This window comes from Mesorhizobium bavaricum, from assembly GCF_056781655.1.
The window spans coordinates 400301-457078 of the sequence record NZ_JBXAYV010000001.1; the positions used below are offsets into that span (position 1 = coordinate 400301).

Annotated in this window: 50 protein-coding genes and 8 pseudogenes (2 of these 58 only partly in view); 24 read left to right on the forward strand and 34 right to left on the reverse strand. The window is 60.3% G+C overall.

Annotated features, from left to right (window positions below):
• The 8 genes from AC1RZR_RS34660 to nifH all read right to left on the reverse strand — a co-directional run.
• Window positions 1-397, reverse strand: partial view of a response regulator transcription factor gene (locus tag AC1RZR_RS34660; RefSeq protein WP_136617667.1) — the 5' portion only. 389 nt of this gene lie to the left of the window's left edge; the window shows 397 of its 786 coding nt (coding positions 1-397); it begins with the start codon at window positions 395-397; its stop codon lies off the left edge, out of view.
• Window positions 398-421: 24 nt separating this feature from the next.
• Window positions 422-901 (reverse strand): NifX-associated nitrogen fixation protein, encoded by a 480-nt coding sequence (locus tag AC1RZR_RS34665; RefSeq protein ID WP_481829212.1) that lies wholly within the window; start codon window positions 899-901, stop codon window positions 422-424.
• Window positions 902-918: 17 nt separating this feature from the next.
• Window positions 919-1416 (reverse strand): nitrogen fixation protein NifX, encoded by a 498-nt coding sequence (gene nifX / locus AC1RZR_RS34670; protein WP_202364582.1) that lies wholly within the window; start codon window positions 1414-1416, stop codon window positions 919-921.
• On the reverse strand, window positions 1382-2764 hold the full coding sequence (gene nifN / locus AC1RZR_RS34675; RefSeq protein ID WP_481829213.1) for a nitrogenase iron-molybdenum cofactor biosynthesis protein NifN: 1383 nt from the start codon (window positions 2762-2764) through the stop codon (window positions 1382-1384). Before nifN ends, nifX begins: the two co-directional genes overlap by 35 nt.
• Before the next feature lie 9 nt (window positions 2765-2773).
• Entirely contained in the window at window positions 2774-4264 is a 1491-nt protein-coding gene (gene nifE, locus AC1RZR_RS34680) for a nitrogenase iron-molybdenum cofactor biosynthesis protein NifE (protein ID WP_481829214.1), read from the reverse strand.
• Between the two features lie 60 nt (window positions 4265-4324).
• Entirely contained in the window at window positions 4325-5866 is a 1542-nt protein-coding gene (gene nifK / locus AC1RZR_RS34685) for a nitrogenase molybdenum-iron protein subunit beta (RefSeq protein ID WP_481829215.1), read from the reverse strand.
• A 131-nt stretch (window positions 5867-5997) separates the two neighbouring features.
• The gene (gene nifD, locus AC1RZR_RS34690) at window positions 5998-7503 is read right to left on the reverse strand and encodes a nitrogenase molybdenum-iron protein alpha chain (RefSeq protein ID WP_481829216.1); all 1506 of its coding nucleotides are present in this window, start codon (window positions 7501-7503) and stop codon (window positions 5998-6000) included.
• Between the two features lie 104 nt (window positions 7504-7607).
• Complete coding sequence (nifH, locus tag AC1RZR_RS34695; protein ID WP_006331760.1) at window positions 7608-8501, reverse strand: nitrogenase iron protein; 894 nt, start codon at window positions 8499-8501, stop codon at window positions 7608-7610.
• A 369-nt stretch (window positions 8502-8870) separates the two neighbouring features.
• Between nifH and AC1RZR_RS34700 the strand changes: the two are divergent.
• Both AC1RZR_RS34700 and AC1RZR_RS34705 read left to right on the forward strand, forming a co-directional pair.
• A pseudogene (locus AC1RZR_RS34700) lies at window positions 8871-9224 on the forward strand (IS110 family transposase); the annotation flags it as partial.
• Between the two features lie 47 nt (window positions 9225-9271).
• Window positions 9272-9415, forward strand: coding sequence for a hypothetical protein (locus AC1RZR_RS34705; protein ID WP_157385576.1), 144 nt, complete (start codon window positions 9272-9274; stop codon window positions 9413-9415).
• 146 nt (window positions 9416-9561) lie between these two features.
• Here the strand turns inward: AC1RZR_RS34705 and AC1RZR_RS34710 are convergent.
• Together AC1RZR_RS34710 and AC1RZR_RS34715 are read right to left on the reverse strand one after the other, a co-directional pair.
• Window positions 9562-9991, reverse strand: a pseudogene (locus tag AC1RZR_RS34710) (PIN domain-containing protein).
• A pseudogene (locus AC1RZR_RS34715) lies at window positions 9988-10286 on the reverse strand (hypothetical protein). Before AC1RZR_RS34715 ends, AC1RZR_RS34710 begins: the two co-directional pseudogenes overlap by 4 nt.
• 463 nt (window positions 10287-10749) lie before the next feature.
• Here AC1RZR_RS34715 and AC1RZR_RS34720 point away from each other — a divergent pair.
• The 3 genes and pseudogenes from AC1RZR_RS34720 to AC1RZR_RS34730 form a co-directional block, all read left to right on the forward strand.
• Window positions 10750-11343: a DUF6088 family protein gene (locus tag AC1RZR_RS34720; RefSeq protein WP_481829217.1), complete on the forward strand. Its 594-nt coding sequence runs from the start codon at window positions 10750-10752 to the stop codon at window positions 11341-11343.
• Window positions 11336-12351, forward strand: a pseudogene (locus tag AC1RZR_RS34725) (nucleotidyl transferase AbiEii/AbiGii toxin family protein). The gene AC1RZR_RS34720 and the pseudogene AC1RZR_RS34725 overlap by 8 nt, the downstream one beginning before the upstream one ends.
• Before the next feature lie 59 nt (window positions 12352-12410).
• Window positions 12411-12785: pseudogene (locus AC1RZR_RS34730) on the forward strand (3'-5' exonuclease); the annotation flags it as partial.
• A 78-nt stretch (window positions 12786-12863) separates the two neighbouring features.
• Here the strand turns inward: AC1RZR_RS34730 and AC1RZR_RS34735 are convergent.
• The 7 genes from AC1RZR_RS34735 to AC1RZR_RS34765 all read right to left on the reverse strand — a co-directional run bounded on the left by AC1RZR_RS34735 (window position 12864) and on the right by AC1RZR_RS34765 (window position 20960).
• Window positions 12864-13724: an ABC transporter permease gene (locus AC1RZR_RS34735; RefSeq protein ID WP_481829218.1), complete on the reverse strand. Its 861-nt coding sequence runs from the start codon at window positions 13722-13724 to the stop codon at window positions 12864-12866.
• Window positions 13721-14662, reverse strand: coding sequence for an ABC transporter permease (locus AC1RZR_RS34740; RefSeq protein ID WP_172352467.1), 942 nt, complete (start codon window positions 14660-14662; stop codon window positions 13721-13723). The genes AC1RZR_RS34735 and AC1RZR_RS34740 overlap by 4 nt, the downstream gene beginning before the upstream one ends.
• Window positions 14662-15621, reverse strand: coding sequence for an ABC transporter ATP-binding protein (locus tag AC1RZR_RS34745; protein WP_481829219.1), 960 nt, complete (start codon window positions 15619-15621; stop codon window positions 14662-14664). Before AC1RZR_RS34745 ends, AC1RZR_RS34740 begins: the two co-directional genes overlap by 1 nt.
• Entirely contained in the window at window positions 15618-16649 is a 1032-nt protein-coding gene (locus AC1RZR_RS34750; protein ID WP_172352468.1) for an ABC transporter ATP-binding protein, read from the reverse strand. Before AC1RZR_RS34750 ends, AC1RZR_RS34745 begins: the two co-directional genes overlap by 4 nt.
• Before the next feature lie 5 nt (window positions 16650-16654).
• Window positions 16655-18217: an ABC transporter substrate-binding protein gene (locus tag AC1RZR_RS34755; protein ID WP_481829220.1), complete on the reverse strand. Its 1563-nt coding sequence runs from the start codon at window positions 18215-18217 to the stop codon at window positions 16655-16657.
• 190 nt (window positions 18218-18407) lie between these two features.
• On the reverse strand, window positions 18408-19199 hold the full coding sequence (locus tag AC1RZR_RS34760; RefSeq protein ID WP_006333816.1) for a DeoR/GlpR family DNA-binding transcription regulator: 792 nt from the start codon (window positions 19197-19199) through the stop codon (window positions 18408-18410).
• A 54-nt stretch (window positions 19200-19253) separates the two neighbouring features.
• A complete protein-coding gene (locus AC1RZR_RS34765; protein WP_481829221.1) occupies window positions 19254-20960 on the reverse strand; it encodes a pyridoxal phosphate-dependent aminotransferase in 1707 nt (568 codons plus the stop codon).
• Window positions 20961-21126: 166 nt separating this feature from the next.
• Between AC1RZR_RS34765 and AC1RZR_RS34770 the strand changes: the two genes are divergently transcribed.
• Entirely contained in the window at window positions 21127-22434 is a 1308-nt protein-coding gene (locus AC1RZR_RS34770) for an alkaline phosphatase family protein (protein ID WP_172374776.1), read from the forward strand.
• Window positions 22435-22472: 38 nt separating this feature from the next.
• Here the strand turns inward: AC1RZR_RS34770 and AC1RZR_RS34775 are convergent, their stop codons facing one another.
• The 12 genes and pseudogenes from AC1RZR_RS34775 to AC1RZR_RS34830 form a co-directional block, all read right to left on the reverse strand.
• The gene (locus AC1RZR_RS34775; protein WP_481829222.1) at window positions 22473-23468 is read right to left on the reverse strand and encodes an asparagine synthase-related protein; all 996 of its coding nucleotides are present in this window, start codon (window positions 23466-23468) and stop codon (window positions 22473-22475) included.
• A 16-nt stretch (window positions 23469-23484) separates the two neighbouring features.
• Window positions 23485-24366, reverse strand: a complete 882-nt coding sequence (gene asnB, locus AC1RZR_RS34780) for an asparagine synthase (glutamine-hydrolyzing) (RefSeq protein ID WP_481829223.1) — start codon at window positions 24364-24366, stop codon at window positions 23485-23487.
• 32 nt (window positions 24367-24398) lie between these two features.
• Window positions 24399-25313, reverse strand: coding sequence for a class I SAM-dependent methyltransferase (locus tag AC1RZR_RS34785; protein WP_481829224.1), 915 nt, complete (start codon window positions 25311-25313; stop codon window positions 24399-24401).
• Window positions 25314-25343: 30 nt separating this feature from the next.
• Complete coding sequence (locus AC1RZR_RS34790; RefSeq protein ID WP_481829225.1) at window positions 25344-25943, reverse strand: CDP-alcohol phosphatidyltransferase family protein; 600 nt, start codon at window positions 25941-25943, stop codon at window positions 25344-25346.
• Window positions 25940-26757 (reverse strand): annotated as a pseudogene (locus tag AC1RZR_RS34795) (phosphocholine cytidylyltransferase family protein). The gene AC1RZR_RS34790 and the pseudogene AC1RZR_RS34795 overlap by 4 nt, the downstream one beginning before the upstream one ends.
• A gap of 30 nt (window positions 26758-26787) precedes the next feature.
• Window positions 26788-27981: an aminotransferase class I/II-fold pyridoxal phosphate-dependent enzyme gene (locus AC1RZR_RS34800; RefSeq protein WP_481829226.1), complete on the reverse strand. Its 1194-nt coding sequence runs from the start codon at window positions 27979-27981 to the stop codon at window positions 26788-26790.
• A gap of 47 nt (window positions 27982-28028) precedes the next feature.
• Complete coding sequence (gene aepX / locus AC1RZR_RS34805) at window positions 28029-28937, reverse strand: phosphoenolpyruvate mutase (RefSeq protein WP_481829227.1); 909 nt, start codon at window positions 28935-28937, stop codon at window positions 28029-28031.
• A gap of 509 nt (window positions 28938-29446) precedes the next feature.
• Window positions 29447-30490: an LLM class flavin-dependent oxidoreductase gene (locus tag AC1RZR_RS34810; RefSeq protein WP_481829228.1), complete on the reverse strand. Its 1044-nt coding sequence runs from the start codon at window positions 30488-30490 to the stop codon at window positions 29447-29449.
• A 250-nt stretch (window positions 30491-30740) separates the two neighbouring features.
• Window positions 30741-32381 (reverse strand): annotated as a pseudogene (locus AC1RZR_RS34815) (SDR family oxidoreductase).
• Between the two features lie 183 nt (window positions 32382-32564).
• Window positions 32565-33104, reverse strand: coding sequence for a nuclear transport factor 2 family protein (locus AC1RZR_RS34820; protein ID WP_481829229.1), 540 nt, complete (start codon window positions 33102-33104; stop codon window positions 32565-32567).
• Between the two features lie 211 nt (window positions 33105-33315).
• Window positions 33316-33561 carry a ferredoxin gene (locus AC1RZR_RS34825; protein ID WP_027056547.1) on the reverse strand — a complete coding sequence of 82 codons (246 nt, stop codon included), beginning with the start codon at window positions 33559-33561 and terminating at the stop codon, window positions 33316-33318.
• A 38-nt stretch (window positions 33562-33599) separates the two neighbouring features.
• A complete protein-coding gene (locus tag AC1RZR_RS34830; RefSeq protein ID WP_027033184.1) occupies window positions 33600-34817 on the reverse strand; it encodes a cytochrome P450 in 1218 nt (405 codons plus the stop codon).
• 1490 nt (window positions 34818-36307) lie between these two features.
• On the opposite strand from AC1RZR_RS34830, the gene AC1RZR_RS34835 reads away from it, so the two are divergent.
• Window positions 36308-36856 carry a peroxiredoxin gene (locus AC1RZR_RS34835; protein WP_481829230.1) on the forward strand — a complete coding sequence of 183 codons (549 nt, stop codon included), beginning with the start codon at window positions 36308-36310 and terminating at the stop codon, window positions 36854-36856.
• Between the two features lie 73 nt (window positions 36857-36929).
• Window positions 36930-38384: an RNA polymerase factor sigma-54 gene (gene rpoN, locus AC1RZR_RS34840; protein ID WP_481829231.1), complete on the forward strand. Its 1455-nt coding sequence runs from the start codon at window positions 36930-36932 to the stop codon at window positions 38382-38384.
• Here rpoN and AC1RZR_RS34845 read toward each other — a convergent pair.
• From AC1RZR_RS34845 to AC1RZR_RS34860, 4 genes are all read right to left on the reverse strand, one after another.
• A complete protein-coding gene (locus AC1RZR_RS34845; protein ID WP_136617691.1) occupies window positions 38381-39028 on the reverse strand; it encodes a nitrogen fixation protein NifQ in 648 nt (215 codons plus the stop codon). The genes rpoN and AC1RZR_RS34845 overlap by 4 nt on opposite strands.
• Window positions 39025-39342: a ferredoxin III, nif-specific gene (gene fdxB / locus AC1RZR_RS34850; RefSeq protein ID WP_136617692.1), complete on the reverse strand. Its 318-nt coding sequence runs from the start codon at window positions 39340-39342 to the stop codon at window positions 39025-39027. Before fdxB ends, AC1RZR_RS34845 begins: the two co-directional genes overlap by 4 nt.
• Window positions 39339-39542 (reverse strand): CCE_0567 family metalloprotein, encoded by a 204-nt coding sequence (locus AC1RZR_RS34855; RefSeq protein WP_481829232.1) that lies wholly within the window; start codon window positions 39540-39542, stop codon window positions 39339-39341. Before AC1RZR_RS34855 ends, fdxB begins: the two co-directional genes overlap by 4 nt.
• Before the next feature lie 449 nt (window positions 39543-39991).
• The gene (locus AC1RZR_RS34860; RefSeq protein WP_481829233.1) at window positions 39992-41887 is read right to left on the reverse strand and encodes an ABC transporter ATP-binding protein; all 1896 of its coding nucleotides are present in this window, start codon (window positions 41885-41887) and stop codon (window positions 39992-39994) included.
• A 14-nt stretch (window positions 41888-41901) separates the two neighbouring features.
• On the opposite strand from AC1RZR_RS34860, the gene AC1RZR_RS34865 reads away from it, so the two are divergent.
• The 16 genes and pseudogenes from AC1RZR_RS34865 to tnpC all read left to right on the forward strand — a co-directional run.
• The gene (locus tag AC1RZR_RS34865; RefSeq protein ID WP_477289787.1) at window positions 41902-42072 is read left to right on the forward strand and encodes a hypothetical protein; all 171 of its coding nucleotides are present in this window, start codon (window positions 41902-41904) and stop codon (window positions 42070-42072) included.
• Window positions 42073-42565: 493 nt separating this feature from the next.
• Window positions 42566-43822 carry a cysteine desulfurase NifS gene (gene nifS / locus AC1RZR_RS34870; protein ID WP_481829234.1) on the forward strand — a complete coding sequence of 419 codons (1257 nt, stop codon included), beginning with the start codon at window positions 42566-42568 and terminating at the stop codon, window positions 43820-43822.
• The gene (gene nifW, locus AC1RZR_RS34875) at window positions 43803-44186 is read left to right on the forward strand and encodes a nitrogenase stabilizing/protective protein NifW (protein ID WP_027056555.1); all 384 of its coding nucleotides are present in this window, start codon (window positions 43803-43805) and stop codon (window positions 44184-44186) included. The genes nifS and nifW overlap by 20 nt, the downstream gene beginning before the upstream one ends.
• A gap of 185 nt (window positions 44187-44371) precedes the next feature.
• Window positions 44372-45223, forward strand: a complete 852-nt coding sequence (locus tag AC1RZR_RS34880) for an electron transfer flavoprotein subunit beta/FixA family protein (protein ID WP_481829235.1) — start codon at window positions 44372-44374, stop codon at window positions 45221-45223.
• Window positions 45224-45243: 20 nt separating this feature from the next.
• Entirely contained in the window at window positions 45244-46347 is a 1104-nt protein-coding gene (locus AC1RZR_RS34885; protein WP_481829236.1) for an electron transfer flavoprotein subunit alpha/FixB family protein, read from the forward strand.
• 11 nt (window positions 46348-46358) lie between these two features.
• On the forward strand, window positions 46359-47666 hold the full coding sequence (locus AC1RZR_RS34890) for an FAD-dependent oxidoreductase (protein WP_481829237.1): 1308 nt from the start codon (window positions 46359-46361) through the stop codon (window positions 47664-47666).
• A 12-nt stretch (window positions 47667-47678) separates the two neighbouring features.
• Complete coding sequence (locus AC1RZR_RS34895) at window positions 47679-47978, forward strand: ferredoxin family protein (protein ID WP_006333856.1); 300 nt, start codon at window positions 47679-47681, stop codon at window positions 47976-47978.
• 158 nt (window positions 47979-48136) lie between these two features.
• Window positions 48137-49897 (forward strand): nif-specific transcriptional activator NifA, encoded by a 1761-nt coding sequence (gene nifA, locus AC1RZR_RS34900; RefSeq protein WP_481829238.1) that lies wholly within the window; start codon window positions 48137-48139, stop codon window positions 49895-49897.
• A gap of 250 nt (window positions 49898-50147) precedes the next feature.
• On the forward strand, window positions 50148-51629 hold the full coding sequence (gene nifB, locus AC1RZR_RS34905; RefSeq protein WP_107652841.1) for a nitrogenase cofactor biosynthesis protein NifB: 1482 nt from the start codon (window positions 50148-50150) through the stop codon (window positions 51627-51629).
• A 32-nt stretch (window positions 51630-51661) separates the two neighbouring features.
• Entirely contained in the window at window positions 51662-51856 is a 195-nt protein-coding gene (locus tag AC1RZR_RS34910) for a 4Fe-4S binding protein (RefSeq protein ID WP_010913566.1), read from the forward strand.
• 90 nt (window positions 51857-51946) lie between these two features.
• Window positions 51947-52273, forward strand: coding sequence for a nitrogen fixation protein NifZ (locus tag AC1RZR_RS34915; RefSeq protein ID WP_006333875.1), 327 nt, complete (start codon window positions 51947-51949; stop codon window positions 52271-52273).
• Entirely contained in the window at window positions 52270-52482 is a 213-nt protein-coding gene (nifT, locus tag AC1RZR_RS34920; protein WP_481829239.1) for a putative nitrogen fixation protein NifT, read from the forward strand. The genes AC1RZR_RS34915 and nifT overlap by 4 nt, the downstream gene beginning before the upstream one ends.
• 41 nt (window positions 52483-52523) lie before the next feature.
• Window positions 52524-53435, forward strand: a complete 912-nt coding sequence (locus tag AC1RZR_RS34925) for an SIR2 family NAD-dependent protein deacylase (protein WP_481829590.1) — start codon at window positions 52524-52526, stop codon at window positions 53433-53435.
• A 248-nt stretch (window positions 53436-53683) separates the two neighbouring features.
• The gene (gene tnpA, locus AC1RZR_RS34930; protein ID WP_023772704.1) at window positions 53684-54130 is read left to right on the forward strand and encodes an IS66-like element accessory protein TnpA; all 447 of its coding nucleotides are present in this window, start codon (window positions 53684-53686) and stop codon (window positions 54128-54130) included.
• 26 nt (window positions 54131-54156) lie between these two features.
• Complete coding sequence (gene tnpB / locus AC1RZR_RS34935) at window positions 54157-54483, forward strand: IS66 family insertion sequence element accessory protein TnpB (protein WP_481829591.1); 327 nt, start codon at window positions 54157-54159, stop codon at window positions 54481-54483.
• Window positions 54484-54592: 109 nt separating this feature from the next.
• Window positions 54593-55966, forward strand: a pseudogene (gene tnpC, locus AC1RZR_RS34940) (IS66 family transposase); the annotation flags it as partial.
• A gap of 110 nt (window positions 55967-56076) precedes the next feature.
• Here the strand turns inward: tnpC and AC1RZR_RS34945 are convergent.
• Window positions 56077-56778 carry the 3' portion of a tyrosine-type recombinase/integrase gene (locus AC1RZR_RS34945; RefSeq protein WP_481829240.1) on the reverse strand. Its footprint extends 300 nt past the window's final position, so 702 of the gene's 1002 nt are visible here — the last part of the coding sequence; its start codon lies beyond the right edge, outside the window — the gene reads right to left on this strand; the stop codon is at window positions 56077-56079.

Here is a 56778-nt window from a genome sequence, read left to right on the forward strand (position 1 = left end):
GCCGCACAAAGCTCTCGTCAATGCCGGCCTTCAACAGATCAAGGTGCTGGTTCTCGGCGCCGGGCGCGATCAGGGCAATGATGGGCAGGCCGCCGGTCCGGGGTTCCCGCTTGAGCCGGGCGCAGATTGCGGACCCGGTAAGGCTCGTTGGACCGCAGTCCAGCACCACGGCCTGGAATTCCCGTTCGTCGGCCTTTGCAAGTGCTTCCTTGGCGCCGCCTGCCGGCTCACTGACGAAGCCGTCCACCTCCAGTATGTGGCTGAGGAACAGATAGAACTCCGCATCTTGCGAACAGATCAGGACGAGTGGCTTCATCAGCGCTACCCCGAGAACCACATTGGCCTCGACCGCGTCGGCCGCGTGGGCTGGCCATCGCGGCTCCTCAAGGCCTGACATGATCCTCTTGCTCGAAAATTGGTTTCATGCCCGTGCCACCTCGGGATAGGCGTCGATGGCTGCGATGGCATCGTCGACCAGTTTCGTACCGGCGGCGGCGAGTTTGCAGAACGTCTCGAAGCCGAACCGATGGACGTCGCGCACGGTCTTGGACAAAACGACCAGCCGCCCGGCGGTGAAAAGCACACGCCCGAACCCCTCATGGCTCATTTCGATCATCGGCGATGCCATCAGGCCGGAGCGCTCCTCGATCGCAAGGGCGACGGCAGTGTAAAACTTGTCGAGCCTCCACAGCACGTCCGGATCGGGATCGCCGATGATTGGGATCGTACGACGCCGTTCCTTGCTGACGATGAAGTCGGCCAGCAACTCGGCGTCCGCTTTGCCGTCCCACGACCCGTGGGAATCTTGAGCAAGGATCAGCCGCACGAGGCACTTGACGAACGGGCTGGCAAGGGCCTCCTCGTCATCGTTGACAGCAGGGCTGATCGCGACTTCAAACATTTTGCTCTTTCCTTGTTTCAGTCCTCATCCTCGAAGGAGGGTTTCTTTTCGGCGACACCAGCTTCGGCCAGCACCTTGCGCAGCCAGGGCGGAGGACACGTTCTCAGCATCATCTGCGTGCGCAACAGCACCTCTTGGATGGTTTGTGGCTGCGGCACCTTGATTGGATGGATTTTTGCCGAAATAACCTTGGCTGCCGAAGGCCCGCCGATGGCCAGACAAAACAGCAGATGGCAGCCCTTCAGCGCCTCCACCTTCGGCGTGACGCGGTCATCGCCCTCGGTCCGACGCTTCCCGCTCTCATCGGAAACGTCATCGAAGGCCACGGCTTCCACGAGATGCCACTCCTCGCGCGTCACGTCGTAGACAGCAAAGCGCTTGGCCGACCCGAAATGGGCATTGAGATTCGTCATGTCTTGCGTGGCGATGGCTACGCGCAATGCGCCCACCCGTCGTTCCGGCATCGGTGCGTGAACCTCGTCAGTGACGAGTGAGAGGCGACGAACGGAGCTCATCTGGCATTTCTCGTTTCCGGAATAGATCAAGCGCCTCAGGCGTCGGCGCGTGCTGGTTGGCCTGAAAGATATTGGCAACATCGAAGATCAGGTCGCGGGTCCCCCGATAGAGGATTGTGAGCTTGTGCTGGCTGCCGAGCCGGTCGAAGATCGGGAAGCCGACGCGCATGAGCGGAATGCCAAGGCGTCGCGACGCCTGGCGACCGTGGGAATGTGTTACGAGAAGATCCGCGCCCGCTGCAAGAGCTTCCAAATCGCCGAGATCGCCGATCTGAACCCACTCCGCCGGTACTTTTTGCAGAATCTTCGACATATCGGTCGTCGTGACCGCCGCCGCGATGTCACAGCCCATGCCGGTGAAGAAGGTTGCGAGTTGATAGAGTTGGTCTGGTTCAGCAGCGATCGCAATTTTCTTGCCTCCGAAATGGAAATGTCCGTCGAGCAATGCATCCTCCAATTGCGCCCGGTGACGGCGAACCCGGGCCGGCACCGCCGCGCCCGAAACCGCCGATAGCAGCGAGACGAACCGGTCGACGGCCTTCAATCCGGTCAGCGACTGGAACACCGCGTAAGGCACGCCGGTCAACCCGTGCAGCGTTTTCGCCGGGTGGCGCATGTGCTCGCCGATGACGATGCATTGCGCGGCCGTGCCAAGCTCGCGGATTTCCTCGACGCTGGTGCCGCCATAGGTAGTGGTTACCCAGCGGTCAGGAACCGTGCCGTCGAGTGAGCCGGAGACGTCCGGCAGGATAACCGGCTTGAGCCCAAAACTTTCAACCATGTCACGCAAATGCTCGACGTCAGCGACAGTGAGGTTGCATCCGGGCAGGATCGCGATCTTCTTCGGCTGCCGCGTCCGTGCGCCCGACCGTGTAATCCCTTCGATCATGGCCGCGACAGCCTTGGCCCAGCCTTCTTCGATAGCGCCGCCGAAATCAGGCGTGTTGGCCAGCACAACCTCCGTACCAGCGAGCTCTTCCGCATGCTTCAGCTTGACGTTGGCGATATCACTCGCGCAGTCTTCGCCACGGGTCTCCACCAGCGCGGTCGTGCACACTCCTATCAGCTTTGGCTTAGTGCGGGTTTTGAGGTTGAGGATCGCCTCTTCCAGATGGTCCGCTCCGCCGAGTATGGTTGCCACCTCATCCATCGCCGTTGTCTGCAAGGGGATCGCTTCCTTGAAATGCCGCACGAAGAGCACGAGCGCGAAGCTGGTGCAGCCCTGGCTGCCATGGAACAGGGGCATCGCACCCTCGACTCCAAGAAAAGCGAAGGCGGCACCCAGCGGCTGCGACGACTTCAGCGGGTTGACCGCCGCTGATTTGGTATTGCGAAGGATGCGGACCATCGGATTTCCTCATCGGTCGCCGAAGCGGTGAGCCGTCGCGCCGGCGAATTCATTGAAAGCGTTCACAGTCGCTGTCCCGTTCTTCGTGCTCGCCAGATCGTCCTCCCCGGCAGGCTGGCGATCCCATGGCGCCGGCTCCCGCACCTGGCCCCAGATCGGGTTATGAATGGCGAGGTCGATCTGCCGTACAAGTTCCACCATGCCGTCATAGCCGGCATAAGGATGTTGGCGCTCCTGGTTGATATCGAGCCACGGTGTCTTGGCCTTCAGGGCGATGAATTGCGTGCGCCCGCCCGACAGCATGATGTCGGCCTTGTGTTTTGAGAGCATGGCGTAAAGATCGCGCGCTGCCATCTGCTCGAACATGTGGTTTTCGTCCTTGAGGATCCGCTTGATCCGCTCCTTGTCTTCGACGGTGGATTTCTTGACCGAGGTGCCGATGATCTCCATGCCGATCTCCATCAGCGCGTGGACGACTGACCAGGACTTCACACCGCCTGTATTGAGCAGCACGCGCTTGCCTTGAAGCCGCTGGCGGTAGGCCTCGAGCTTCTTCCACGCAATCGCCTCCTGCTCAGCAATCAGCGTGTCTGTGCGATCGAGGATCTCCGAATCGGCGCCCTTTCTCACCAGCAGCTCAGCAATGTTGCGAAGTGCTTCGGAGGTATCGGTTATGCCGTAGAAGGAGCCCTCGAAGAACGGGATGTCCCAGCGCTCCTCCATCTTGCGGGCCAGATTGATCAGTGCGCTCGAGCACACCATCATAGCCGCCTGGGCGCGGTGCGCGGATGCAACGTCGATGTAACGCGCATCGCCCGGAATGCAGGCGCGCACCCGGATGCCGAGCCGATCAAGCAGCGGCTTCACCAGCCAGAATTCGCCGGAGAGGTTGAATTCGCCAAGGATGTTGATGTCGTAGGGCCCGGTGTCGTCGGGTTCCATCGTGCCGATGACATGATCGAGCAACGCTTCGGCGGCGAGTTTGTTGCCGAGGTTCTTGGAGCCGGCCAAGCCCGGCGCATTGATCGGCACCACGGCCAGTCCGAATTTTTCGGCCGCGCGTTTGCACACGGCCTCGATGTCGTCGCCGATCAGCGCCGTCACGCAGGTCGAATAGACGAAGACTGCCGGCGGCGCATATGTTTCCTTGATCTCGCGGATCGCCCTGAACAGCTTCCGCTCGCCCTGCCCCATCACGACGTCGAGTTCGGTGAGGTCGGTTGTAAAGCTTGTCCGCCACAGGGTTGGCCCGGACGAAGCTGCGCCTCTGTTGTCCCAGGAATTGCCCTCGCAGGCGAGCGGCGCATGGACCAGGTGCGCAACGTCGGTAATCGGCTGCAGGACGATCTTAGCGCCGTCAAAGGCGCAACCGCCGGCTGCCGCCCCGGGGGTCAGCGGCTTCGAGCAGCCCTGCTTGCGCGCCTTGGCATCCTTGCCGCGGTTGTTATCGCAGGCGGGCTCGTCGAAAACGTCCTGGATCTTGGCACTGAGCGAGGTCATTGCGTCAGTCTCCGAAGTCCATTGGGCAATGGACGGCCTCGACGAAAAGCCGGTACGGGCTTAGCGGGTGAGGTCATAGGAATAGTCCGTCACGCCCGTTTCGCTCGTCTCGCGATCGAGCTTGTCGAATATCTTGTCGAGGATCGTCGTCAGCACGCGTAATCCACCCTGGTAGCCCATGAGGGGAAAGCGATGGTGATGGTGCCGGTCGAAGATTGGAAACATCAGCCGGATCAGCGGCGTGCCGGTGTCGCGCTCCAGATACTTGCCATAGGAATTGCCGATCAGCAGGTCCACCGGCTCTGTAAACAGCAGCGAACGCATCGCCCAGAGATCCTTGCCCGCCCAGATCTGGGCATCCTGGCCAAAGGACGAGGATGCAAGCAATTCCTTCATCTCGGCCTCCCAGGCCGATGTGCCGTTGGTCGCGAGGCAATGTGTCGGCTCGCCGCCGGTCTCCATGACGAAGCGAGCCATGGCGTAGACGAAGTCCGGATCCCCATAGATTGCGTACTTCTTGCCGTGCAGCCATGACTGGCTGTCCGCCATCGCATCAACCAGTCGGCCGCGCTCCATCCGGATTGTCTCGGGGATCTCCTGGCCGGAAATCGCCGAGACCTTCATCAGGAATTCGTCGGTCGCCTGGACACCCAGCGGATAGTGGAAGGATGCCGTCGCCTGCCCGACCTCGTTGCAATATTCCAGCGTCTTGCGGGTGTTGTAATGCTGCAGCGACAGTGTCGCCTCCGCGTTGAGTGCCCCTTTCACGTCTTCGATCTTGGTGCCACCGTCATACATGCGGTATTCGCCGTCCGACGGCGTGTCGAACTGGTCTGAGGCGTCCTGAATGACGGTATAGGTGACACCCATCAGGTCGAGGAGGCGCTTAAGTTCCCGGTTGTTTCCGACGCAGAATCCGTCGAAGCCTGGAATGATGTTGATGGTCCCAGCGGCTTGCGAGCGCTCGCTGCCCTTCCAGAAATGCTCCAGCACGCCCTTCACCATGCCGTCGTAGCCATCGACATGGCTGCCGACAAAGGCAGGCGTATGAGCGAAAGGCACGTCGAAGTCGCACGGGACCGAGCCTTCGTTCTTGGCGTTCTCTATGAAGCTCCGCAAGTCGTCGCCAATGACCTCGGCCATGCAGGTAGTCGAGACGGCGATCATCTTGGGGTCGTAGAGCTTGTAGGTATTGGCGAGCCCGTCGACCATGTTCTTGAGGCCGCCAAACACTGCCGCGTCCTCGGTCATCGAGGAGGAAACCGCTGACGAAGGCTCCTTGAAATGTCGCGACAGATGCGAGCGGTAGTAGGCGACGCAGCCCTGGCTACCGTGGACGAAAGACATGGTGCGCTCGAAGCCCGCGGCCGCGAACACCGCGCCGAGCGGCTGGCAGGCCTTGGCGGGGTTTATGACAAGCGCCTCGCGAGCGAGGTTCTTTTCGCGGTATTCCCAAGTCTTGGTCAATTCGCGTTGGTCGGTGACGATCTGATCAGGGTGCGGACATTCGAAATTCAGTTTCTTCTCGGCAAGCATTTGTCTGTATTCCGGCTCGCGGAACAGGGGAGCATGGTCGAGAATTTCTTCGGCCGATTGCGGCATGGTGGTCACCTTTTCCATCTGGCTGCGGCAAGCGGCAGCACAGGGACATCAAAGCGTTAAAGGGCATCCAGCGTGGATCGAGCACGCCCCAAGCATTTATCGGCCTCCCTGGCAGGGAGGGAGGCCAGTCCTCATTCGGCGGCGACCGCCGTCGGCGGCGCGTCCTTCATCTTCTTCCACGGCGCGCGGTAGAGACCCCAGACCGGGTTGTTGATGGCCAGATCCATGTCGCGGGCGAAGATGGCGAAGCCGTCGTAGCCGTGATACGGGCCGGAATAGTCCCAGGAGTGCATCTGGCGGAACGGGATGCCCATCTTCTGCACCGGGTACTTCTCCTTGATACCGGAGCCAACGAGATCCGGGCGGATGCCTTCGATGAACTTCTCCAGCTCGTAACCGGTGACGTCGTCATAGAGGAGCGTGCCATTCTTCACGTAATGGCCGGTGCGCTGGTAGTCGTCGTTGTGGGCGAACTCGTAGCCGGTGCCGACGATCACCATAGCGAGGTCCTCGTAGGCAGTGATGACGTGACGGGGGCGCAGGCCGCCGACATAGAGCATCACCGTCCTGCCTTCGAGGCGCGGTTGGTACTTGGCGATGACGGCATCGACCAAGGGCCGGTACTTGGCGATGACCTTTTCGGTCTTCTCCTCGATTTTCGGGCCGAAGTGTTTGGCGATGTTGCGCAAGGAGGCCTCGATCTGGGAGGGGCCGAAGAAATTATATTCCATCCAGGCGATGCCGTACTTTTCCTCCATGTGCCGGCAGATGTAGTTCATCGACCGGTAGCAGTGGATCAAATTGAGTTTGGCCTTGGGCGCGCGCTCAATCTCGGCGAGTGTGGCGTCGCCCGACCAGTTGCCGACCACCCGAAGTCCAATCTCCTCAAGCAGGATTCGCGAAGCCCAGGCATCGCCGCCAATGTTGTAGTCGCCAACGACATTGACGTCGTAAGGGCCGGGCTCGAAATCGACATCGTCCTTGTCGAAGACCCAATCGCGGATCGCATCATTGGCAATGTGGTGGCCGAGCGATTGTGAAACGCCGCGGAAACCTTCGCAGCGCACCGGTACAATCGTCTTTTTGTGCTCCTTGGCCTTCTTGCGCGACACTGCCTCGATATCGTCCCCGATCAGGCCGATCGGGCATTCGGACTGCACCGAGATGCCCCCACTGAGCGGAAACAGGTCCTCGACCTCGTCGATGATCTTTTCCAGCTTCTTGTCGCCACCGAAAACGATGTCCTTCTCCTGGAAGTCGGAGGTGAACTGCATTGTCACGAACGTGTCGATACCCGTCGTGCCGACGTAATAGTTGCGGCGTTGCGACCAGGAATATTGCCCACAGCCGACTGGCCCGTGCGAGATGTGAACCATATCCTTGACCGGACCCCACACCACGCCCTTGGAGCCGGCATAGGCACAGCCGCGGATTGTCATCACGCCCGGAATGGATTTGATGTTCGATTTGACGTCGCATTCGGAAAGGCCCTTGTCCTCACCTCCAGCCTCGTCCTTGCTCGTTGCGACACTGAGGTGCTTCTTGCGACGCTTCGCCGCCTTGTCTGGATATTGGGACAGCACGTCTTCGATAAGCTTCGCATGCAAAGCGCCGTCATTCTCATAGTCGAGGCCCATGGGACCTGCCCCTTTCAAGGTTAGGGTAACGCCTCGCCAACGAGGCCCTGTTTCGTACAAAGGGGCGCCAGGTCACGGTCGGCGCCCCCTGTCGGTAGCGGCGGCTACTGAGCGACGGCCAATTTCGCTTCCTTGGCCTGAAGCTCGGCAAGCATTTGCTCGTCCGTCTTCATGATGCCGAAGTCGAGCAGCATGTCCTCGAGCTCCTCCATGGTGATTGGGGTCGGGATGGTGCCCTGGCCCGAATTGACATGGATCTTCTCGGCCAACGCGCGGTACTCCCCTGCCTGTTTGGAGTCCGGCGCATACTGGATTACTGTCATCTTTCTCAGTTCGGCGTGCTGGACGATGTTGTCGCGGGGCACGAAGTGGATGAGCTTGGAATTGAGTCTGGCGGCCAGCGCCTCGGAGAGGTCGAGCTCGCGGTCGGTCTGTCGCTCATTGCAGATCAGCCCGCCGAGCCGCACGCCGCCCGAATGGGCGTATTTCAGGATACCCTTGGCGATGTTGTTGGCGGCATAGAGCGCCATCATCTCGCCGGACATGACGATGTAGATTTCCTGGGCCTTGTTTTCGCGGATCGGCATCGCAAAGCCGCCGCACACCACGTCGCCCAGCACGTCGTAGGAGACATAGTCGACATTATCATAGGCGCCGTTCTCCTCGAGGAAGTTGATCGAGGTGATGACGCCGCGGCCGGCGCAGCCGACACCCGGCTCGGGGCCGCCGGACTCCACGCACTTGATGTCTTTGTAGCCGATCTTGAGCACGTCCTGGAGTTCAAGGTCTTCCACAGAACCTTCTTGGGCGGCGAGATGCAGAACGGTATCCTGCGCCTTTGCGTTCAGGATCAGCCGGGTGGAGTCGGCTTTGGGGTCGCAGCCGACGATAAGGATTTTCTGTCCGAGGTCGACCAGGGCGGCTAGCGTATTTTGAGAGGTGGTGGACTTGCCGATGCCCCCCTTTCCGTAGAATGCGATCTGACGCAGACCTGACATGTTGCTTCCTTCCTTCTTTCCATCCATAGCGGTTACCGCGACTTCAATGCCGGTCGGCAGATCCCGCCGCCTCGCACCGATCGTTTCAAAACTCATGCCAATTCGGCCGGTTGGATCGAAGAAGAAATTTTATGATTGCTTTTCAGCTGTTTAACATTTGGCAAAAATATTAAATTGGCTAAATAAACTTGTGTCGCGGCCCTGACAAAGGCGACAGGAAATGTCGGATGGCGTTGAGTGAGACGTCGGCCGCGGAGCCCGGAAAGAAGCTAGTTGTCAAAATCTGATGGAGTAGATGCCCCCTCCCGACGCCATCGCAATGTGCCAGTTTGGTGATTGCCAGAATCGACCAAGACAGAGACGGCATCCATGGAAGTTACCATCATTGGAATCGATCTCGCAAAGCGGGTCTTCCAGGTTCACGGCGCGGCGGGTGACGGGAAGGTTGTCTTTCGCAAGAAGCTGTCGCGCGCAGTTGATGCCGTTTCTCGCCGGACAGCCCCGGTGCACGGTGGCGATGGAAGCGCGACCGCCCACGACTGGGGGCGTACGATCGGCGGGCTCGGGCATGCCGTCCGGCTCCTGCCGCCGGTCTATGTGAAGTCCTTTGTAAAGCGGCACGCGGAAGCGGCCCTCAGGCCGACAATGCGCTTCGTGGCTGTCAAAACCGAGGAGCAAGAGGCGCGGTCGATGATCTTCCGCACGCGCGACCTCTTGGTGCGGCCACCTCGCCGAAGCACGGGGTCGTCGCCCCACACGGCCCGGCCCACGTGAAGCGCCTTGCGGATGCAATCGAAGACGAGGAAGGCCTCATCCAGCCGATCGTCCGCGACGTTGGTCGTCTCTACCTCCAGCAGATCGCCATCTACAGCGAGAAGATCGCCGAGCTTGAGAAGACCCTCCCTTGGCTGTAGATCATCTGGGAGCTCGTCCCACTGGATTTGGCGCGCTGAAGGAGCGGGGATCAGCCAAATCCGCGAGCGTTCCAAGTGGATTCTGTCCACTCTATCTGAGTTTCAGCCATCTTGCCCTCCCGAGCATTCCTTAACCCGCCGCCGCATCAGACCGCTCCGCGTATCGGATTGACGACCTTGAGCCCGGCAAAGTCTCTTTCGTTATCCGTTACCAGCACGCACTCGTTCGCTCCGGCGACAGCGGCGATGATCATGTCGAGCCCGCTGCGCGGCTTGCCGGCCAGTTTTCCTCCTGCCATCAGCCGCGCCCAGATCAGCCCTGCCTTGTCGTCGAACGAGAGGATGCGGCCCGCAAACAGCGCCTGCGGCCCCTCAGGCCCAGAGAACCAGTTGTCGAGTGCGTCGCGTTTTTTCCCGCGCGGCCTCTCCAACCCTGCGAAGAATTTCCGCAACGGTCAGCGAAGCGATGGACAAATCCTCGTCACGCTGTCTCGACATCCATGCCAGGAGCGATTCCGAAGGCTGCGATTTGACGACATCGCTGATGATGTTGGTATCGAGGAGGTAGCGTGTCACAGGTCGATCTTCCGCCCCTTTCATGGGGGCGGGAAAGATCGAGGTCAACTCCCACGAGCGGCGAACGACGCAATGCGGCGAGAATCCCGCCAAGCTTGGGTGGCTCGCCGGCGATGGTCTGGCTGACAGCAGCGCGCAGGCTAGAGGCATCCGGTCCATCTTCGGCCAGGCGGCGAGCCAAAGATCGAATGAGGTCGCGATCGGCATCGCGGCCAAGCACCTCGAAGCGCGCCAAGCCGCGCTCGCTGAGGCGAGATCGATAGTGTTGAATGGCGCGTTTTTGCGAGCTGCTCATAGTTGCCTCCGACTACAACACACATAAATAATACATTCGACATACATCATAACTACAACAAGAAGGAACATACATATCTAAATAAAAAGACAGTCTTCATTTCTCATTTCCAGTAATATAACCAGAATACTGGGTTTGATCAGGGTGCAGGCAGTCCGGGCAGTGCTCTCTTTCGGTTGAATGGCATCGGTGGGGACGCGCGATATATGTTACGCGACGGTACTTTTTGACCAGCGTCGAGTTCTTGCGCTGACAAGAGAAATATCTCGGCGCCGACCAGAGGGCGTCGGCCCCAGGACGGGCGAGGCTCGTTCGGAGAACGGCGCGAAACAGGGATTGGTCGATTCGCGCGGCGATGATTGACCACAACGCCTGCTGGACGGGTTCCGCGTGCAGGTGCCCGTCGCTGCCTGCCTTGAAAAACTGTCAGAAAATCGCATACATTTCTGACAGGAGCATGGCCATGCAACGGTTGACCGAACAGATTCTTGCGCACGCGAAAGGGCTGCCAGAGGGCACGCCGGTCGCAGCTAAGAGCTTGCTTCACCTCGGGAATCGCGCCGCGGTGGATCAGGCATTGTGGCGTCTAGCCGAGCGGACGCAGTTGATCCGGGCGGGTCGCGGCGTCTATCTCCTTCCGGTCACGAGCAGGTTCGGCACCCGGGCTCCCTCCGTGGAGCAAGCGGTCGAGGCGCTTGCCAGCCAGCGCGGGGAGATCATCGTCACGAGTGGGGCCGTTGCCGCCAACACCCTCGGTCTCACGACACAGGTGCCGGTCCGGTCGGTCTATCTGACTTCCGGCCGCACCCGGAAGATGAGCCTCGGCAAGCAGGTCGTTGAGCTTCGCCACGCGCCTCGTTGGCAGCTCGCCATGGCGCATCGGCCCGCTGGCGAGGCGGTGCGAGCGTTGGCTTGGCTTGGGCCAGAGAAGGCTGAGGCCGCCCTCCAGACACTGAAGCGGAAACTCCCGCCGGGCGCCTTCAGCGAGTTGGTCGCGGTAGCGCCGCAGCTTCCGACCTGGATGGCGCGCAGCGTGGGCAAGGCCGCACATGGCTGATCCCTTTCTCCACCTCCCGATCGAGGATCGGCGGGAGGCGCTCGGCGTCGCGGCCGATCGGTCCGGCAGGCCGGCGCATCTCCTCGAGAAGGACGTGTGGGTGGTCTGGGCGCTCGCCACCTTTACGGCTCGGCGCTCGGCGAACATCTGGTGTTCAAGGGCGGCACGTCGCTGTCCAAAGCCTATCAGGTTATCCAGCGCTTTTCCGAGGACGTCGACCTAACATACGACATCCGGCCGATTGCACCCGACTTGGTGGGCGACGACGGCGAAGCGTTGCCGGAGACCCGTAGCGAGGAAAAACGCTGGTCCGGTGAGGTGCGTAAGCGCCTGCCCAATTGGGTTGAAGGAAGCGTTCAGCCGATCATCGCAGATGCGCTCGCGGCTGAAGCTTTGGCGGCCGCCATCCGCGTCGAGGGCGAGAAGCTGTTCATCGATTACGAAGCCGCGACGCCTGGCTACGGCTATGTGGCGCCGAGCGTGATGCTCGAATTCGGAGCACGATCGACGGGCGAGCCCGCGAGCTTGCGCGACATCGCCTGCGACGCGTCTGGCCTGGTCGAGGGCGTGACCTTTCCCATGGCTCGTCCACGCGTGATGCATGCGGAGCGAGCCTTCTGGGAGAAGGCGACGGCCATCCATGTCTTCTGCCTGCAGGAGCGCCGGCGCGGCGATCGCTTTGCTCGTCACTGGCACGATGTCGCGCGGTTGGACGAAACCGGTTTTACCCCGTCCGCCTTTGCTGATCGCGATCTGGCGAACGCAGCGGCGCGCCACAAGACCATGTTCTTCGCCGAGAAAGCGCCCGATCGAACGCCCATCGATTACGCGGCGGCTGTCAACGGCGGTCTGCGGCTTGTGCCCGCAGGCGATGGTCTGAAGGCGCTTGAAGAGGACTACGCCCGCATGGTCGACGACGGGCTTCTTCTGGAAGACGCGGAGCCTTTCGAAGCGCTGATGGCGCGATGTGCCGATATCGCCGAGCGAGCCAATTACATCCGCGAATAGAAAAAACTGGGGGGACGGCGCCGTGCGAATTTCGCGGATCAAAATTACAAACTTCGCCAATCGGCGCGCTGCGGGCGGGAATGCTCGATGCGCTGATGGCGGCAGAGCCAAGCCTCGCCGATCAGCGCGAACAGGTGGTGCGCATGTCGGCGGCGCTCGCTGTCGGCGGGCCGCTCGCCGACCTGGATCTGGCGAGCCTCGGTGGACGCGACGCGTCGCCTCTCCATGTTAATCTGTTGACGCCGCACTCGGCAAAGGGCTGCGAAGATGATGTCGTGATCATGGTGGGACTCGATCTGGGCGGTTTGCCCTGGCGCAACGAGCAGCCGGCGGCGCGACGCGAAAGCCGACGGCTGTTCTATGTTGGCCTGACGCGGGCCCGCGACGAGATCCATATGCTGTATTCCGGTTACGTCGATACCGGCCGCGGGCGAAGGTTCGGCACCCCCGTCCCGTGCAAGAGCGTAGCCGTCGACAAGTGTGGAGATCAGTTCCTTTGCATTGGGAAACCGTTATTTGAGGGTCGGGTCGAGCTTATCGCGCAACCAGTCGCCGAGGACGCTAACGGCAACGGCCGTCATGACAATGACGAGGCTTGGAGCGAGGAGCATCCAGGAGGCGCGGGTTATATACTCGCGGCCGGCCGCGACCATGACACCCAGACTGGTCATCGGCGGTTGAACGCCGAGGCCGAGGAAGGAGAGTCCGCTTTCCACCAGGACGATTTCCGGAAAGGTCACCGTCGCCGCCACGAGAAGCGTCGCCGCGCTGTTGGGCAGGATATGCCGCAGATAGACACGCAGCGGATGGGCGCCGAGCTGGCGCGTTGCGCTCGCATAGCCCTGCGCGCTGGCGGTGATTGCCAGTCCTCGTGCCAGCCGCGCATTCCGCTCCCAGCCATAAAGTCCCATCAGGGCGACGAACAGCGTCAGCGAATTACCGAAACAGGCGAGCATTGCCAGCGCCACGATTAGAAATGGTAGCGAAGCCTGTACGTCGATCATTAGCAGCAGGGCATGCTCGACGAGCCCGCGGAAATACGCGGCGATGAAGCCGATGCCGGTACCGACCAACACGCTGATCGCAGTGGCGCCGAAGGCGACCAGCAGGCTGGTGCGGATCGAGTAGAAAAGACGCGAGGCCACATCACGGCCCAGATCGTCGGTTCCCAGGGCATGTAGCATCGTTCCGCCAAAGCCGACGGGCGGCGTCAGGCGATGGCGCAGGTCGATAGAAATGATCTCATAAGGAGCGATTAGCGGCGCGGCGAGCGCCGTGAAGAGCATGAGGAGAACCCAGCCCACAGCAAGGAGTGTCGGCAGGTCCACCGTGCGAGGCGACGGACGGTTGGTTTCTACAGTGGCCGTTTTCATTGCGATCCTGAGTTTGTTCCACGCAAGCGCGGATCGAACACGCCATAAAGCAGGTCCATCAGCAGGTTGGCCGACGTCATGGTCAGCGCCACGAGAAGGAGGATGACCTGCACCACGGCGAGATCACGGTTCGCAACCGAAACCACCAGCAATTGGCCGATGCCGGGCCAGCCGAAGACGCTTTCCACCAGTACGGCACCCGCGACCTGCCCGCCGAGCATCAGACCGAACAGCGTCAGCACAGGAATGATCGCATTCGGAAAGGCATGGTGGCGAACCACCTGCCGCCACGTCACGCCCTTGGCGCTGGCCGCCACGATGTAGAGCTGCGACAGAACTTCGATCATGGCGCTACGCGTGAAGCGCGCGATAATGGCCGCCCCGCCCAAACCAAGCGTGAGCACCGGCAGTACGAAGCTTTCCGGCCGATCCGCGCCGCCGGACGGGAACAGGCCGAGCGTCACGGAAAAGATCAGGATCAGCAATAGCCCGAGCACGAAGCTTGGCACGGTGAAGCCGAACACGGTCAGCATCATCACCGATCGGTCGACCCAGGTGTCGCGATGCATGGCGGCGTAGGCGCCGACCGGAATGCCGATTAGCATCGTGAGCGCCAGTGCCGGCAGCATCAGCGCCAATGTCAGGGGCGCGCGCTCGAACACAAGCTGCAGGGCCGGTTTTCCAGCCAGCATGGAATTCCCGAAATCGCAGTGAAGTGCCGCCAGGACATAGCGGACATATTGCACATACAGAGGCTGATCGAGCCCCCAATGCCGGCGAAACGCCTCAAGATCCGGGGCGCGGGCGCTGGGACCGAGTATCTGCAGCGCCGGGTCTCCAGAGGCCCGCAGCACCACGAATGTAAAGGTCACTACGATCAGGATCGACAGGCCCGCACGCAGGAGCTTGGGGCCGGCGAAACGAAACACCGCACTCATCAATGCCTCACCACATGGCAGGCGACCTGCCGTTCCGGTCCTAGCGGCAGGAGTTCGGGCAGGCTCTGGCGGCACACATCGCGCGCAAGTGGACAGCGTGGATGAAACGGGCATCCGCAGGGACGATCGGTGGGGCTCGGCGGCTCGCCTGGCAACGCCACATAATGATCGAAGCCGCCCGGAAGCCTCGGCATGGCCGAGACGAGCGCCTGCGTATAGGGATGGGCGGGTTGATCGATAATGGCGTCGGCGCGCCCCTGCTCGACGACGCGGCCAAGATACATGACGACGATCCGGTCGCTGACATGGCGAACGACCCGCAAGTCATGGCTGATGAACAAGAGGCCGATCCCGAGCTCCTGCTGAAGATCCATGAGCAGATTGACGATTTGCGCCTGGACGGACAGGTCGAGCGCCGAGACCGGCTCATCGCAAACCAGAAGCGAGGGTTTTGGCGCGAGCGCCCGGGCAAGCACGACGCGTTGGCGCTGGCCGCCGGAAAGCTGATGCGGATAGAGCCTGCCATGGTCTTCGCCGAGGCCGACGCCGTGGAGAAGCTCGGCCACACGTTGCTTGCGGCTTGCCGGATCGCCAATCCCGTGAATCGCCAGCGGCTCGGCGATAAGAGCGCTGACAGTCATTCGGCGGTCAAGCGCTGCCAAGGTGTCCTGAAAGACCAGCTGCATCTGGCGCCGCTGCGCGCGCCACTTTTTGCTGTCGATGCGCGGCAGCGGAAAACCCTGAAACAGCACACCTCCGCTGTCCGGCGGCTCCAGACCGAGCGCAATACGGCCGGTGGTGGACTTGCCGCATCCGGATTCGCCGACAATGCCGGTCGTCCGGCCCATCTCGACATCCAGCGACACGCCATCGACTGCTACAAGATATTTCCGCGGTCCGTAGAGTGGCGAGCCGAGCGGAAAGCGACGGGTGATGTTGTTGAGACGCAGCAGGGTCATTGATACGTGCCGGCGTCCAAACGCAGGCAACGCACCGAATGCCGCGCGGCGACCTGCCGCGGTTCCGGTCGGCTCGTGCGACATACCGCGATCGCGTGCCGGCAGCGTGGCGCATAGGCGCATCCCGGCGGCAGATTGCGTTGTGGCGGCGCGCCGGCAATGGCGGTCAACCGCATGCGCGGACCGTGCGAGGGCGGAATGGCACCGATCAGGTCGCGTGTATAGGGGTGCTCCGGCGCGGTCAGAAGCGTGTGTTTCGGCGCCGTTTCGACGATCTGGCCCGCATACATGACGCATGCCCGGTCACAGACGGCCGCCACCGCGGCGAGATCATGGCTGATCATGACCAGCGCCATGCCTGTGTCGCGTTGAATATCTTTGAGCAGCAGCAGGATCTGCGCCTGCACGGTAGCGTCGAGCGCGGTCGTTGGCTCATCGGCGATCAGCAGTTCGGGCCGGCCGGCGAGCGCGATGGCAATCATCACCCGCTGGTTCTGGCCGCCCGACAGTTCGTGGGGGTACGCGTTGAGCCTGCTTGCCGCAGCGGCTATCCCGACCTGGTCGAGCAGGCGGCAGGCCTGGGCACGGGCGGCGGCACCGCTGAGGCCACGGTGCAGGCGAAGCGCTTCGGTGATCTGCGCGCCGATGCGATGCACCGGGTTCAGCGCGCTGGCCGGATCCTGGAAGATCATGGCAATGCGTCCGCCGCGCACCCGATCCAAAACGGATTGTCGTGCGCCCACAAGATCGAGATCACCAATCCTGGCCTCGCCCCCGATCTCGGCGGATTTCGGCAGCAGGCCAAGAACCGCCCGCCAAGTCACGGACTTGCCGCAGCCGGATTCGCCAACGATACCCAAGGCCTCGCCTTTGTTCACAGCGAGATCGACACCGTGCAGCACAGGCACATCGCCGAACGCCACCCTCAAGCCAGCAATGCTGATGGCAGGTTTGGTGGCGGAAGCCCCGATGCCATGAGCCGGCAACAGCGCGGCGCCCGCGCTGTTCTGGAAAGACTTATGCAGCATGGAACTCAGGCCACCGGCTCAGGCGGCATCTTCGGACCGAGATACATTTGCGGCAACGGGTTGGGCTGCCAGCTGACATCCGCCTTCTGCCCATAGATAAAGGGCATGGAGTGCAGCGGCGTGATGCAAGGGTCCTCGATCTCGACAATGTCCTGCATCCGTTTGAAGGCCGCCTGGCGCTTGGCGAGATCGGTCGTCGTTTCAAGCTCGTGACCGAGCGCGTTAAACTCGGCATTGGTCCAGCCACCTGTTGACTGGAGGTCATTGGTCGGACCGATAATCTGCCACAGCATGGAAACGGGATCGGCGTAGAAGGCGCCGCCGGACGTGTCATTGATGCCGCCAATGTCGCCGACCTGCGTCCAGTTTTCACACATGATCAGCTTGACGTTGATCCCGGCAGCCTTCCACATCTCGACAAGCGCCTGGTTCTCGGCGAGCTGCATCGGATAATAGGTGCCGACGGAAGGGTATGGGATTTCCTCGCCTCTGTAGGATGACTTGGCGAGCAGTTCCTTGACCTGCGCCGGATCATAGGACACCCCCTTGCGGTCGGGGTCGTTGATCTCGCCGAAGATCGGTAGCTGCCAGCTGGTCAGCGCTTTCGCCCGGCCGTCCCAGAGGCCGTCCGCCAGCGCACCGCGATCGATAGCGAGAGCGAGCGCGCGACGCAGATCGACATCTTTCAGGATGGGAGTCCTGAGCGGAGCAAATGTGAGAAAGCGGAACCACATGGCTTCGCCACCAACAATCGAGAGGCCGTTGACACCCTCAATTTCGGCAATGTGGTCCGGAGTGATGTCTGTGACGATATCGTAATCGCCCGACTTCAGTCCGGCGATGCGCGCGGCAATTTCCGGCAGCCGCTTGAAGCGGATCGAGGCAAATGGCGGCTGGCCTCCCCAATATTCGTCGTGCGCCACCAGTGTGATCTCGTCCCCATTGCGGACCTCGCCGATCTTGTAAGGGCCGGTGCCGATCGGCTTCGCCGCCCAGGCGTCATAGCTGCTGGCGCGAGCCCGTGCTCTGGCGCTGATGATCTGCGTGCCCCACGCGCCGAGCCGCTGGGCAAAGACCGAATCCTCTGTCCTGGTGATCAAACGGACAGTGCGATCATTGATCTTCCGCACATCGGCAAGCGAGGAGAGGAAGTTGGCAAACACGGCCGCGCCCGGCGCATTTTCGCCACGCAGTCGATCCGGCCCGAGCGAGAAGACAACGTCATCCGCCGTCATTGTGGAACCGTCATGAAACTTCACATTGTCGCGCAACCTGATCTCATGGATCGTGGCGTCAATTTGCTTCAATGATGTCGCGAGCGCGAAATTCAGGCGAAAATTGTCGTTGTAGTCGGTCCGTAAAAGCTGATCGAAAATGCTGTATTGCACCCGCCAGGAAACGTTGGCGATGGAGGAGCCGTCCACCGGTTCCAGAATTGTCCGCAGGTCCTGAACGGCAATATTGAGGTTCGGCCGCCGGCCGGTTGCCGCCATGATCGTGTTCGGCAATGCTATTGCGCCAGCCGCCATGGCGGTCATGCCGAGAAATCTGCGACGTGTCGTTTGCATATCAAAATCCCCTCTCTTTCAGTCGGGATGACAATCGGAGCGAATGAAATCCGCTCCCGAGACGGGATGAGACATAGCGCGGTTATGTGACGGTTTTTTGCAGGTTTGAGACGGATTGTGTTGGTTATTGAAATCAAATGGAAAAAAATGTTTCACGGTTGGGGCAGCCGTGCGGGCTGAAAGAGGAGGATCAAGTAGAGACCAGTGCGGGGTTGTGACGGTTTTGCGGATATAGAACTTCAACACCGGCGGCTTCGATCTTGTCCAGCATGTCCGATGCAGGCCTCCGGTCGGTGATGATCGCGGTAATCGCCGAATGGGGCAGGATGCGGTAGCGCGCCGACAAGCCGAATTTGCTGTGATCGGCGAGAATGACGATTTTCCGCGCTTGCTCGCAGAGCGTCGCAGCAAGCTCCTGTCCGACCTGTTCATGGTCGAAGACGCCATTCGGATGCACCGCATTGACGCCGATAAATGCGATGTCGATCTGCTGTTCGCGGAGTGTACGCAAGGCGGTGAATCCGGTTACGGTCCGGAAATCGACATTGAAATCGCCCCCCAGCATGACAACGCGATGCCGATAGCCTTCGGCCGCGGCGATGGCAGTATCGACCATGTTGGTGACGACGCGCATTTCCGGGAGGGCCGATATGCGGCTGGCCAACGACAGAATGGTGCTGCCGCCCCCGAAGAAGAGATTCTGACCGGGCTTCAGAAGACCCAGGGCGATCTCAGCGATGGTGCTTTTTTCCGCGCGCTCGGAAACAGCTCGCGATGAGATGGCCAGCAGCTTTGGCTGTTGCGTTGCGACCGCGCCACCATGGACCCGTGCGACCAAGCCATCCTGCTCGAGCCGTTTGATATCCCGCCGCGCAGTCTCTTCTGAAATATTAAACCGCTGCATCAAATCTCGGATGCGCACTTCGCCATTCGCCTGGATGATTTCAACGAGCCTTTTATGACGATTGTAACTTAGCGACATGCTTCTCTCTCTCGCGGCATTCGAAAAAAGACTATTCAGTTCGCTGCGCAAATGTCACGTCAGGGCGTCACTCTCAGAGGCCGTTGAGCGGCTTAAGGTGCGCCGAAGAGCTTTTGCCAGCCTTTCGTTTTCCGTCCGACTTCGAACCGTCAGGCGCAGATATCGATCTGCGTCGTTCATGGCTTGATAGCCGCATTCTCTTACGAGGACGGATTCGAACAGAACGAGGCGGCGCTTGAGCTCGGCAGCGGATACCGAATTTTCAGGCAGCCGGCACAAGATGAAATTCGTTTGCGAAGGTACGACGTCGAAGCCCGGTACCGTCCGCAGCTCCTCGATGAACAGCTCTCTATCTTCTCGCAACATCTCTAGACTGTGTTCCAGTTCCTCTGCGAATTCGGGAAGCAGGAACAGTGTGTATTCCGCAATACCGTTAATGTTCCACAGCGGCAGTTTCCGGCGCACAGCGGCAACGAGCGCGGGATCGCCAGCCATGAGGTAGGCGAGCCGGATTCCTCCAAGTCCGAAGACCTTTCCAAGGCTCTTCACCACGATCAAATTGGCACGGGACGGCACCAGAGTCTCAACGCTGTTTGATCGGCCATCAGCGGGGAAATCAATGAACGATTCATCCACGATCAGCCGCCGCCCTAGAGATCCTAGGGCCTCCGCCAGCCATGCCACGTCAGCATGATCGACAAGTCGACCGGTCGGATTGTTTGGATTTACAACGATTGCCGTATCCGCGCCTGTCGCCAGTACGAATTCCAGGAAAGCTCGAACGTCGAGATCGAAATAGGGCGGGGTGAGGACGAAGTTGTTCTTTTGTTCGTCATCGAGTGGTGTTTGAAAGCCGGCGAACGTCGGCACGGGAATCGCGATTGTGGGGTTCAGCGTTGAATAGAGCGCCTGGATGAGATCGGTCACCCCGTTTCCGACTGCAATAAAGTCCGGCTGCTGCGAGGTCATCGTGCCAACAACTGAAGCGATATCGATCTGCTGAGAGGGATAGCATGTCAACACGCCTTCGAGCCTCGCCGCCAGCCGATCGTAAAAAGTCTTGGGAGGGAAGCGGGTATTGCAAAGAAGCATGTGCTCGGCGATTGGCTTGCGCCAATAACCTCCGACGCTCGTTTCCAGACGCCGCAGCACGTTCTCCTTGTCACACCGAAATTCCGCGATGGATGCGTCGACACCGTCGCAAATATCGAGCAGGTTGGAGCCAACATTCAGCACATTGTCAGGCAACGCTACGTCCAGCTGGGACAGGCCCGCGACCAACGTACTCAAGGCCTGATGCAGAGATGCCGCGGCGCGGCTTTCGGCCAGAAGATTGCGTAGAACATCAGCACTCAATCGACAAATCCCGGTCGGAGCGTCGGGCCGCCAAGCGGAGCCGCGCAAACCTTTGTTGACATCGATACCGTCAAGAACCTCACTGTCGAAAAGCGGCGTTCCCCATATCAGGAGAGTATCGCCATCATGTTGGCGGAACTTCTCAATGAGATCGCCGTCATGCGCGTCGTGCCACGAAAGCGTATTTGTGCTGTCCTGCAGGCGGAACCCATCGAATGTGCCGCTGCTCAAATTTTCAACGAGAGTGACATCTTCAATGCCGTTTTCGACACAGGCGTTGACGAGACGGTCCAAGAGCAGCTGACCGTTGATAGGAACCAACGGTGCATCGTAGCTGCCACTCCACAGATGTATTTTTGGCCCTGCGAAATCGAGGATAAAAATAGCGCGGGTCGTATCGGCCATCTCGGACTCCTTTCTTCTGAAGGAAGCAAAAAGCGCGCGTAGAAGCGCCCATTCCCAAAATCAAAACGACCCACTGGCGCTCGAAGTATCCCGTGATGCGTTCATACCGGCGTCATCCGAAGCCTATAGGGGGCTTTGGTTTCGATCGGTCTCTTCCAGGTGCAACATGACCCACACCAATCCATCCAGGCCTACCGCTCGTTTTCAGACGCCTGCCTCGATAAAGCCGCGCGCTCCTACGAAAGCGATTCTGATCCTCATGGACGGCGTAAGCGCGGACTATTTCGAAAAGCACAAACATCGGTTGCCGACGCTTCTTCGTTTGGCAGGAGACGGTCTGTCCATCACTCGCCTGCGCTCAACGGTGCCGGGAACGTCGATGCCGGGGCGCGCAAGCATGCTAACCGGCGCGGCGCCTCAAGCGAACGGGATCTACGGAAACCACATTGTGCGAGATGGCTCGTTTGTCTGCGCCGACGCGTCTGATCTGCGGGTTCCGACCATTGCAAAGCTTGCCAAAAATAGCGGGCTTGATGTCGCGTCCATCGGCGCTGGGTTGATCGACCCAGCCGATTGCGATGTCTTCGTGCCGGCCTGGTGGGAACGAGGGTTTCTCCAGGGAAGCCGGTCATTTAAGAGCCTGCCCGAAAACCGCATCGCTCGCTCGCGGATGATCAAAGATCCAAATGGACGGTTGCGAGCCGCCGGCGTGCTCGATCTCTTCGGCTTCCCGTCCAGTAGTGACACCGTTGCGAGCACTCCTCTCGTTGCGGGCCTGGCCGCGGATCATCTCATGATCGGGGCTGCAGGAGCGCTGGCTTGCTCGGAGAACCCGCCTGATCTCATTTTGACCGAGATCGACATGACGGATTCGATTCAGCATCAGTTCGGATACGAAAGCGAGGCGGCACATTGGTCTATCGCCGCGGCCGACATGATGATTGGCGCTCTCATCGAAGGACTGAGGCGAGTCGGGCGGGAAGACGATTACGCGATCGTAGTCGCAAGTGACCATGGACATAGCGCCGTCCACACAACCATTTATCCGGATGCGATCATCCCTGACTTGCTTTGGGAAAGTGAAGGAGCGACGCTCCATGTCCTGGTTGACGGAGCTCATGACCGCAGAATCGCAGACGGACTGTTGGCGCGCTTCCAAGTGGAGCCGTGGTCGAGCGACCATGTTCCGGTAAATGAACGTGATTGCATAGCGACCTATGTCGCACCTCCTGGACACTCCTTCGAGGAGACCGTTGGAGACACGCAAGAAGCTGGCCCGACGGGCAGACCTCGATACTTGTCCACCCACGGTTTTCGACCGGGCAGCGCGGAGGACGATCGGATATGCCTGTTGAGCATCCCTGGAATGCAACCTTGCAATATTGCCTGGGGCTCCGCTGAAGAGTTCACGCCAACCATTGCTCAGATCTTGGGATTGTCGGACGCCCCGTTTTCGGCAAAGGGTCTTCTGTAAAATGCCCGCAAGCGACCGCCTGCGGGCTCGCATATTCGTCATGAGAATACCTCTTTGAAGAATATCCCAAGGTTGGCCAACAGCCAGAACTTCCGGCCAAACGAGTCTGAAGGATTTCGTCGTCCGGCCTCGAACCAACGCCGCAAAGCAGCAGGATCGAACAAATCTCCCAGTGGAGAGTCCTTATCAAACAGCAGCCTTCGATATTCCGTTGCTCCCTCGCCAACGGCCCACTGACCCAGTGGCAGCGAAAATCCCATCTTTTTGCGAGATAGAACAGATCTGGGCAAGACGCTCCGGTATTCCCTTCTTAAGGGGAATTTTGAGACATCGAGACGCTCGCTGAAGGAAGCAACCGGATGCCACAGTGCCTGGACCGAAGCGATTGGAGACCTCCACCTCAACCGCTGTGAGCCGGGCATCGCCATTGCGGCGGTAACGAGCTGGTGATCGGTATAAGGAACGCGAGCCTCAAGCCCGGCTGCCATTGTGGTGTTGTCAACCATTTCCAGCAATGCGGGCAAATGCGTAGAGACGAGAACATATGAGATCTTGCTAAAGAAATCTCCGCCGGCCTCTGCAAATTGAGTCGAGAAGTGATCGAACAGAGCCATCTCGTGCTCCCTTCGTATCCGGCCATCGATAGCAAGCGAGCGGATTTCATCGGTCGGGAAGTAGCTGTAGCGCTCCAGGAAGAACTGCAGCTGACTGCAATGGACGCCGAGTCCGAGGCGTCGGCGTGCGATCTGGGCAAGAGCAGGTGGCAATGCGGCGATGATCTTGCTTCGATTGTAATCATACGGCGTACGGAACAATCGGCTGTAGCCAGCAAAAATCTCATCGGCACCCTCGCCGGTGAGGACGACCTTATGCTCCTTCGAAATCGCCTTTGCGAGCGTAAACATTGCGGTTTCGTTATGCATCCCAAGCGGATGTCCGCGCAGGCGCACCAGCTCCGCTACGGCGTTGACATCGGATGGTTCTCCAATCGGGACGACCCGGTGAGTGAGCCCGAATTCTGCTGCGACCTCCATCGCATAGGCCGTCTCGTCATAATCGGCGGGCTCGACCTTGCCGGTATAGCAGGATCGGACGGATTTGGGAGCGGGTGGACGCCTCATAGGCGAGGATGCTCGAGTCAAGTCCACCGGACAACAATGCGGCGACCGGTACGTCAGACACCAGCTGACGTTCGACGGCGCTTCCAAATAGTCTCCTTATGTCGGAATAGTCCGGCTTCGATCGCGAAATGCGCTCCGACAGATTCCACCAACGTTCGGACGTGTGTCGCCCATTCCTTATTGCGAGGAGATGGCCGGGCTCCAACTTGGAAATCCCGGCAAACAGCGTTCTGGCGCCGACAACCGCGCGATAGGAAAGAAAACTGAGCGCGCCGATGATGTCGGGTCCACGCATCACGCCCGGCCAACGAATGAGAGCGTTCGGCTGCGACGCAAAGAGAAGGCCAACATCGCAAATCGTGTAGTAGAGGGGTTTTACCCCCAAACGATCGCGGGCGATGAGAACAAGCGATTTCCGTGGATCGAAAAGCGCGAAGGCAAATATCCCGTCAAGACGATTTAAGAATGACTTTCCCCAAGCAATATAGCTAAGAATTAGAACCTCGGTGTCGGACACCGTCGAGAAGGAAAAACCCATATCCCTCAATTCAGCTCTAATTTCCCGATAGTTGAATATCTCGCCGTTGTACGTCACCACCACTCCGGTATTGTCATCGCGATAGGGCTGATTGGCGCGAGAATGAGCGTCGACAATCGATAGCCGTCGATGCGCGAATGCGACCGATTGATCAATGTATAGGCCGCTGGCATCAGGCCCGCGATGAGCGAGAGCCTCAGCGCAACGCTCAACGGCCTCAGCACAAACGGGTGTTCCCTCGTTTTTGAGGACTATCCCAAAGATTCCGCACATTGGGGTCGCTCTCTTGGCACGAATAACGCCAACTACGTGCTCGGCTTTTCGCCGATCATCTGGATGCAGCCATCGCCGAACCAGAAGCGGGCCAGCGGGTGGTCATAATGACGGTACATCGGAGCGAGAAAGCGTCGAAGATTATGGAAATTTTTTGTATACCTTGAGATCCTGCGGATCTTCTCGAAGCCGCACTCGCCATACCAGCCTCGGATTTGCACCTCTGTGAATGCGAACCCGTGATAGGTCGGCGCCTGGAAACGATCCCGGATCGTCACGAACAAATCATCATCAAAAAGACTCCGAAAGAATTCGTTTTCGCCAGGTATATATTCTTCCTCTTCGCCGTCCTTTATTCGCAACAGCCAGTTGATGGCTTCGCGTGCGGTGGATGCATCCAGATTGTCAATGGAACTGCGGAATTGTTCGTCGCTTTGGTAGAGTTCTCGCAAGTGATTGATGCATCGGTAAATGACGCCGTTGGCGGTACCCATAATCGTCAAAAAGAAGCTGCCGCCGGGGCGGGTTACACGGGCAAGCTCTTCAAAGCCTTTTTTCGGATTGCTGGTGTGCGGCAAAACCCCTGCGCAATGGACAAAATCGAAACTGAAGTCGTCAAACGGCAGATCGAGCACACTGCCAGCGACCAGTTCCGAGCGCGGCCCAAATCGGCTGAGCCGTTTGCGCGCGCAATCCATCCAATCATTGCTCAATTCAAGCGAAACAACGTTTCGTGCCCCCTTGTCGAGAAACGCATAGGACGCATTCGCGTTGGAGCCGCAGCCCGCGTCCAGGACATCAAGACCGCGGAAGCTACCGGTAGGCAGGCCGAAATATTCCTCCTCGATTAGAGAGACCAACCTGTCGAATATGTGGTCGTCATTCTCCTGCTGGCGCTGGTAGCGATCAAAGACGGTGCGAGTTTCGGCCTCGAAAGAGTTTTCCATGTATTCTCTTCCCTATAGCTACAAACTGATTCACTTTGTGAGTAAGGCGACAGATCCAGCTGCGGCGAGTGTAAGGTTACCCAAGCGCAACGCACTGCCGGTACCTGGAAATTTGAAATTTGAAAGATGCAGGAGCGACAGCACAAACCCTGCACCGATCAATAGGTTGCCCAGGCCTTGCACCGGCAAGTGATGGTCGGCGACGAAGAGGAACGCCAACACGAAGAGATTATTGTTCAACGGCAATCCTCTGCCGAATCCGTCAGCGTCCAGTCCGAACGTCGAAAAATAGCTGAGGCGCAGAGCCCCTGACAGGATGAGGCAGTTGGCAGCCAACAATGCGGGAACGGAGAACGCGTTGAAGGACAAAATCAGAACCGCTGGAAAGACGGCTGCGTAGACCAAATCAAGCAGCCCGTCCAACGCGCCACCCAGCTGTGCCATCAAAGCGGACCGGTTCGGGGAACTCTTCGCGACCATGCCGTCGGCATCATCTGCCAAAAGAGCCCACAAGCCGAAACAGATGCCAATCTCGAAGCGCCCGATCAAAGCAAAGTAGATCGCCGTGGTGGCCAAGATCAGCCCAAGGGCCGTAATGGCATTTGCAGCGTCGAACAGATAGCGGATCATCCTCCTACCCCCGCCACGGCGGCCGGCGCGTCGGCACTATGCCTGTGAGGTCGCTCGAAGGCGAAAATCCTTTCCGCTACCCGCAGGTCCTGTTCACTGTCGATCTCGTACCATCGCAAATCGTCACATCGCGCCGCGGCGAGTTGCAGTCCGCGCTGCTCGATGAGATGCGCGAGCAGCTCCTCGGTATAGGTTTTGATTGCGCCCGAGCCGATCAGGTCGTGGAGGACCGGGACGATCACCGTTTGGAGTTCGGCGCCAGAGAACCGGATGAGGTTCATCATCTTGAAGAGCACCGGTGTGCCTGATGCCAGATTTGCCGCCGTCTGCTTCAACCGGACTTCGGATATGAAGCCGTCGCTGGAAAGGACGGCCGCGGATCCTTCCATGGATGGATCGAAGGGCGCGACCGCAGCGGCATTGGGCGCCTCGACCCTGATCAGGTGGCGCAGTGCATCTTCTTCGAAGAAGACGTCACCTTCGAGGAGATAACAGTCGCCGGAAAGAAGCGCGTCGCGTGCCAGCCAGAGCGAGTACGCGCTCCCTGTCTTGTCGAAGACCGAGGACTCGACATAGTTGATGTCAAGTCTGCCGAAGCGTTCGCCACACGCATGGCGAATAGCATCCTTGCGATAGCCGACAACAATCGTCACCTCTTCAACTCCCACCGTCTGAAGGTTCCACAGTGCATTGTGAAGTATCGGTGTGAGTTGACTTCGACGAGGGGCTTGGGACACAGATCGGTCAGCGGACGCAGGCGAGAGCCGAAGCCGGCAGCGAGAATGACGGCTTTCCTGGGAGCAGCGGGAGGCATCTCATTCACCTCTTTCGTTTTGTTGCGGTGTCATTTCCAGGCGTTGAGGAATTCGACGAGCCGGGCCAGGCCGGTCGCGAGTTTTTCAGGTGGAATTCCATAGGACAGGCGCAGGCCGGCGGGGTCACCGAACGCGGTGCCCGACACCGCTGCGACGCCAGCTTCGGCAAGCAGAGCCGTCACGATATCGTCGGCTGTCGTTGAGGTGCCGTCTTCCGATCCCGGTCGCAGCAGACGGGAAAGGTCGAGATAGAAATAGAAGCCGCCTTGCGCCCTGGCGACTGGGACACGCGTCAACGAAGCAAGCACGTCAAGACCCACCCGTCTGGCGCTTGTCAGGCGTGAACGCAGCTTGCCTTCATAGTCCGATCCATCCCTTTGCAAATGGGCGAGCACCGCGTGCTGGGCAATTACGTTTGGATTCGAAGTGGTGTGCGATTGCAGGGCCTTGACGGCGTTGATCACCTCTTTTGGACCCGCCAGATAACCGATGCGCCAGCCGGTCAATGCCAGCGATTTGCTGAAGGAGTTGACGATCAGCGCGCGTGCTCGAATTTCGGGAGCGACCGAGACGATCGGATGGTGGGTATGATCCCCATGCACGAAGTCGCCATAGCACTCGTCGAAAATGATCCACAGGTTGCAGCTGACCGCCAATTGAGCGATGGCCATCATGGTCTCAACATCGTAAACCGCACCGGCCGGATTGCTGGGCGTGTTGATGACGATCGCCCGCGTGTGCTCAGTGACCGCGTCCTTGATGTGCTCGGGGCGCGGGACGTAACCATTGGATCTGGTGTCGATGAAGACTGGTGTGCCGCCGGCGATTAGCACCTGGGCCGGAATCGTTGTCCAGTAAGGCGCCGGGATGATGACCTCGTCGCCCGGGTTTAGCAGCACCATTGCGGCATTGAACAAGGCCTGCTTCGCTCCGGACGTCACGGCAACTTCCTCGGCCTTCCAGATCTGTCCGGTATCGATGGAGATGATCTTCCGCGCCAGTGCCTCGCGCAGCTCCACCATGCCAACCGTATCGGTATAGCGATTGACGCCCTTATTGATGGCATCGATCGCGCCGTCGCGAATCGTGGGAGCAAGCTCGCTCCAGATCTCGCCGGCGGTGAGATCGATGATCTCCTTGCCAGCATCGGCCGCCGCTTTTGCGGCAGCGCGCGCCGCGGCGGTACCCGATGTGCCAAACAGGTTTGTCCGATGCGCAAGCATGTGCGCTCCCGTTTTCGTTTTGCTTTTCAAAAGACGGGCTGGGCCTGCTACCGGACGCCGGTCGCCGTCTGCGGCAGATATTTCTCTTCCGCCGCTGAGAGTTCCTGGTAATTGAGCAGATCGAAGAGTTCGTCGAGCGTCGCCACCTCGTCCTCGATACCGGCGGTACTTTCTTCGCGGAGGATGCGGTCGCAGACCTGGCGCATGGCCGAGATCGCCGCGCGCATGTTATGGTTCGCCCATATGACCGTGGAGATTCCGGCCGCCCGATACGCGGAGACCGGTGTGCGGTAATATTTCGTAGGCACGATCACGACCGGAAGGCGGTTCTGCCAGGCGCGCGTGAAGGCGAAAATCTGCTCAGCGTTGGACTTGCGGGAATGAATCAGAATAGCATCGGCGCCGGCCTCAGCGTAGGCTTGTGCTCGCGCCAGCGCCTCATCCTCTCCGCGGCCGGCGATGAGCGCCTCGATCCGGGCGACCAGAACGAACTCCGCATCCGGCACTTGGTCCTTCACCGCCTTAAGCCGGCCGCAGAACTCGGGAATATCGGCCAACGGGTGCCGATCACCGATGAACGAGTTCATTTTCGGGAACGCCGTGTCCTCGAGACACATGCCGCTCGCGCCATGTTGGCGCAGCTTGCGGGCGACCAAACGGGCATTGTTGAAGTTCCCGAACCCGCTGTCCCCGTCGACGAGGACTGGAATGTCCACCGTGTCGGAAATTCGCTCAACGACATCGACGAGTTGGGACCAGGAAGCTTCGTTGGCATCTCGATATCCGAGACTGGATGAAATCGAGAGGCCGGACGCCCAGAGCGCCTTGAAGCCAGCGCGCTCGGCAATCGCCGCCGAAAGGCCGTCATGAGCCTCCATTGCGAAGGCGAGTTCACTGGACGCGATCATTCGGCGCAAGCTCTCGCGCGTCTGCGCACCAGACTGCCTCTCCACCATGCGGTCTCACCTCCACCGACGCTGTCCAGCCGACAGGCCTGTCATCGCTGCCGCACGAAGTACTTTCAGAGGCGAACCGCTCTGCCCGCCGATCGGCGACCTGCCACTGTCGTGCCCATACAGAATCAATGAAGCAAGGCGCGTGCCGAATTGGCGAACCACCTGCGCCGCACCAGTTCTCCATACCGGCGGCCAGGTCCCCTCTCTACTCTTGGTCGGGCTTGCGACATCCTCGTCCAACTTCGGACACAAGAGGGGTCGTGGGAGTGGCTATTCGTCTGCGCCGTGGCGGGCGTCCCGTCAGGCTGCCGATCAACGGTCAAGCGAGATGGCCAGAGAGCGGAAGACCGGCGGTCCGTGCAGGCAAGGTGACGGACGGCGTTGGTCTTCGATACCCGCCATCGCCAGTCGGCTTGATTATATATCCATGCCGCATGGGACGAAGTGTCGAGCATCGGCATGCGAGATTTCAACACCCCCAGGGGCCGCCCCGAGCTTCAAGCCTTGACCTAACCAAGCGACTTGTTGATCGCTGGAATGATCTTGTCTCCCCAGAGCTCAATCTGGCGTAGCATCGTCTTTTGGTCGAAATCTCCCAATTGGGTCTGAATTGCGATCTGGTCCGGCTTCAGGATACTTATCTCTTCCAGCAGGCGATCGATGACGCGACTTACGCTGCCGATCGGCAGGTTCTGGCGCATGGTCTCGAACGACAGATCTTGCTGCGTCGGTGTTTCCTGCAGCAGATAGCCGTCCCGGCTCTGCTGGCGGCGCTGATGAAGTGCTTCAGATAGCCGGCGCTGGAAGCGGGCGTTGTCGAGATAGCTGTCGATCTCCGCCTGATCGTCGCTGGCATAGCAGCAGCGCAGAAGCCCTATCTTGGCGGCGGTGACATCCTTACCCCGCGAGGCCGCTGCTGCCTCGATGGTCTCACGCAGCGTTCTCACGTTTTCCAAGCCGTTGTGGAACGCCGTGACGAAAAGATTGTGGCCCTCACGATAGGCCCGGCACATGCTTCGCGCGGACCCGCAGGCGATCCAGATCGGTGGGGCTGGCCTTTGGATGGTGCGCAGCGAAATCGCCGTTAAAGGTATCTTCTCATACTTGCCATTGTGCTCGAAGACCTTCTGGTTAAGGCCCTTGAGAAGGATATCCAGGTATTCCGCAAACACGGCCGGCGCCTGATCGACATCGACGCCGAAGCGCTCGAACTCGAACTGCTGGTATCCCGAGCCGACGCCGAGTTCGAGGCGGCCGTTCGAAACGATATCGGCAAAGCCGATCTCGGAGAGCAGGCGCTGCGGTTGATATAGCGGCAGCACACACACACCGGTGCCAAGGCGAATGGTGCTCGTAAGGCCGGCACAGTGTGCCACCATCATCAAGGGCGAGGGAACTAGGCTGTAATTGTTGAAGTGGTGCTCGGCGAACCAAGCGGTGTTGAAGCCAGCCTGCTCCGAAGCGATTGTCTGTTCTATGGAGTTACCGATGACGCTGTCGCACGATTGATGATAGCCTCGCTGGGCCGCCAAGATGAACGTCGCGAATTCCATGGCGTGTCCCTCGTTTACACAAAGTGGCCAATCAAGCCTTCGACTTGTGCCGATTGCGGGTGGGCCGCGGTATCGATCCGGCCTGGCGGCGACGTAGTCGACGATCTTGCGCAAAGCCGCTTATCGTTCGGCGGCTGCAGGCAAGCGCCAAAACCTGACTAGTGATTCGACCCTGATGACGAGTTTTCCGTCACCGATGAAGACGATCACTTGGCAAGCCGTGCTTGGCACGTGCCATGCAGCCGCAGTCTCAATCCTCGAACCTCGTCGGCTTCGACGAACCGCAACCCGTCGCCGGCGAACATTCCGTTGGATTTTCTTGATCGGTTGGCTGGGCGTTTCGCGCGTCAGCCAACGAGGTCAAGCCGCCGTCCACGTAGAGGGTCGAGCCGTTTACGTATGAGGCATCAGGCGAGGCTAGAAAGAACACTGCCTCGGCGACGTCTTCGGGCTCTCCCATCCGCCCCATCGGGATGCGCCGTTTGATCGCTACGGAATCGATGCAGCCGGACTCGACCAGCTGAGCAATGTCAGGCGTACGGATATAGCCAAGAGCGACGGTGGCCGTTCGGATGCCGACCGACCCGAGTTCGGCCGCCATGCACCGGGTCAGAATGTTCATACCCGCCCTGGACGCCCCATAGGCATGGCGCGGCACGAAGGGCAGGAAACTATTGATCGATCCAAGATTGAGGATTACGCCGCCGGCGTCCATCGACTTGATCGCCTCGCGCGCGCAGGTGAAGGTGCCGGTGAGATTGACGTCCAGTACCCGCTCGATCTGTCGCGGGATTTCGATCCCTCGCACAAACGTATCGGCAATAGCAGCACAGTTGACGAGGATCTCGATGCGACCGAAGCGCCCCCGTATTTCCTCGAACAGGGCCACCACCTCGCTCTCGACCGCCAAGTCGACGGATTTCGCCACGTGCCTGCCGCCCAGCAAACCAGCGAGTTCTGCCGCCCCAGCACCATCTTTATCAGCAATCACGACTGTGTCGGAGTTCGCGGCAAAGCGGCGAACGACGGCGGCGCCTATACCGTTCGCGCCGCCCGTCACGACCACTGTGCGCGCATCGGTTCGTTCTTCCGGCCGGAAGAGTTCGGCTCGAGGCGTCTCGCCGACCGGCGGGTGCGCGTCGCCCGGCTGGTTGAACGACATCCAACCGCCGTCGACCGTCAGCACCGATCCGGTGATGTAGCCCGTCTGTGCGCTGGCCAAAAAACGCACGGCCCGAGCGATCTCGTCGGGGCGCGCCATTCGCCCCATGGGCACGCGGCGGCGCACGGCCGCGAGGTCCATCTTGCCCGCACGTTCCAGTTCCGCCACCATCGGCGTGCGCACGTATCCTGGCGCTACCGCCGTTACGCGAATGCCGCGCGAGGCCCACTCGCATGCAAGCGACCTCGTGAGAGCGATCAAGCCTGCCTTCGAGCTGGCCTAGGCGTTGCGCTTGGGATTGCCCAGCACGCCCGCCAGCGAAGCGACGTTGACAATGGCAGCGCCGGGCTGCATGCGCCTCGACGCTTCGCCGGCCATGATGAAAGGCCCGATCAGATTTGTTGCCAGCACGCGTCGGAAGGCCTCGAAACCGGTGTCGATAGTCGCAGCCATGGCGGGTCCTATCGCCGCGCTGTTGACGAGAACATCGATTTTCGCGAACTGCGCTTCGATGCGGCCGTATAGGGCGACAATGTCCTCTTCTCGTGAGACATCGCATTCGAGGCCCAGATGCGGACGGCCGAGACCGCCGGCCAGTTCAAGAACGCCGCTGCCAGGAAGGTCCACCGCAACGACGATGTCTCCATCGGCGGCAACGATCTCGACCAGCGCACGGCCGATTCCGCCTGCCGCTCCCGTTATGATGACGACCCGTCCTGCCTGCTTCATATGAACCTCTCCGCAGCCAGGGTCAGAGATATCGACGCGAGTCAGCCGCAAGACCGGTCGCGGACGTCCTGTTGACGGCGAGTTTCCATACCGGGAAGACGTGTTGCGTTCCGCGACCGCTCCCGCGACGCGGCTTCGCAATTGGGAGCCTTGGAAAGCATTGTGGTGACATGCATCGCATTTTCATTTTGATGACGAGCTGCGGCGCTTCCTGAGCGCGTAAACCGGGTCATTGGGATGCGCTGCTCCGATCGGTTGCCGCAAGCCGAACCGTTCTGCCTCGGGGACCGCTGGTGGGGTCTGCTCTTCGAGCCAATCGTAAACGACGGTCCGTTCGGCAATGCGCCACGCCCCTTCCCTCTTGTGAAAAAGATCGCAGTAACGGCCGCAGAGAAGCACCTGGCGTGCTTCTCCGTCATTGTCTGGTCCGCGTTGCAGCGCGGTGAAATAGCTTTCGACCACGGCCTCCGACGGGTCGATGAATTCGATCAAGACGTTCGTGATCTGGTGGATTAAGCGCGGTCCGGTTTTGAAGAGACCAAGCGCAAACTCAAAGAAGCCCTCGGCTGAGCCGCGATAGGCACCGTGATTGTCATGCGCATCGGGCCAATATGCACTGCGCAGCGCAGCCTCATCCGCGCGGTCTATGCCGCGGCAGTACCGATAAAGGCAGTCGCGGATCGCCTCGCGGTCGCGCAGTTCGGTGATTTTTGCCTGGCCCATCGCTCTGTCGCAAATTTGAGATTGGAAGAGGCGTTTCGTGCCTCTAGATGCGTGCAAGGTCGAACCGATCGGCCACTGAAGAAGCCAGAACGGAGACGAACTTCACGTGTCGCGTGCGTGTCATTGAGGTCTCGATGCCGGAGAGGAGGTAGGCAGGGAAGCGGCCGGACATCTTGCTTTACGGTGTGGGGCCACGTCTCGTCGATTCCACCTAAGCTTCCCCAGTTCTTGGTTGCATGGCGGCTGGTTCGAACCGCGCTGCCGAGGTGCGATCGACTTCCAGCGCACGTTCGGGGCAGGATCGCGCGCCTTGTGACGCAAGCAGTTGCTCCCCCTCCGCAACCTGAATGTCACCGGGCAGGATGTAGCCATCGTCATCAAGCTTGAAGATGTCCGGCGCTTGCGCCCAGCATCGCGCGTGACCCTGGCATTTGGCATTGTGGACGATAATGCGCATAGCGCTGCCTCCATTGTCTTGGCATGGCTCGGCGATGGTCATGACCAGTCCAGGATCAGATTTTCGATCCCGAACACATGGCCGCCACAGGTGATCGGCGCTGTACCCTCCTTGATCCGGAAGGTCGGTATGCGCGCCAGCCACTCCTCCAGGCCAATGACAATCTCGCGCCGGGCAAGGTGTGAGCCAAGGCAACGGTGGGGACCATAGCCAAAGGCGGCGTGGCGGTTGTGCTCTCGCGCCAGATCGACCGTGTTGGGGGATTCGAATTCCTCCGGGTCGCGATTTGCAATCATCGTGGCGCACGAAACATAGTCCCCCTTTCGGATCGGCGCGCCTTCGAAGTCGATATCTTTCGTAGCCACGCGGATCAACTGAATGGGCGGATAGGCCCGCAGCAACTCTTCGGTTGCGAGCAGGATGCGGTCCGGTTCGCTGCGCAGCAGTTCCTGATCCTTGAGGTTGCGCGCTAGATAAGCCAGGTCAAAGCCAATAGCTGCTGCGACAGTGTCAAGTCCCGCGACGAACACAAGCACGCCGATGCCACGGATCTCCCCGTCGGTTAGCCGGCGGCCCTCGATCTGTGCCTGCACGATGAAGGTCATGAGATCGTCGACCGGATCCTTGCGGCGATTGGTTGCAAGTTCATCGATGAAAGCCACAATCTTGCGGGCAGCCACAGGTCGTTCCACATCGTCGCCGTGGAGCAGATCTTTCGCCCAGCCGACAAATGTATCGAGTCCCTGATCCGGCAACCCCAGAAAGCGAAGGAAGATGCTGACAGTGAACGGAAAGGCAAAATCCTTCATGACGTCGCAGCTCGTGGCCGATGCGGTGATCCGGTCGATCAGGGCTATCGCTCGCTCACGGACAGCCGGTTCCAGTGCCGTCACCCGCTTGGGCGAAAGCAGCGGACTGAGCAGTGAGCGAAATGCGCCATGGGCCGGTGGATCGAGCTCAAGCGGGATCGTCGGCCAGGTTTCGCCCAGTATGGAGGAGAAGATGCTGCGATGGCTGGAAAAAGTTTCAGTGTCCTGCAGCACCTTACGCTGGTCTGCGGCGCGGGTGATGACCCAGGTGCCCCGGCCATCTTGTGTGTTGTAGGGGGAATAGAAGATCGGAGGCCCGTCATGGGCGCAAGCGACGGCTGCGTGTGGATCCCCGTTGGGCGTTGGTGGCATGCCTGGCGATGTGAACAGGCTGAAGTCTCTCACCATTTCGGGCGGGACATGATCTGGAACCGGGTTGATCGCCATTGCATTTCTCCTGCCGTCTAACCACTAACCAGGCCGCGCACCATGGCATCTTGGCCATCCAGCAAGCTTGTTGCCCTCTTGGCCAGACCGCTGCCTGCCCGCCAAAGAGCCGACGAGCGAAATCGTCGGAGACGCGGCGTTTTCCAGCTTCGAACGGCGAACCGGAATGAAGCTCTTGCTCCACAGCGGTTCGGGGTCGATCATCTCTGCGAGGATATCCGCAGCGCGGCACGCGAAAGACCGGTTGACCTCCGAAGTGCTGGCCGGTCTCCTCAAGCGCCGGCGAGAGGACAGGAGCAAGCACATTCTGGTCGAACCGTATCTGCAGGTCGATCGGTGGCCATTGGCCGGTGCCGGGCGGTTGTGACGGTGACGCCAGTCACGCCGGTCGATATTGCATTCCGCGGGCAATGCCCGTTTCGGATAGAATCTGAACTGACGCTGACCTGACATGTCGTCTTCCTTCATTGCATTGAGCGCGATATCACTCACGAATGGACGCCAGTCGGTATCTCCTGCCGTCTCACATGAGAGCTTCAAAAGTCGTGCCAACGGCGCGGAAAGAGCCCTGCAGGAGATTTTCTACATATCATTCAACAGCTTGAACGAATGCGCAGCCGCAAGCCTGGCGGAGCAAAGCCGTGTCCCGGACATGACAAACCCGACAGCAAAGTCGCGGCAGCTTCAAAATGCTCCGAGAGCACAAGGCGGCTTTTTCCGTCACCTTGGGACCGTGCCCGCCTCACGCAAGCGCGGTTCAGAAAGATCACATGGCCAGCTTGCTAATGGACGTGCTGGCTTTTGTGTACCCGTTGTCGATTTCGAAGCGGTCTCGCGAGCGTCGATAGGGCGAAGCGCGTGGGCCTGTCAGCCGTCTCAATCCTGAGAACGGAGGCCATAGGCACCCTCGTCAGGTTAACCCCGATCGACTCCTGTCCCTCGTTCCGAGTTTGAGCCCAGATTTTCGCTTCGAATACGAGCCACGTGTTCGCCGCGCCGGCGACCCGGCGACCCTCCGGTCCGACTTCCGACATTTTTGTCCAGCTTCGGACAAAGAGGGGGCGCGGCTTGATACGCATAAAGGGGATCCCCTCTGCCCAGAGCTCACGATCAGATGATTATGGGCGCGCTCGCTCTCGGCGAAGGCACGGTCTTGGCCGCTCAATCAAAGAGTGTCGCTGCAAAAAACAGTGTGACCCCCAGCCTAAAATCAAATGGCACGGCGCTTGCGTCGTACTCGGCAGAACCCATCACAAGGTGGCCAGGAGTAAGACCATTGCTGACATCGCGACGCCCCGTACAAGCGCGTAGTGAAACCGTTCTCGTGTCGCCACAGATCGAGAACGCCCGTGCTCGCGAGCGGTTTTGCCATGGCTGATCCAAGGTCGACGCAAAACGCGCGGCGCTCGACCGAATTGCCGGCCGAGGTCGATGCCGTGTCAGTTTCAACCGAAAAAGCAGCCCACCAGTTTTCCTCCAGGAGCACATTGATGACCGTCAAAAAAAAGGTTCCTTTCGTCACCTTTCGCACGCGTGTTCGCGATGATTCCATCGAGGGACCAAACCCGCACCGCTGGGAAGACAAGACATCCGACGACTGTTTCAGCGGCAAGCGCATCATCCTGTTCTCGCTGCCCGGTGCCTTCACCCCGACCTGCTCGACCTTCCAGTTGCCCGATTTCGAAATGCTCTACGACGAGTTCGAGAAAGAGGGAATTGACGCAATCTACTGCGTTTCCGTCAACGATGCGTTCGTCATGAATGCCTGGGGCAAGGCCCTGGGGCTGCAGAAAGTCCAGCTCATCCCAGACGGCTCGGGCGAGTTCACCCGCAAGATGGGCATGCTGGTTGCCAAGGACAATCTCGGCTTCGGCATGCGCTCCTGGCGCTACGCTGCCGTGATCAACAATGGCGTGGTGGAGCAGTGGTTCGAGGAGGAAGGTTTCTGCGACAACTGCGAGGCCGACCCCTATGGCGTATCGTCGCCGCAGAACGTCCTTGAAACGCTGAGAGCCGCCAAAGCCGTGACGGCTGCATGATCTAGACGAGTCAACGTCTCGAAAATCCCCTTGCACAAGGCGAAGGTCGCTCGGTAGGAGTTTCACGCTAGCCATGGAGTCCTCAGCAAGCCTGCTTCAGCGTCAGAAGCAATCGTTGGTTTTGACGCCGCAAATGATGGAATCCATTCGCCTGTTGCAACTGGCGCATCCCGAACTGCATCAGTTCGTCGAGCAGGAAATCGAGAAGAACCCCTTTCTGGAACGGGCCTCAAACCGGGCGCCGAAGGACATTCCGTCGATTTCGGCCGGGAACCCGCGCATCGGGCCGACCACGGGCGGAATATCGGATCGGGCCTCGCAGTGGAAATCAATCCGCGGCAAAAACAATGTCCAACCGGGGGGAAACCATGCGTTCGAAGATTCCTGGACGTCCATCGAAACATTGCACGACCATGTCGCTCGTCAGATCGCTCTCAGCGCATTCGCGCCGCTGGAGCGGCGAATAGCTGGCGAGCTTGCCGGTCATCTGGAAGACACCGGATACCTTCCGGTGAACCTTTCGGAACTGGCCCGCAGCCTGAATGTCCGGGAGGCTGTTGTGGAACGGGTTCTCGGAACCTTGCAGCAGTTCGATCCACCGGGTATTTTTGCGCGAACTCTCAGCGAATGCCTTGAGATACAATTGCGGCAGCTAGACAGGTTCGACCCGGCAATGGCAGCGCTGGTCGCCAATCTTGAAGCGCTGGCGCGACGCGATTTTCAAACATTGAAGCGCCATTGCGGTGTCGATGAAGACGACCTTCTCGACATGTTGCACGAAATCCGCGCGCTCGATCCCAAGCCCGGAAACCGATTCCAATCCGGAGGGCCTGAATCGATCATTCCCGACGTCTTGGTCCAGCCCTCTCCCGGAGGTGGGTGGCAAATCGAACTCAATCCAGACACGCTGCCCAGGCTGCTGATGAACCAAAACTATTTTGCCCAGGTCTCCCGCCTAAGCGCTCAAAATTCGAAAGATCAGTCATTTCTCAACGAATGCCTCCAAAACGCGAACTGGCTAATCCGCAGCCTTGATCAGCGCGCCAAGACGATCCTCAAGGTAGCGGCTGAAATCATCCGCCAGCAGGACGCCTTTTTTGAACATGGGGTCGCCCACCTGCGGCCTCTCAATCTCAGGACTGTCGCGGATGCGATCAACGTGCACCAGTCGACGGTAAGCCGGGTAACGTCGAACAAGTACATGCTGACCCCGCGCGGCGTGTTCGAACTGAAGTATTTTTTCACTGTCGCGATCGGCTCCTCGGAAGGCGGTGACGCGTACTCCGCCGAAGCTGTCCGCCATCAAATCAAGGCGATGGTTGCCGTGGAATCGCCCGACGAAGTGCTTTCCGACGACGACATCGCCACCCGGCTCAAGGAAAACGGGATCGACATTGCTCGCCGCACCGTTGCGAAATATCGTGAGGCGCTGAACATCCCGTCCTCCGCGCGACGTCGCCGGGAAAAGCGCGTGCGTCTTCGATGCCAATCAAGCCCGGACGGCGGCGGCGACGAAAGCGGCTCTTAAGCGAGCCCGTTCTTGATCCGTGCCAAGTGGCTTTCGCCTTCCTCCGGGCCAAAACAGCTTTCGAAATCGCCGCATTCCTGACAACTGGGCGCGGTGCATAGCGAAAAGCCTTCAGCCTCGCAGAGCTTACGATAGAAATACTTCTTCCATTTCATGTTTTTGGTGTTGCCGGCCGCCAGCGCCGGGAAATGCCTGGCCATCAAGCGGCTGAGTTCGGCCCGATTGAAAAGGCCAAGGTCCTGCCACAGATGGTCATTGCGCAAACTGCGCCTGGCGATGATCTTGGCGAAGAGGGTGCTGGCCGGATCGCCTGGCCTGGCATGCCCAATGAGCAGGCCGCGCAGAAGCCCTTCCTCCATATCCGGCTCGGGATCGGTCAGCTTTTCCAGCGCGAAGGCATTGACGGGCACAGCCGGGAAATAGCGTGTCATGACATCTCGCAGGTCGGCACGCGAAAGGCCGGTTGCTTCGGTCGCGGTCGCCTTGCCGGCCTCGACCTCCTCGAACGCGAGGTAGACAACACAGGCAAGCGCATGCCGGTCGAACGCCGCCGCCTGGTCTGTCGGCGGCCATTGGCTGGTGCTGAAACAGCCACGGTGATGGGCGAATGTGGCGCCGTTCTCCTGGTCTTGTCCCAAGCTCATGCAGCGAGCTTGTCGGCCGCAAGGTGGGTCTGGCAGTTCTTCGGGCAGACGCGGCCGCAGGCGCCGCAGCCGATGCAGCGGCCGGCATGGTCGACGATCATGACCATGCGGTTGAGCTCGCCGTCGAAGTCGTCATCCTCGCCCGCGCAGATGCCGAGGATTTCGCCTGCGTCATCGACGCCATGAAGGTGCATGACCCCGCGTGAGCAGACCTTGAAGCAGCGGCCGCAGCCGATGCAGGTCGCGCCATCGATCGCCGTCAGATAGTGCGGCGTCCAGGGAGAGCCGTCGCGGGTGACAAAAGCGCCCGTCATTGTGAATTCTCCAACGCCGCGAGTTCTTCCTTTGCCGCATCCAACTCGGCAAAAACCTCGAAGGCATTCCAGGCGACCGCCTCGATCTCGGTCCAGTTGACCGGAAGGTGCTCGGCAAGGTCGTGCAATTCCATCTTGGCGGCTCCCGCGCGCGACTGCAGCTTGCGGACCTTCTTCTGCAACAGCGCAAGCTCTGACATGATCAGGTCCGTATCCACCTTCGAGTTCGGCATAAGAGCGGTTGAGCGCAGACGACAATCAAGATCTTGTTCCCGACGTCGACGCGGGCGGTGAGCGCATATTGTGAGGGTGTCGATTTGGCGACGCCCCTGTGCCAGAGAAGGCGGATCTCGCGTGGATCCGGCGTATTGCTTTCCTTCGCTCCATTGATCGCATCAACCAGGATCTAAATGATCGCGCGGCGGCCGCCGCCTCAGGAGGAAGCCTCAAGCGCCGTCCCGCAAACGCAGGACGCAGCTCATAAAAAGTTGTCTGCATCCCATTCATCGGTTTACCGGCGAGCGCGACAGGAAGACAGGCCGACACCAGGCGTGTCGTGCATTGGACGAGCCCTAAGACCGGTGGCGGCCGCCTTTTCAGGAACGGCCCGACAGGATTGCTGGGGAGGCAAGCTGAATTCACGCCGCGTTCAACCGTGTTGCACATTGGTCTCATCGCACCCCTTTGTCAGTTCCAAGGCCTGCCGCTCGAACAGGCGGCGGTAGATGCCGTCGCGACGGATCAGCGCGGCATGGTCGCCCTGCTCGGTGATGCAACCACGGTCGAAGACAAGCAGCCGGTCGAGTGCCCGCACCGTCGAGAGCCGGTGCGCAATGACGAGCGTGGTGCGCCCGACCATGAGCCGCTCCATCGCCTTCTGGATCAGCACCTCCGATTCCGAGTCGAGGCTTGATGTCGCCTCGTCCAGAATCAGGATCGGGGCATCGGCGAGGAAGGCGCGCGCTATCGCCACACGCTGGCGCTCGCCGCCTGAGAGCTTCACGCCGCGTTCGCCGACCAGCGTACCGTAGCCGTTCGGCAGGCGTGCAATGAAGTCATGCGCGCTGGCGAGCCGCGCCGCCTGCTCAATGTCGGACCGAGAAGCACCCGGCCGCCCATAGGCTATGTTCTCGGCCAGCGAGCGGTGGAACAGGAGGGGCTCCTGCTGTACGATCGCGATCTGCGAGCGCAGCGAACCCTGCGTCACCCGCGAAATGTCCTGCCCATCGATCAAGATTCGTCCAGCATCCAGGTCGTAAAGCCGCTGGATGAGCTTGACGAAGGTGGTCTTGCCGGAGCCAGAGGGGCCGACCAGACCGACCCGCGCGCCGGCCTCAATCGAAATCGACAAGTCGCTGTAAAAGGGCGACCAATGATTGCCGTAGTGGAAGTGGACGCTCTCAAAATCGATGTGACCCTTCGAGATCCGGATCGCCTTGGCGCCCGGAACATCGGCCACGTCGGGCGGCTGGCTGTAGGTTTGGACCAGTTCCTCCATCTCATTTACAGAGCGCTGGATGTTGCGCACGTGTATGGAAACATCACGCAAGTAGCCATATAGGACGGTGAAAGAGGCGAGCACCAAGGCGATGTCACCTGGGGTAGCCTGGCCGCGCGACCACAAAAATAAGGCATAGCCGATCAAAGCCGCTCTCAGCGCAAGAAGCATGATCCCCTGGAATGCAGCACTGACCGTCCCGCGCCCCCAGGTCCGGAGGGTGCGGTGCCGCCACTTGGAGATGACTTTCGCAAGGCGATGATCTTCCCGCACCTCGGCGCCAAAGCCTTTGACCACCGCGTTACAGCTGATCGCGTCCGCAAGCGAGCCGCCAAGCCTCGTATCCCAGTTGTTGGCGAGGTTTGCGGCTGGCGCCACATAGCCGAGCGACAGGATAATGATCAGCGCCACATAGCCAACCGAGCCGCAAGCGATGATCAGCCCCATCATCGGCCAATACCAGCCGAGCAGAACGCTCGACCCCACGAGCATGATGAGCGACGGGAACAAGGCTAGAAGGATCGTGTCGTTAAGGAGGCAGAACGCCCACATGCCGCGCGTGATCTTGCGCACCGTAGAGCCGGCGAAGGTTTTCGCATGCCAATCGGTCGAAAAGCGCTGGACGCGATGGAACGCGTCGCTGGCGATGTCCGACATCATCTTCAGAATGAAGTCATTGACGGCAATGAAGGCGATGTTGCGCATGACGACGGCGCCGAGTGCGAGCGCGATCAACATTGAAAAGGCCGCAAGAGCCGCATCCCACACGACGGCGTCGGCTGCCGCTCCTTGGGCGACCGCGTTTACGAGCCGTCCGGAATAGAGCGGCGTCAGAACGTCAAGGAGCGTTGCCAGAAGCACCGCGATCATAATGATCGCGAGCCGGACCGGTTGCTTGCTCCAGTGGCGCATGGTGAAGGCGAAAACGTCGCGAAAGGCGGCGCCGCGGAGATCGATGTGAAAACGCCGCGTGGCTTTGTACGAGCGCAGCAGGCCGCTCGGTCTCAAGAAACCCGAAATGGAAGGTCTGCGTGAGGACGAAAACATCGCTCGGAATGCGGGTGGCTGATCTGGACCTGACATGTTCTTTCCTTCGTTCCATCGATCGCGATGTCACCCGCGAGATGAATATCGGCTGCGGGCACGCGCTGCCCTACGAGGAGAGAACCGCAAAAGCCGCGCCAAAGGCTCAGAAAGAAGCTCAGAAGAATTTTCTGCATATTCTACAATGACAAACGAGATCTCAGCAGGGCAACGGGGGCGTAACAGTGCCGTGTCGCGCACTCGACAAACCCGACAGGACGCCTCGGTCGCGCGGGCATCCTTGGCGAACGGCCCGACAGGATTGCTCCTCACGCGAAGCGGAATTCACGCCGATTTAACGGCGTTCCGCGTTGAACAATTCCCTCCGATGTCGGACATGCGACATAGCAGTGTTGGAGCCATCATGTTGTTTTGAAATGATCCCCTCCTTTGGCACGGTCCATGCGTAGCTGTTCGAGAACGCGTCCCGGCCTGAAGGAGAAACAGTCCATGATCCAGCACACCGAAACGCCCTGGCCTAAAGACGGCGCTTTCCCGAGCCGGCGCAAGGCTGGCGCATCAAGTCGAGGCGAGCGGCCGCGCCGGCTCCAAGAAGCGCGCGGCAACTCCTTCGGCTAGCCATCATCATGACAGACCGGAAGTGCGCTTTGCGTGATTGCGCTCAGGAGAAGGATCACATCAATGAGGCCTGTTTATCTGGATAACAACGCAACGACACGGGTCGATCCTGAAGTCGTTCAAGCGATGCTGCCGCTTTTTACCGACCAATTCGGCAACCCTTCGTCGAGCCACGATTTTGGCACTTCCGCCGGGGCGGCGGTGAGAAAGACGCGCCTGCAGGTGCAAACGCTCATCGGCGCGGAGTTCGACGACGAGATTACCTTCACCTCGGGCGGGACGGAAAGCGACAACGCCGCGATCCTTTCTGCGCTCGAGGTGATGCCTGAGCGCACAGAGATCGTGACTTCCGCAGTCGAGCATTCGGCCGTGCTGACGCTTTGCGCCCACCTGGAGAAGACGCGCGCCATCAAGGTGCATAGGATCCCGGTGGATCGCCACGGCCGGCTCGACCTCGACACTTATAAGGCCGCCCTCACCCCGCGCGTGGCGATCGTCTCGATCATGTCGGCGAACAACGAGACCGGAACGATCTTCCCGGTGGTCGAGCTTGCTGAGTTGGCCAAGGAAGTCGGCGCCCTTTTTCATACCGACGCGGTGCAAGCGGTCGGCAAGCTTGCGATCGACTTGAAATCGACGGCAATCGATATGCTGTCTCTCTCCGGTCACAAACTACACGGACCGAAAGGGGTCGGCGCACTTTATGTAAAGCGCGGCGTGCGCTTCTGTCCGCTGATCAAGGGGGGAGGCCAGGAGGGCAACCGCCGCGCCGGCACGGAGAATACGCCAGGCATCGTCGGTCTCGGCGTGGCAGCCGATCTTGCCTTGAAATTCATGGACGACGCGAACATACGGGTAAAGGCGTTGCGCGACCGCCTGGAGAAGGAACTTCTCCAGCGCATCCCACACGCCTTCGTCGCCGGCGATTTGCTAAAGCGGTTGCCGAACACCGCAAACATCGCCTTTGGAGATATCGAAGGTGAGGGCATACTGCATTTCCTCAATCGCGAGGGCATTGCCTGCTCCTCCGGCTCTGCTTGCGCCTGCGGCTCGCTGGAGCCGAGCCACGTCTTGGTGGCGATGAACATCCCCAATAACGCGGCACACGGCGCAATCCGTTTCTCCTTTTCGCGCAACAACGGCGAGGAGGACGTCGACCGGGTGCTCGAGGTCATGCCCGGGATCGTTAAGAAGCTGCGTGAGCTTTCCCCATCTGCCAGCCAGGCGAGAGGACTTCAATCAACTCCAGGCCTGGGCGACAAGGCAAACCCGACAACCGTTTCCGGCCCAGGAGAATGCAATGCGCAGTTGTTTCGCTGAAAGCCGCGCCATCGATGTCACCGACATCCTCGCCCGGCTGAAGAGCCTGTCGGCTGCGGAGGAGTTCTTCGCAGTCCTTGGCATCTCTTATGATCCGAAGGTGCTCAATGTCTCACGGCTGCATATCCTGAAGCGCATGGGCCAATATCTCGCTGAAGAGGATTTCGCCGGTCTTCCCGACGGGGTGATCGCCGCGCGGGCGCGTGCGACGTTGGAACGCGCCTATGAGGATTTCGCGACATCCTCGCCACTCACCCACCGGGTCTTCAAGGTGCTCAAAGAGCACGATCCGGACAAACCGGCCACTCGGGACCACACCTTTGTCCCGTTCGAGTCGATCCTGAGGCGGTTCGGGACAGAATAACGCGACACGAGTGCGACGCGACAATGTCGAAAAGCCGACAAACTCGGTCATCACGACGGCACCCTTCGGAAGAAAACAACCCCATGTCAAAAGGAAACAGAGCAACGCAAAGCGGTTGGCACGAATGATGCTGCGAAGGAGATGAACGCCAGGGCCGCTTGCGGATTGGAGCCGAGAAAGACGCAATGCACATTGTAATCTGTATCAAGCAGGTGCCGGACTCCGCGCAGATACGTGTCCACCCGGTGACGAACACGATCATGCGCCAGGGCGTGCCGACCATCATCAACCCTTACGACCTGTTCGCCCTCGAAGAGGCACTGAGATTGCGCGACGCCCATGGCGGCGAGGTCACCGTGCTTACGATGGGTCCGCCGATGGCAGAAGATGCGCTGCGCAAGGCGCTCACCTATGGCGCCGACCGCGCGGTACTCTTGACCGACCGCTGTTTTGCCGGCTCCGACACGCTGGCGACCTCCTTCGCGCTTTCTCGGGCAATCGTGAGAATTGGCGAGACCTTCGGCGCGCCGGACATCGTCTTCGCCGGCAAGCAAACGATTGACGGCGATACCGCCCAGGTCGGGCCCGGCATCGCCAAGCGCCTCGGCCTCCTGCAGTTCACCTATGTGGCGAAGATCGACTCTATCGATGTCGATGCGCGCGAGATCACCGTCAAGCGCCGTTCGGAAGGCGGTACGCAGATGCTGAAAAGCAGGCTGCCTTGCCTCATCACAATGCTGGAAGGCACCAACGAAATCCGCAGGGGCTCGCTCGACGACGCCATGCGCGCCGCGCGCAGCCAGATCGTGAAATGGAGCGCGGCCGAAGCTGGCATTGAGGACCTCAACAAATGCGGCCTGCGCGGCTCGCCGACGGTCGTCAAGCGCGTTTTCGCCCCTACCACGCGGGCGGAAAAGGCGACGCAGATCGACATGACGGACAAGACGCAGCACGACCTCGCTGACGAACTGATCGCCTCAATCTTTACCCGCCAGCCAGCGCTGGAACACGAACTCGCCTTCGACGGCGGCCAGTGACGGGACGGCAAGGAGAGATGATGTCGAACGCTAACCGCGAAGCCCCTCCTGCCGCCGGCCGTGCCGGCATCAAGAGGGAATTGCCTGAGCACTTTAGGGACTATCGGCACGTCTGGGTTTTCATCGAACTGGAACGCGGCGAGGTCCATCCCGTGTCCTTCGAACTGCTTGGCGAAGGCCGCAAGCTCGCCGACAAGCTAGGCATCCAGCTTGCGGGGATCGTGCTCGGACCGCCGGGCGAGGCCACGCAGCATGCCGTTGCCGAGGGCTTTGCTTACGGCGCCGACCTTGTCTACCTGGTCGAGGCACCGCTGCTTGCCGACTATCGCAACGAGCCTTTCACCAAGGCGATGACGGATCTGGTCAATACCCACAAACCGGAGATCCTGCTTCTTGGTGCCACCACGCTCGGCAGGGATCTCGCTGGCTCAGTAGCGACGACCTTGCTGACAGGGCTCACTGCCGACTGTACCGAACTCGATGTGGTCGACGGTTCGCTCGCCGCGACCCGTCCGACTTTCGGGGGTTCCTTGCTATGCACGATCTATACGCTCAACTACCGGCCGCAGATGGCCACGGTACGACCGAGGGTTATGGCCATGCCACCGCGGACGGACAAGCCGGTCGGGCGTGTCATCCGGCACAAGCTGTCAATGACCGAGGAAGAGATCATCACCAAAGTCCTTGGCTTCAACCTCGATCGCCAATCGGCAAAGGCAAATCTCGCCTACGCCGACATCGTGGTTGCCGGAGGCCTCGGCCTCGGCTCAGCGGAGAATTTGCAGCTTGTGAAGAATCTAGCGCGGGCAATCGGCGCCGAATATGGCTGTTCGCGCCCGTTGGTCCAGAAGGGCTGGATGCCTGCCGATCGGCAGGTTGGCCAAACGGGCAAGACCATCCGGCCAAAGCTTTACATAGCGGCCGGGATTTCCGGCGCCATTCAGCATCGGGTTGGCGTGGAGGGGGCTGATTTGATCGTAGCCATCAACACCGACCCGAACGCCCCGATCTTCGAATTTGCCCATCTCGGCATCGTCACCGACGCAATCCGTTTCCTGCCGGCATTGACGGAAGCTTTCACCCGGCGGCTGTCGCCGCACAGCCACGACAAGCTTGCGAGCTAAGGGAGAGGGTGATGATCGAGCAAGAATTCGACGCCATCGTCGTCGGGGCCGGTATGTCCGGAAACGCGGCCGCCTACACCATGGCAAGCCAGGGCCTGACGGTGCTGCAGTTGGAGCGCGGCGAGTATCCGGGCTCCAAGAATGTCCAGGGCGCCATCATGTACGCCGACATGTTGGAGCAAATCATTCCGGATTTCCGGGATGATGCGCCTCTCGAGCGGCATCTGGTCGAGCAGCGATTCTGGGTGATGGACGACACCTCCCACACCGGGATGCAGTATCGATCGGACGATTTCAACGAGGCGAAGCCCAATCGCTACACGATCATCCGCGCCCAATTCGACAAGTGGTTTTCGCGCAAGGTGCGCCAGACCGGCGCGACGGTGCTGTGCGAGACGACGGTGACCGAACTTGTCCGCAGTGCCAGCGGCAAGGTGATCGGCGTGCGCACCGACCGGGCTGGCGGGCCGATCTACGCGGACGTCGTCGTGCTCGCAGAAGGTGTCAACGGGCTGCTCGGTACACGGGCCGGCCTGCGCAAGATGCCGAAGCCAGAAAGCGTGGCGCTCGCTGTCAAGGAAATGCATTTCCTACCCGATGAGGTCATTGAGCAGCGGTTCGGCCTCCAGGGCGACGAAGGCTGCGTGATCGAAGCGGCGGGCACGATTTCCCGCAGCATGGCCGGACTGGCCTTCCTCTACACCAACAAGGAGTCGATCTCTCTCGGCATCGGCTGCCTCGTCTCCGATTTCGCCCAGACAATGGAGAGCCCTTACGTCCTCCTCGACAACTTCAAAAACCATCCTTCGATCCGGCCGCTGATCGCGGGCTCGGAAGTCAAGGAGTATTCCGCGCATCTCATTCCCGAAGGTGGCTACAAGGCAATTCCGCAGCTCTTCGGCGACGGCTGGGTGGCGGTCGGTGATGCCGCCCAACTGAACAACGCTATCCACCGCGAGGGTTCGAACCTCGCCATGACTTCCGGCCGCATCGCGGGCGAGGCAATCATTGAGATCAAGGGCCGCAACCAGCCGATGATCAGGAGGAACCTCGCCCTCTACAAGACCATGCTGGACAAGTCCTTCGTAGTCAAAGACCTGATGAAATATAAGGACATGCCGGCCCTGATACACACCAATTCCCGCAATTTCTTCATGACTTACCCGCAGTTGCTGTCGCAGGCCGCGCAGAACTTCATGCGGGTCGACGGCACCCCAAAAATCGAGAAGGAAAAGGCGACCACTGCTGCCTTCATCAGGGCGCGTTCGCGCTGGGGGCTGATCAGCGATGTGGTCCGCCTGGCACTCGCGTGGCGCTGAAGGAGAAACAGGATGACGATGGCCGTGACGAAGTTACGTGTCGAGGAGAAGCTTTATCAGAACCGCTATCTGGTCGATCCGGGCCGCCCGCATATCAAAGTGCGACCGCACGAGAGGCCGAGCGCGAACCTGCTCGCGCTGACACATATCTGCCCGGCCAAGTGCTATGAGTTGAACGACAAGGGACAGGTGGAGACGACTTCCGACGGCTGCATGGAATGCGGCACCTGTCGCGTGCTGTGCGAGGCCAGCGGTGAGATCGTATGGAATTACCCGCGCGGCGGCTTTGGCGTTCTCTTCAAGTTTGGATAACTGCCGCAAAGAGCGAGAAACGAGAGGCTCGCAATTGCGGTCAAGACCGCCAATATCGTTCACAATTGCCCGAAAAGCTGAAAATACTATGTTTCTGGAACTCGAAATACAAAAAAGGGCCTGGGAGGAGCGCCTTGGACAACCCTTGAGGTGTTTGCATGGCTCACATGCTTCCAGATCAGGTCGGTGAAATTGTATCTCGGAACACTCCGCCTGAACCTGCGGTCGAAGCGGCGCGCAATGCGGACAGCTTGCTCAGGGGAATCTACGAGATATCGAAGATTCTGACTGCCCCGACCCGGCTGGAGATTACGCTTGCCAATGTCGCGAATATCCTCTCCTCGTTTGTGCAAATGCGTGATGGCGCAATCGTCGTCCTGGATGCTGAAGGAGAGCCGCAGATTAGCGCAACTACCGGCGGTGCTGTGCCTCAATCAGCCGCCGGCAGCGTCATACCCCAGGCTGTAATAGACAAAATCGTCGCTACTGGAGTGCCGATCGTCATACAAGACACAAGCACGTCCGAGCTATTTCAGGCTGATCCTCGATCGAGCAGCGGCACGGTCGCAACTGCGTTTATCGGTGTCCCGCTAAAGGCTGAGGAAAAGATCTTCGGAACGCTGTCGATCGACCGCGTCAGGAACGGAACCACGAGGTTCCGCTACGAGGAGGACTTACGTTTCCTGGCCATGGTCGCCAATCTGGTCGGCCGGACCATCCGCCTGCATCGCACTTTGAGCACGGCTGGTCAGCGACTTATCGAGAAGCAACCGAGACCAGAGCAGTCGCTCGACGAGGACAGGACCCATTCGGCCCGGCATCCGCATGTCAAGATCGACGGAATCATAGGAGAAAGTCCCGCGCTCAAGCAAGTGCTGGAGATCGTCTCGGTCGTTGCCAGGACCAATTCCACCGTGCTTCTTCGAGGCGAAAGCGGTACCGGCAAGGAGTTCTTTGCACAGGCCATCCATAAGCTTTCACATCGGAGGGAGAAATCCTTCGTCAAATTGAACTGCGCCGCACTGCCCGAAAGCGTTTTGGAATCGGAGCTCTTTGGCCACGAGAAGGGCGCCTTCACCGGGGCTATCCTGCAGCGCGCTGGCCGGTTCGAATTGGCAAATGGCGGAACCCTGCTGCTTGATGAAATCGGCGAGATTTCGCCTGCCTTTCAAGCCAAGCTGTTGCGCGTCTTGCAGGAAGGAGAACTGGAGCGAGTGGGCGGCACCAGGACCCTAAAAGTTGACGTGCGGCTCATATGCGCCACCAACAAGGACCTCGAGACGGCTGTCCGGAATGGAGAGTTCAGGGCCGACCTTTATTACCGCATCAATGTGGTGCCAATAGTCCTGCCTCCCCTCAGAGAACGACCGGGCGATATTCCACGCCTTGCGAACGCTCTCCTCGACCGATTCAACAAGGAGAACCATCGCGATCTTGGCTTCACGCCGTCGGCGCTTGACCTGATGTCGCAATGCTATTTCCCTGGCAACGTGCGTGAGTTGGAGAATTGTGTGCGACGGACGGCCACACTTGCGCGTTCAACGACAATAACTGCGTCGGATTTCGCCTGCCAGAACAGCCAGTGCCTGTCTTCGCTTCTGTGGAAAGGAGTCGGCCGTTCGCACGGCGCCTATGCCGTCGACGAGTTCGCACGTGGCAATATGATGCCGGTTGGATCGCCGCTGCCTGCCATGCGAGTCGGCCCCTCACAGAATGAGGTATCGCCCGGCGAGACCTGCGACCCCCACCATCCCGTTTGCCTTGCAATGAACCCGCGTCTGACGGAACGCGACCGGCTGATTGATGCGATGGAGAAAGCCGGCTGGGTTCAGGCCAAGGCGGCTCGTGTTCTTGGTCTCACGCCGCGGCAGGTCGGCTATGCTTTGCGCCGGCATCGTATCGGAGTGAAGAAGTTCTAAACGTCCCTGATGACATCAAACGTGGGGGCGCGGTTGCTGCCCGCACCGGGCGTAACTGAGACAGGACGTCACTTTTCGCGTTGCTTTTGACCGTTGTCGGCGACCTGACAAAACCGTGTCGCAGGAAACGGACACAATTGGACACAAAAGGCCGACGTAAAAGCCAACATGACGGATAAGACCGCTTTTGGAGTTGGCATATCTCTTGCGCTCTGAAGTGCAATGTTCACACCACGCACGGAGCCGCTCCATGTCCGCACCGATGATTTCGCTACAGGGCCTTTCCGGCACGACAGTCTTCGATCAGTCGCCGGCGAGAGCGAAATCCGGTGGCTGCGCATCTTCATCCTGCGGCTCCTCCGCGAAGCCGCACGAGATGGACTCGGCCGTCTGGGAGAAGATCAAGGATCATCCCTGCTTTTCAGAGGAAGCGCACCACTATTTCGCGCGCATGCATGTGGCGGTCGCCCCAGCCTGCAATATTCAATGCAACTACTGCAATCGCAAATATGACTGCGCCAACGAAAGCCGGCCTGGGGTCGTTTCGGAAAGGCTGACGCCCGACCAGGCGCTGCGCAAGGTGATCGGGGTTGCCAACGAAGTGCCGCAGCTTTCCGTGCTTGGCATCGCCGGACCGGGCGATGCCTGTTACGACTGGAAGAACACAAAGGCGACATTCCAACGGGTCGCCAAGGAAATCGCCGACATCAAGCTGTGCATCTCAACCAACGGGCTCGCGCTGCCAGACCGCGTCGCCGAGCTTGCCGAAATGAATGTCGATCACGTGACGATCACCATCAACATGGTCGACCCGCGGATCGGTGCCAAGATCTATCCGTGGATCTTCTATGACAACCGCCGTTATACCGGCGTTGAGGCAGCCACGATCCTGCACGAACGACAGATGTCGGGGCTGGAGATGCTGACGGCGCGCGGCATCCTCACCAAGATCAATTCGGTAATGATCCCCGGCGTAAACGATGAGCACCTGATCGAGGTGAATAAATGGGTCAAGGAGCGCGGCGCGTTCCTGCACAATGTCATGCCGCTGATTTCCGACCCGGCGCACGGTACGCATTACGGCCTGAGTGGGCAGCGCGGCCCCAAGGCAATGGAGCTGAAGGCCCTTCAGGATCGTCTCGAAGGCGGCGCCAAGTTGATGCGCCACTGCCGGCAGTGCCGGGCCGATGCTGTCGGCCTGCTCGGCGAGGATCGTGGCCAGGAATTCACGCTCGACCGGCTTCCCGACAAGGTCACGTACGACGCCAGCAAGCGCGAGACATATCGGGCAGTGGTGGCGCGCGAGCGGGGCGATCGCCTGGCGGCCAAGAGCGAGGCGCTCGGGATGGTCAAGACCGCAGGCTCCGGCAAATCGCTTCTGGTAGCGGTGGCGACCAAGGGTGGCGGCCGCATCAACGAGCATTTCGGCCATGCGAAGGAATTCCAGGTTTATGAGGCCTCGCCGAAAGGGATCAGTTTCGTCGGTCATCGCAAGGTCGAACAGTATTGCCTCGGCGGCCGGGCCGAGGACAAGAGCCTCGACGGCGTCATCTCTACGCTCGAAGGCGTAGACATCGTGCTGTGCGCGAGAATTGGAAATTGCCCCGAGGATCGTCTCAAGGAAGGTGGGATCCGAGCAACGGAGGCTTACGGGTATGACTACATCGAGACCGCGATCGGCGCGCTTTACGCCGCCGAGTTTGGGAGTGAGCCACTGGCTGCGACGGCCTGAGCCGCCTCATTCTAACCGAACCGGAGTTGAAAATGGCCTTTAAGATCATCGCTTCCCAATGCACCCAGTGCGGTGCCTGTGAGTTTGAATGCCCTTCGGGCGCGATTAAGTTCAAGGGCGAGACCTACGTGATCGATCCGAAAAAGTGCACCGAATGCGAGGGGACCTTCGAAACGCAGCAATGCGCCTCGGTATGTCCGGTGTCGAAGACTTGCGTCCCCGCCTGACCTCCATTTCGGCTACCGACACGGTCGAGGCGCCTCCGCAGGACCATTGACCTCCTGTTGGAAAGCTGCAGCCGAGAGAAAGGAACGGCCATGAGCCTCGGACGCGAACAGGACATCGAAATCCGTACACCCCCGCGATTCATGCCGGGTGAGCGGGTCCGCGCCACACGCCACATAAAAAATGACGGCACCTATCCGGGCAAGGAGATCGGTGAAAATCTGGTGCGCAAAGGCGACGAGGGCTATGTGCGCGACATCGGCACCTTTCTCCAGCAGTTCTACATCTATGCGGTCGAATGGGTCGATCGCGGCACCGTCGTCGGCATGCGTGCGCGTGAACTCATGAGCCTTGAGACGGCCCGGACTCCTTCCAGTGCCGAAATCGGTGCTGGCTTTAACAAAGGAACGGCCCGATGAGGGTAATGATCCGCAGGACCGGTGCCGGCTTGTCGGCATATATTCCCAAAAAGGATCTCGAAGAGCCGCTCATCAAGATCGACAACGAACACTTATGGGGCGGGGCTGTGACGCTGAAGAACGGCTGGCGGTTAGTTCTGCCCGACCTTCCGTGGGACACGCCTTTGCCGATTACCGTCGAGGCAAGGAAGATTTCCGGCGAGGACTGACCTTCGGGTTGACACAAAGAGAGCGGCAAAGGGATACGAGCATGAACACAATGACCTCGGGCCATCTCGTCGTCATTCGGGACAGTTTTGCCGAAAGGCAGCTTGACCTTTTGAAGAAAGCGCTCGCGGCCGATCAGGTCATTCCCTATCTCGGCCCGGGCTTGCTTGAGATCCGCTCCGCGGGACCGCCCGTACCGCACACCCCCGAAGCCGTTGCCGCAGCGCTCAACAAGCGCACGCCAGCCCCTTCGAAGATTCGCACCAACATGTGGTCGGTAGCGCAGTATATCGAACAGCGCCGGCACCGCCGGACGCTTCAAGCTTGGATGGCCGAAATATTCGCGGCCCCGGTGGTGCCGACCATCTTGCATGCCTGGCTCGCAACGCTGCCGCTCTCCGTGATCGTCGACAGCTGGTACGACGGTGCCATGCGCGCGGCTCTAATACAGACCCGCCGAACGGACGTCGTCGAAATACAGGGCGTAACACGGGCGCACGAGATCGGTGACATTTGGACGAAAGCCTACGATTTGTCCGGGATAGTACTCGAATCCGCACCAGCGGCGAAGACGGTTCTCTACGCCCCTCACGGCGGTGCCAGGCCGGCCGCAAACTTCCTCGTCGCAGATTCCGACTACGTTGAAGTGCTGAGCGAAATCGACATCCAGACGCCGATCCCTGACCTGGTGAAGGAACGGCGAGCTAGCCGTGGTCTTTTCTTCATCGGCTGCCGCTTCAACGATCAGATGCTGCGCACCTATGCCCGGCAGATCATGAAGCGCTCCAATGGCCCACATTTTGCGGCAATCGATACAGCGACGCTGACCAAGAACGAGCGTCGTTTCCTTGCGGCAAGCGCAATCACGGTCATTGACATGCCGACGGGTCAGGCCGCAGCCCGTCTCGTCGGACTGGGCGAGACATTGCATGAAGCCAAACGGGGTATCGTTTGAGCCATTCTCAGACGCCTCAACATTGCCGAAAAGGTAAAACGGGCAATTGACTTCCGGGTTTTTCAACAACTCCGAGAGGCGCTCTGAAAAGCTACGACGGTTATTTCATTCGAGGCTGCAGCGGATATGGCATTCGATGCTGCGGATGAACACAGCGGCGACGGGCTCGAACGTAAGCGCTGTCCCGTTGGCACCTTTCGCGCGTTGTCGTGAGCGACGATGCTCGGAGCCTTTGAGGGCTTCGACACATGACGATTTCAGAGCTTACGCTTAAGTCCAGGGACGAGGAGCCGGTTCGACGGCTTGAGATATTCACGGGTTCTGGACGGCGGCGCGAATGGTTGCCGGAGGAGAAAGCGCGGATCGTGGCGGAAAGCTACGATGCTGGCGAGACGGTGAGCGCGGTGGCTCGGCGACATGCATTGTCCCCGCAGCAGCTGTTCGCCTGGCGCCGGTCCGCGCGGGTGCCGTTGGCGAATGCGCCGGCACCGGAGCCGTTGTTTGTTCCAGCGGTGGTTGCGGCACAGGAGCCCGAACCGGCGGGGAAGCGCACGAGATCGACACGGCAGCGGAAGGCCGCGCGAGAAACCGGCGTGATAGAGCTGGAGATTGACGGCGTCGCCATGCGGGTCGGTCGTGGCGCCGACGCCAGGACGGTGGCGGCGGTGATCCGTGCGCTGAAGGCGCCGTCGTGATCGGGCCGACGGGTGTGGTCAAGGTGATGGTCGCGACGAAGCCGGTGGACTTCCGCAAGGGGGCCGAAGGCCTGGCGGCGCTGGTGCGCGAGACGATGGGCGCCGATCCGTTCTCTGGCGCGGTCTACGTCTTCAGGGCCAGGCGCGCCGACCGGGTCAAGCTGGTGTACTTCGACGGCACCGGCGTGTGCCTGCTGGCGAAGCGTCTGGAGGACGGGAAGTTCTGCTGGCCTGCCATCACCGATGGCGTGGTGAGGTTGTCGGCGGCGCAATTGCAGGCGCTCCTGGAAGGGTTGGATTGGCGGCGCGTGCATGACGCCCGCGAGACGCGCGCGCCGGTCGCGGCAAGTTGATTCCATGGGAGGCTAGAGGCGCTGGCAAAGCATTGGAATGCATGATTGAATCGGCCTTGTGAGCAACCCGGCCGAGCCTCAGACCAACGATCCGATCGCGCTTCAAGCGATGCTCGCGGCGGAGCGCGCCGAGAACGAGCGGTTGCGCCAGATCATCAAGGAACTGCAGCGCCACCGCTTCGGCCGCAGGGCAGAGAGCCTGCCGGTCGACCAGCTGCTGCTGGGCCTGGAAGAGGCCGAGCAGATCGAGGCGGAGGGCTTCGCCGCGGAGGACACCGCCGATCCCGCCAAGCGCGAGGCTCGCGCCAGCAAGCGCCGCGCCAACCGCGGTGCACTGCCCGCGCACCTGGCGCGTATCGAGCAGGTCATCGACATCCCCGACAAGGTCTGCCCGTGCTGCAAGGGAATGCTGCACGTCATGGGCGAGGATCGCTCCGAGCGCCTCGACATCGTGCCGGCCCAGTTCCGCGTGATCGTCACGCGCCGGCCGAAGTATGCCTGCCGGAGCTGCGAGGAGGTCGTTGTGCAAGCGGCGGCTCCGCCACGGCTTGTCGAGGGGGGCATCCCGACCGAGGCGACCGTCGCCCATGTTCTGGTCGGCAAGTACGCTGACCACCTTCCGTTGTATCGCCAGGCGCAGATCTATGCCCGCCAAGGCGTGAACCTGGATCGATCGACGCTCGCCGACTGGGTCGGCAAGGCAGCCTTCCTGCTCCGGCCGATCCACGAGCGGCTGTTCGAGCGGCTGAAGGCGTCCGGCAAGCTCTTCGCCGACGAGACCACGGCGCCGGTGCTCGATCCCGGGCGCGGCCGCACCAAGACGGGCCAGCTGTTCGCTTACGCCCGCGACGATCGCCCCTGGGGCGGGATCGCTCCACCCGGCGTCGCCTATCTCTATGCGCCCGACCGCAAGGCTGAACAGCCGTTGCGCCACCTTCAGGGCTTCGTTGGAATCCTGCAAGTCGACGGCTACGCCGGATACCGGGCGCTGGCCGAGCGCAATGCCGTGAGCCTGGCGTTCTGCTGGGCGCATGTCCGTCGACGCTTCTACGAACTGGCCCAGTCCGGACCCGCGCCGATTGCCACGGAGGCGCTCCAGCGCATCGCCGAGCTCTACAGGATCGAGAGCGAGATACGGGGACGCTCGCCCGAAGAGCGGCGCACCGCCCGCCAGGAGAGAAGCCGCCCCGTCATCGATACCCTCCAGCCATGGCTGCGCGAGAAGCTCGCCCTGGTCAGCCAGAAGAGCAAGCTCGCCGAAGCAATCCGCTACCCGCTCTCGCGCTGGGCCGGACTTGGTCGCTTCCTCGACGACGGCCGCGTCGAGATCGACTCCAACGTGGTCGAACGCTCGATCAGGCCAATCGCCCTCAATCGGAAGAATGCGCTCTTCGCCGGTTCCGACGGCGGTGGCGAGCACTGGGCGACCATCGCCTCGCTCGTAGAAACCGCGTTATGCCGCGCGCGGCATAAGCAGGTTTATGCCGACCGCCGAACTATGCCGAGCGCCTCTTCCGATCATGGCGATATGACGCGCTTTGCCTGCCATTTCGACCAAGAACCGGTCGTTCACACTCGGCATAGTTCTCATGCTCAAAGGGCGTTCAGGAACGCAAGAAGCCGGTCGTTTGGTCGAAATCGTTCGGCCTTTGCGCGTTCATATGGCTTCAGCTTGGCAAGTGCGGATTCCTTCAGTTCAAGATGTGCGTGAAGATAGGTCAGCGTTGTTTCCATCGTCTCATGGCCCAGCCACAGGGCGATGACCGAACAATCGACGCCCGCCTGCAGCAATTCCATCGCAGCGCTGTGGCGCAAGACATGGGGCGACACCCGCTTCGAGCGAAGGGGGACGCAGTGTTCGCGCGCTTTGGCGACATATTTGTTCAGCAGCGCCTGCACGGCGTCGGCGCTGAGCTTGCCGCCGTGCGTGTTCGGAAAGAGAGCCGTTGCGCTCCGCTTCCTGGGCTCGTTGAGCCAGCCCCGAAGGGCTTGCCGTGCAACTTTGGTGAGCGGCGTACTTCGCTCCTTGCGGCCCTTGCCAACGCATCGCACGTGGGCACCGTGCCCCAGCATCACCGAGTCACGGTCGAGATCGATGATCTCCGAGACCCGCAACCCCGTTTGCGCGGCCAGCAAGAGCAGAGTGTGATCACGCCGTCCCAGCCATGTGCTGCGATCCGGACAGGCCAGGATCGCTTCAATCTCGGGCCTGGTGAGAAACTGAAGCTGTCGCTTGTCGCATCGCTTGCTCGGGATCGCGAGCACGCGTTGAATCTGGGCGCTATGGGCCGGCTC

Bases quoted from the DNA above. Each gene is read 5' to 3' on its own strand.
- AC1RZR_RS34665 (WP_481829212.1), bottom strand. From the start codon at position 901: ATGTTTGAAGTCGCGATCAGCCCTGCTGTCAACGATGACGAGGAGGCC.
- nifX (WP_202364582.1), bottom strand. From the start codon at position 1,416: ATGAGCTCCGTTCGTCGCCTCTCACTCGTCACTGACGAGGTTCACGCA.
- nifN (WP_481829213.1), bottom strand. From the start codon at position 2,764: ATGGTCCGCATCCTTCGCAATACCAAATCAGCGGCGGTCAACCCGCTG.
- nifE (WP_481829214.1), bottom strand. From the start codon at position 4,264: ATGACCTCGCTCAGTGCCAAGATCCAGGACGTTTTCGACGAGCCCGCC.
- nifK (WP_481829215.1), bottom strand. From the start codon at position 5,866: ATGCCGCAATCGGCCGAAGAAATTCTCGACCATGCTCCCCTGTTCCGC.
- nifD (WP_481829216.1), bottom strand. From the start codon at position 7,503: ATGGGCCTCGACTATGAGAATGACGGCGCTTTGCATGCGAAGCTTATC.
- nifH (WP_006331760.1), bottom strand. From the start codon at position 8,501: ATGTCAGGTCTGCGTCAGATCGCATTCTACGGAAAGGGGGGCATCGGC.
- AC1RZR_RS34720 (WP_481829217.1), top strand. From the start codon at position 10,750: ATGCAACGGTTGACCGAACAGATTCTTGCGCACGCGAAAGGGCTGCCA.
- AC1RZR_RS34735 (WP_481829218.1), bottom strand. From the start codon at position 13,724: ATGAAAACGGCCACTGTAGAAACCAACCGTCCGTCGCCTCGCACGGTG.
- AC1RZR_RS34740 (WP_172352467.1), bottom strand. From the start codon at position 14,662: ATGAGTGCGGTGTTTCGTTTCGCCGGCCCCAAGCTCCTGCGTGCGGGC.
- AC1RZR_RS34745 (WP_481829219.1), bottom strand. From the start codon at position 15,621: ATGACCCTGCTGCGTCTCAACAACATCACCCGTCGCTTTCCGCTCGGC.
- AC1RZR_RS34750 (WP_172352468.1), bottom strand. From the start codon at position 16,649: ATGCTGCATAAGTCTTTCCAGAACAGCGCGGGCGCCGCGCTGTTGCCG.
- AC1RZR_RS34755 (WP_481829220.1), bottom strand. From the start codon at position 18,217: ATGCAAACGACACGTCGCAGATTTCTCGGCATGACCGCCATGGCGGCT.
- AC1RZR_RS34760 (WP_006333816.1), bottom strand. From the start codon at position 19,199: ATGTCGCTAAGTTACAATCGTCATAAAAGGCTCGTTGAAATCATCCAG.
- AC1RZR_RS34765 (WP_481829221.1), bottom strand. From the start codon at position 20,960: ATGGCCGATACGACCCGCGCTATTTTTATCCTCGATTTCGCAGGGCCA.
- AC1RZR_RS34770 (WP_172374776.1), top strand. From the start codon at position 21,127: ATGACCCACACCAATCCATCCAGGCCTACCGCTCGTTTTCAGACGCCT.
- AC1RZR_RS34775 (WP_481829222.1), bottom strand. From the start codon at position 23,468: ATGGAGGTCGCAGCAGAATTCGGGCTCACTCACCGGGTCGTCCCGATT.
- asnB (WP_481829223.1), bottom strand. From the start codon at position 24,366: ATGTGCGGAATCTTTGGGATAGTCCTCAAAAACGAGGGAACACCCGTT.
- AC1RZR_RS34785 (WP_481829224.1), bottom strand. From the start codon at position 25,313: ATGGAAAACTCTTTCGAGGCCGAAACTCGCACCGTCTTTGATCGCTAC.
- AC1RZR_RS34790 (WP_481829225.1), bottom strand. From the start codon at position 25,943: ATGATCCGCTATCTGTTCGACGCTGCAAATGCCATTACGGCCCTTGGG.
- AC1RZR_RS34800 (WP_481829226.1), bottom strand. From the start codon at position 27,981: ATGCTTGCGCATCGGACAAACCTGTTTGGCACATCGGGTACCGCCGCG.
- aepX (WP_481829227.1), bottom strand. From the start codon at position 28,937: ATGGTGGAGAGGCAGTCTGGTGCGCAGACGCGCGAGAGCTTGCGCCGA.
- AC1RZR_RS34810 (WP_481829228.1), bottom strand. From the start codon at position 30,490: ATGGAATTCGCGACGTTCATCTTGGCGGCCCAGCGAGGCTATCATCAA.
- AC1RZR_RS34820 (WP_481829229.1), bottom strand. From the start codon at position 33,104: ATGGGCCAGGCAAAAATCACCGAACTGCGCGACCGCGAGGCGATCCGC.
- AC1RZR_RS34825 (WP_027056547.1), bottom strand. From the start codon at position 33,561: ATGCGCATTATCGTCCACAATGCCAAATGCCAGGGTCACGCGCGATGC.
- AC1RZR_RS34830 (WP_027033184.1), bottom strand. From the start codon at position 34,817: ATGGCGATCAACCCGGTTCCAGATCATGTCCCGCCCGAAATGGTGAGA.
- AC1RZR_RS34835 (WP_481829230.1), top strand. From the start codon at position 36,308: ATGACCGTCAAAAAAAAGGTTCCTTTCGTCACCTTTCGCACGCGTGTT.
- rpoN (WP_481829231.1), top strand. From the start codon at position 36,930: ATGGAGTCCTCAGCAAGCCTGCTTCAGCGTCAGAAGCAATCGTTGGTT.
- AC1RZR_RS34845 (WP_136617691.1), bottom strand. From the start codon at position 39,028: ATGAGCTTGGGACAAGACCAGGAGAACGGCGCCACATTCGCCCATCAC.
- fdxB (WP_136617692.1), bottom strand. From the start codon at position 39,342: ATGACGGGCGCTTTTGTCACCCGCGACGGCTCTCCCTGGACGCCGCAC.
- AC1RZR_RS34855 (WP_481829232.1), bottom strand. From the start codon at position 39,542: ATGTCAGAGCTTGCGCTGTTGCAGAAGAAGGTCCGCAAGCTGCAGTCG.
- AC1RZR_RS34860 (WP_481829233.1), bottom strand. From the start codon at position 41,887: ATGTTTTCGTCCTCACGCAGACCTTCCATTTCGGGTTTCTTGAGACCG.
- nifS (WP_481829234.1), top strand. From the start codon at position 42,566: ATGAGGCCTGTTTATCTGGATAACAACGCAACGACACGGGTCGATCCT.
- nifW (WP_027056555.1), top strand. From the start codon at position 43,803: ATGCGCAGTTGTTTCGCTGAAAGCCGCGCCATCGATGTCACCGACATC.
- AC1RZR_RS34880 (WP_481829235.1), top strand. From the start codon at position 44,372: ATGCACATTGTAATCTGTATCAAGCAGGTGCCGGACTCCGCGCAGATA.
- AC1RZR_RS34885 (WP_481829236.1), top strand. From the start codon at position 45,244: ATGTCGAACGCTAACCGCGAAGCCCCTCCTGCCGCCGGCCGTGCCGGC.
- AC1RZR_RS34890 (WP_481829237.1), top strand. From the start codon at position 46,359: ATGATCGAGCAAGAATTCGACGCCATCGTCGTCGGGGCCGGTATGTCC.
- AC1RZR_RS34895 (WP_006333856.1), top strand. From the start codon at position 47,679: ATGACGATGGCCGTGACGAAGTTACGTGTCGAGGAGAAGCTTTATCAG.
- nifA (WP_481829238.1), top strand. From the start codon at position 48,137: ATGGCTCACATGCTTCCAGATCAGGTCGGTGAAATTGTATCTCGGAAC.
- nifB (WP_107652841.1), top strand. From the start codon at position 50,148: ATGTCCGCACCGATGATTTCGCTACAGGGCCTTTCCGGCACGACAGTC.
- AC1RZR_RS34910 (WP_010913566.1), top strand. From the start codon at position 51,662: ATGGCCTTTAAGATCATCGCTTCCCAATGCACCCAGTGCGGTGCCTGT.
- AC1RZR_RS34915 (WP_006333875.1), top strand. From the start codon at position 51,947: ATGAGCCTCGGACGCGAACAGGACATCGAAATCCGTACACCCCCGCGA.
- nifT (WP_481829239.1), top strand. From the start codon at position 52,270: ATGAGGGTAATGATCCGCAGGACCGGTGCCGGCTTGTCGGCATATATT.
- AC1RZR_RS34925 (WP_481829590.1), top strand. From the start codon at position 52,524: ATGAACACAATGACCTCGGGCCATCTCGTCGTCATTCGGGACAGTTTT.
- tnpA (WP_023772704.1), top strand. From the start codon at position 53,684: ATGACGATTTCAGAGCTTACGCTTAAGTCCAGGGACGAGGAGCCGGTT.
- tnpB (WP_481829591.1), top strand. From the start codon at position 54,157: ATGGTCGCGACGAAGCCGGTGGACTTCCGCAAGGGGGCCGAAGGCCTG.